Annotated in this window: 55 protein-coding genes and 2 pseudogenes (2 of these 57 cut by a window edge); 37 read left to right on the top strand and 20 right to left on the bottom strand. The window is 66.6% G+C overall.

Annotated elements, in window-relative coordinates:
* Positions 1-437 carry the 5' portion of a DODA-type extradiol aromatic ring-opening family dioxygenase gene (locus tag ACIGKL_RS17340; protein WP_397487715.1) on the bottom strand. It extends 331 nt beyond the left edge of the window, so 437 of the gene's 768 nt are visible here — the first part of the coding sequence; it begins with the start codon at positions 435-437; its stop codon lies beyond the left edge, outside the window.
* A gap of 103 nt (positions 438-540) precedes the next feature.
* Here ACIGKL_RS17340 and ACIGKL_RS17335 point away from each other — a divergent pair, with 103 nt between their 5' ends.
* Positions 541-1,200, top strand: coding sequence for a thiopurine S-methyltransferase (locus ACIGKL_RS17335; protein ID WP_397487714.1), 660 nt, complete (start codon positions 541-543; stop codon positions 1,198-1,200).
* Between the two features lie 135 nt (positions 1,201-1,335).
* Here the strand turns inward: ACIGKL_RS17335 and htpX are convergent, their stop codons facing one another.
* The 3 genes from htpX to ACIGKL_RS17320 all read right to left on the bottom strand — a co-directional run bounded on the left by htpX (position 1,336) and on the right by ACIGKL_RS17320 (position 3,967).
* Entirely contained in the window at positions 1,336-2,208 is an 873-nt protein-coding gene (gene htpX, locus ACIGKL_RS17330; protein WP_397487713.1) for a protease HtpX, read from the bottom strand.
* A gap of 88 nt (positions 2,209-2,296) precedes the next feature.
* Positions 2,297-2,749 (bottom strand): hypothetical protein, encoded by a 453-nt coding sequence (locus ACIGKL_RS17325; protein WP_397487712.1) that lies wholly within the window; start codon positions 2,747-2,749, stop codon positions 2,297-2,299.
* A gap of 6 nt (positions 2,750-2,755) precedes the next feature.
* Complete coding sequence (locus ACIGKL_RS17320; protein WP_397487710.1) at positions 2,756-3,967, bottom strand: pyridoxal phosphate-dependent aminotransferase; 1,212 nt, start codon at positions 3,965-3,967, stop codon at positions 2,756-2,758.
* Between the two features lie 280 nt (positions 3,968-4,247).
* On the opposite strand from ACIGKL_RS17320, the gene msrB reads away from it, so the two are divergent.
* The gene (gene msrB, locus ACIGKL_RS17315; RefSeq protein WP_397487709.1) at positions 4,248-4,643 is read left to right on the top strand and encodes a peptide-methionine (R)-S-oxide reductase MsrB; all 396 of its coding nucleotides are present in this window, start codon (positions 4,248-4,250) and stop codon (positions 4,641-4,643) included.
* 39 nt (positions 4,644-4,682) lie between these two features.
* On the opposite strand, the gene ACIGKL_RS17310 is transcribed toward msrB, so the two are convergent.
* Positions 4,683-4,862 (bottom strand): PA1571 family protein, encoded by a 180-nt coding sequence (locus tag ACIGKL_RS17310; RefSeq protein WP_397487708.1) that lies wholly within the window; start codon positions 4,860-4,862, stop codon positions 4,683-4,685.
* 147 nt (positions 4,863-5,009) lie between these two features.
* Between ACIGKL_RS17310 and ACIGKL_RS17305 the strand changes: the two genes are divergently transcribed.
* The 5 genes from ACIGKL_RS17305 (at position 5,010) to ACIGKL_RS17285 (ending at position 9,414) form a co-directional block, all read left to right on the top strand.
* Positions 5,010-6,125: an ATP-NAD kinase family protein gene (locus ACIGKL_RS17305; RefSeq protein WP_397487707.1), complete on the top strand. Its 1,116-nt coding sequence runs from the start codon at positions 5,010-5,012 to the stop codon at positions 6,123-6,125.
* Between the two features lie 92 nt (positions 6,126-6,217).
* Complete coding sequence (locus ACIGKL_RS17300; protein ID WP_397487706.1) at positions 6,218-6,808, top strand: DUF1287 domain-containing protein; 591 nt, start codon at positions 6,218-6,220, stop codon at positions 6,806-6,808.
* Positions 6,805-7,239, top strand: coding sequence for a thiol-disulfide oxidoreductase DCC family protein (locus ACIGKL_RS17295; RefSeq protein ID WP_397487705.1), 435 nt, complete (start codon positions 6,805-6,807; stop codon positions 7,237-7,239). The genes ACIGKL_RS17300 and ACIGKL_RS17295 overlap by 4 nt, the downstream gene beginning before the upstream one ends.
* Positions 7,232-7,639: a DoxX-like family protein gene (locus ACIGKL_RS17290; protein WP_397487704.1), complete on the top strand. Its 408-nt coding sequence runs from the start codon at positions 7,232-7,234 to the stop codon at positions 7,637-7,639. The genes ACIGKL_RS17295 and ACIGKL_RS17290 overlap by 8 nt, the downstream gene beginning before the upstream one ends.
* An 8-nt stretch (positions 7,640-7,647) precedes the next feature.
* Positions 7,648-9,414 (top strand): ABC transporter transmembrane domain-containing protein, encoded by a 1,767-nt coding sequence (locus ACIGKL_RS17285; protein ID WP_397487703.1) that lies wholly within the window; start codon positions 7,648-7,650, stop codon positions 9,412-9,414.
* On the opposite strand, the gene rhtA is transcribed toward ACIGKL_RS17285, so the two are convergent.
* From rhtA to ACIGKL_RS17270, 3 genes are all read right to left on the bottom strand, one after another.
* Positions 9,411-10,262, bottom strand: coding sequence for a threonine/homoserine exporter RhtA (gene rhtA / locus ACIGKL_RS17280; RefSeq protein ID WP_397487702.1), 852 nt, complete (start codon positions 10,260-10,262; stop codon positions 9,411-9,413). The genes ACIGKL_RS17285 and rhtA overlap by 4 nt on opposite strands.
* A 183-nt stretch (positions 10,263-10,445) precedes the next feature.
* On the bottom strand, positions 10,446-10,727 hold the full coding sequence (locus ACIGKL_RS17275; RefSeq protein ID WP_397487701.1) for a pyrimidine/purine nucleoside phosphorylase: 282 nt from the start codon (positions 10,725-10,727) through the stop codon (positions 10,446-10,448).
* Positions 10,728-10,791: 64 nt separating this feature from the next.
* Positions 10,792-11,340 carry an exonuclease domain-containing protein gene (locus ACIGKL_RS17270; RefSeq protein WP_397487700.1) on the bottom strand — a complete coding sequence of 183 codons (549 nt, stop codon included), beginning with the start codon at positions 11,338-11,340 and terminating at the stop codon, positions 10,792-10,794.
* Between ACIGKL_RS17270 and ACIGKL_RS17265 the strand changes: the two genes are divergently transcribed.
* The 3 genes from ACIGKL_RS17265 (at position 11,332) to ACIGKL_RS17255 (ending at position 13,273) form a co-directional block, all read left to right on the top strand.
* Positions 11,332-12,309: an NAD(P)-dependent oxidoreductase gene (locus ACIGKL_RS17265; protein ID WP_397487699.1), complete on the top strand. Its 978-nt coding sequence runs from the start codon at positions 11,332-11,334 to the stop codon at positions 12,307-12,309. The genes ACIGKL_RS17270 and ACIGKL_RS17265 overlap by 9 nt on opposite strands.
* 73 nt (positions 12,310-12,382) lie before the next feature.
* A complete protein-coding gene (locus ACIGKL_RS17260; RefSeq protein ID WP_397487698.1) occupies positions 12,383-12,640 on the top strand; it encodes a YkgJ family cysteine cluster protein in 258 nt (85 codons plus the stop codon).
* A 15-nt stretch (positions 12,641-12,655) separates the two neighbouring features.
* Entirely contained in the window at positions 12,656-13,273 is a 618-nt protein-coding gene (locus tag ACIGKL_RS17255) for an START domain-containing protein (RefSeq protein ID WP_397487697.1), read from the top strand.
* 115 nt (positions 13,274-13,388) lie between these two features.
* Here the strand turns inward: ACIGKL_RS17255 and gltA are convergent, their stop codons facing one another.
* Positions 13,389-14,672, bottom strand: coding sequence for a citrate synthase (gltA, locus tag ACIGKL_RS17250; protein ID WP_397487696.1), 1,284 nt, complete (start codon positions 14,670-14,672; stop codon positions 13,389-13,391).
* Positions 14,673-15,034: 362 nt separating this feature from the next.
* On the opposite strand from gltA, the gene sdhC reads away from it, so the two are divergent.
* From sdhC to ACIGKL_RS17190, 12 genes are all read left to right on the top strand, one after another.
* Positions 15,035-15,409: a succinate dehydrogenase, cytochrome b556 subunit gene (sdhC, locus tag ACIGKL_RS17245; RefSeq protein WP_021442750.1), complete on the top strand. Its 375-nt coding sequence runs from the start codon at positions 15,035-15,037 to the stop codon at positions 15,407-15,409.
* A complete protein-coding gene (gene sdhD / locus ACIGKL_RS17240) occupies positions 15,403-15,771 on the top strand; it encodes a succinate dehydrogenase, hydrophobic membrane anchor protein (protein WP_024308045.1) in 369 nt (122 codons plus the stop codon). The genes sdhC and sdhD overlap by 7 nt, the downstream gene beginning before the upstream one ends.
* Positions 15,772-15,774: 3 nt before the next feature.
* Positions 15,775-17,547: a succinate dehydrogenase flavoprotein subunit gene (sdhA, locus tag ACIGKL_RS17235; protein ID WP_021442751.1), complete on the top strand. Its 1,773-nt coding sequence runs from the start codon at positions 15,775-15,777 to the stop codon at positions 17,545-17,547.
* An 11-nt stretch (positions 17,548-17,558) separates the two neighbouring features.
* Entirely contained in the window at positions 17,559-18,266 is a 708-nt protein-coding gene (locus ACIGKL_RS17230; RefSeq protein WP_024308047.1) for a succinate dehydrogenase iron-sulfur subunit, read from the top strand.
* 248 nt (positions 18,267-18,514) lie between these two features.
* Entirely contained in the window at positions 18,515-21,346 is a 2,832-nt protein-coding gene (locus ACIGKL_RS17225; protein WP_397487695.1) for a 2-oxoglutarate dehydrogenase E1 component, read from the top strand.
* Positions 21,347-21,412: 66 nt separating this feature from the next.
* A complete protein-coding gene (gene odhB / locus ACIGKL_RS17220) occupies positions 21,413-22,645 on the top strand; it encodes a 2-oxoglutarate dehydrogenase complex dihydrolipoyllysine-residue succinyltransferase (protein WP_397487694.1) in 1,233 nt (410 codons plus the stop codon).
* A gap of 66 nt (positions 22,646-22,711) precedes the next feature.
* Positions 22,712-24,148, top strand: a complete 1,437-nt coding sequence (lpdA, locus tag ACIGKL_RS17215) for a dihydrolipoyl dehydrogenase (RefSeq protein ID WP_397487693.1) — start codon at positions 22,712-22,714, stop codon at positions 24,146-24,148.
* 245 nt (positions 24,149-24,393) lie between these two features.
* A complete protein-coding gene (gene sucC / locus ACIGKL_RS17210; RefSeq protein WP_397487692.1) occupies positions 24,394-25,560 on the top strand; it encodes an ADP-forming succinate--CoA ligase subunit beta in 1,167 nt (388 codons plus the stop codon).
* Positions 25,560-26,447, top strand: coding sequence for a succinate--CoA ligase subunit alpha (gene sucD, locus ACIGKL_RS17205; RefSeq protein ID WP_397487691.1), 888 nt, complete (start codon positions 25,560-25,562; stop codon positions 26,445-26,447). The genes sucC and sucD overlap by 1 nt, the downstream gene beginning before the upstream one ends.
* Positions 26,448-26,878: 431 nt before the next feature.
* A complete protein-coding gene (brnQ, locus tag ACIGKL_RS17200; protein ID WP_397487690.1) occupies positions 26,879-28,192 on the top strand; it encodes a branched-chain amino acid transport system II carrier protein in 1,314 nt (437 codons plus the stop codon).
* A gap of 101 nt (positions 28,193-28,293) precedes the next feature.
* Positions 28,294-29,028 carry a DUF599 domain-containing protein gene (locus ACIGKL_RS17195; protein WP_397487689.1) on the top strand — a complete coding sequence of 245 codons (735 nt, stop codon included), beginning with the start codon at positions 28,294-28,296 and terminating at the stop codon, positions 29,026-29,028.
* On the top strand, positions 29,025-29,417 hold the full coding sequence (locus ACIGKL_RS17190; RefSeq protein ID WP_397487688.1) for an MAPEG family protein: 393 nt from the start codon (positions 29,025-29,027) through the stop codon (positions 29,415-29,417). The genes ACIGKL_RS17195 and ACIGKL_RS17190 overlap by 4 nt, the downstream gene beginning before the upstream one ends.
* A gap of 43 nt (positions 29,418-29,460) precedes the next feature.
* Here ACIGKL_RS17190 and ACIGKL_RS17185 read toward each other — a convergent pair whose 3' ends face one another.
* Positions 29,461-29,751, bottom strand: coding sequence for a hypothetical protein (locus ACIGKL_RS17185; protein WP_397487687.1), 291 nt, complete (start codon positions 29,749-29,751; stop codon positions 29,461-29,463).
* A gap of 172 nt (positions 29,752-29,923) precedes the next feature.
* Between ACIGKL_RS17185 and ACIGKL_RS17180 the strand changes: the two genes are divergently transcribed.
* From ACIGKL_RS17180 to ACIGKL_RS17160, 5 genes are all read left to right on the top strand, one after another.
* Entirely contained in the window at positions 29,924-30,403 is a 480-nt protein-coding gene (locus tag ACIGKL_RS17180) for a PaaI family thioesterase (RefSeq protein WP_397487686.1), read from the top strand.
* On the top strand, positions 30,400-30,846 hold the full coding sequence (locus ACIGKL_RS17175) for a PaaI family thioesterase (protein ID WP_397487685.1): 447 nt from the start codon (positions 30,400-30,402) through the stop codon (positions 30,844-30,846). Before ACIGKL_RS17180 ends, ACIGKL_RS17175 begins: the two co-directional genes overlap by 4 nt.
* A gap of 51 nt (positions 30,847-30,897) precedes the next feature.
* Entirely contained in the window at positions 30,898-32,145 is a 1,248-nt protein-coding gene (locus tag ACIGKL_RS17170; protein ID WP_397487684.1) for an MFS transporter, read from the top strand.
* A gap of 84 nt (positions 32,146-32,229) precedes the next feature.
* On the top strand, positions 32,230-34,128 hold the full coding sequence (htpG, locus tag ACIGKL_RS17165) for a molecular chaperone HtpG (RefSeq protein ID WP_397487683.1): 1,899 nt from the start codon (positions 32,230-32,232) through the stop codon (positions 34,126-34,128).
* A 267-nt stretch (positions 34,129-34,395) separates the two neighbouring features.
* Positions 34,396-35,184: a dienelactone hydrolase family protein gene (locus ACIGKL_RS17160; protein WP_397487682.1), complete on the top strand. Its 789-nt coding sequence runs from the start codon at positions 34,396-34,398 to the stop codon at positions 35,182-35,184.
* Between the two features lie 61 nt (positions 35,185-35,245).
* Here ACIGKL_RS17160 and ACIGKL_RS17155 read toward each other — a convergent pair whose 3' ends face one another.
* From ACIGKL_RS17155 to ACIGKL_RS17125, 7 genes and pseudogenes are all read right to left on the bottom strand, one after another.
* Entirely contained in the window at positions 35,246-36,025 is a 780-nt protein-coding gene (locus ACIGKL_RS17155; RefSeq protein ID WP_397487681.1) for a DUF4394 domain-containing protein, read from the bottom strand.
* A gap of 165 nt (positions 36,026-36,190) precedes the next feature.
* Positions 36,191-36,904: an anti-sigma factor domain-containing protein gene (locus tag ACIGKL_RS17150; RefSeq protein ID WP_397487680.1), complete on the bottom strand. Its 714-nt coding sequence runs from the start codon at positions 36,902-36,904 to the stop codon at positions 36,191-36,193.
* Entirely contained in the window at positions 36,901-37,449 is a 549-nt protein-coding gene (locus ACIGKL_RS17145; RefSeq protein ID WP_397487679.1) for a sigma-70 family RNA polymerase sigma factor, read from the bottom strand. Before ACIGKL_RS17145 ends, ACIGKL_RS17150 begins: the two co-directional genes overlap by 4 nt.
* 87 nt (positions 37,450-37,536) lie before the next feature.
* Positions 37,537-38,397, bottom strand: a complete 861-nt coding sequence (locus tag ACIGKL_RS17140; protein ID WP_397487678.1) for a pirin family protein — start codon at positions 38,395-38,397, stop codon at positions 37,537-37,539.
* Positions 38,394-38,795, bottom strand: a complete 402-nt coding sequence (locus ACIGKL_RS17135) for an OsmC family protein (RefSeq protein WP_397487677.1) — start codon at positions 38,793-38,795, stop codon at positions 38,394-38,396. The genes ACIGKL_RS17140 and ACIGKL_RS17135 overlap by 4 nt, the downstream gene beginning before the upstream one ends.
* 54 nt (positions 38,796-38,849) lie before the next feature.
* Positions 38,850-39,068 carry a PDC sensor domain-containing protein gene (locus ACIGKL_RS17130; RefSeq protein ID WP_397487880.1) on the bottom strand — a complete coding sequence of 73 codons (219 nt, stop codon included), beginning with the start codon at positions 39,066-39,068 and terminating at the stop codon, positions 38,850-38,852.
* A gap of 345 nt (positions 39,069-39,413) precedes the next feature.
* Positions 39,414-40,133 (bottom strand): annotated as a pseudogene (locus tag ACIGKL_RS17125) (methyl-accepting chemotaxis protein); the annotation flags it as partial.
* A 292-nt stretch (positions 40,134-40,425) separates the two neighbouring features.
* On the opposite strand from ACIGKL_RS17125, the gene ACIGKL_RS17120 reads away from it, so the two are divergent.
* From ACIGKL_RS17120 to ACIGKL_RS17085, 8 genes and pseudogenes are all read left to right on the top strand, one after another.
* Positions 40,426-41,466, top strand: a complete 1,041-nt coding sequence (locus ACIGKL_RS17120) for an amidohydrolase family protein (RefSeq protein ID WP_397487879.1) — start codon at positions 40,426-40,428, stop codon at positions 41,464-41,466.
* A gap of 66 nt (positions 41,467-41,532) precedes the next feature.
* On the top strand, positions 41,533-41,997 hold the full coding sequence (locus ACIGKL_RS17115; protein ID WP_397487676.1) for a DUF3859 domain-containing protein: 465 nt from the start codon (positions 41,533-41,535) through the stop codon (positions 41,995-41,997).
* Between the two features lie 48 nt (positions 41,998-42,045).
* Entirely contained in the window at positions 42,046-42,750 is a 705-nt protein-coding gene (locus ACIGKL_RS17110; protein ID WP_397487675.1) for a response regulator, read from the top strand.
* Between the two features lie 136 nt (positions 42,751-42,886).
* Positions 42,887-45,685, top strand: coding sequence for a PAS domain S-box protein (locus tag ACIGKL_RS17105; RefSeq protein ID WP_397487674.1), 2,799 nt, complete (start codon positions 42,887-42,889; stop codon positions 45,683-45,685).
* A gap of 117 nt (positions 45,686-45,802) precedes the next feature.
* A complete protein-coding gene (locus ACIGKL_RS17100) occupies positions 45,803-45,982 on the top strand; it encodes a hypothetical protein (protein ID WP_397487673.1) in 180 nt (59 codons plus the stop codon).
* 47 nt (positions 45,983-46,029) lie between these two features.
* On the top strand, positions 46,030-46,791 hold the full coding sequence (gene mddA / locus ACIGKL_RS17095; protein ID WP_397487672.1) for a methanethiol S-methyltransferase: 762 nt from the start codon (positions 46,030-46,032) through the stop codon (positions 46,789-46,791).
* Between the two features lie 184 nt (positions 46,792-46,975).
* Positions 46,976-47,455, top strand: a pseudogene (locus ACIGKL_RS17090) (MCP four helix bundle domain-containing protein); the annotation flags it as partial.
* A gap of 102 nt (positions 47,456-47,557) precedes the next feature.
* Positions 47,558-48,601: a methyl-accepting chemotaxis protein gene (locus ACIGKL_RS17085; RefSeq protein ID WP_397487878.1), complete on the top strand. Its 1,044-nt coding sequence runs from the start codon at positions 47,558-47,560 to the stop codon at positions 48,599-48,601.
* 80 nt (positions 48,602-48,681) lie between these two features.
* On the opposite strand, the gene fabB is transcribed toward ACIGKL_RS17085, so the two are convergent.
* From fabB to ACIGKL_RS17070, 3 genes are all read right to left on the bottom strand, one after another.
* On the bottom strand, positions 48,682-49,902 hold the full coding sequence (gene fabB, locus ACIGKL_RS17080; protein ID WP_397487671.1) for a beta-ketoacyl-ACP synthase I: 1,221 nt from the start codon (positions 49,900-49,902) through the stop codon (positions 48,682-48,684).
* Positions 49,903-49,913: 11 nt separating this feature from the next.
* Positions 49,914-50,429 carry a 3-hydroxyacyl-[acyl-carrier-protein] dehydratase FabA gene (fabA, locus tag ACIGKL_RS17075; protein ID WP_021443686.1) on the bottom strand — a complete coding sequence of 172 codons (516 nt, stop codon included), beginning with the start codon at positions 50,427-50,429 and terminating at the stop codon, positions 49,914-49,916.
* Between the two features lie 213 nt (positions 50,430-50,642).
* Positions 50,643-52,541: a response regulator gene (locus ACIGKL_RS17070; RefSeq protein ID WP_397487670.1), complete on the bottom strand. Its 1,899-nt coding sequence runs from the start codon at positions 52,539-52,541 to the stop codon at positions 50,643-50,645.
* 284 nt (positions 52,542-52,825) lie between these two features.
* On the opposite strand from ACIGKL_RS17070, the gene ACIGKL_RS17065 reads away from it, so the two are divergent.
* Both ACIGKL_RS17065 and ACIGKL_RS17060 read left to right on the top strand, forming a co-directional pair.
* The gene (locus ACIGKL_RS17065) at positions 52,826-53,848 is read left to right on the top strand and encodes an NAD(P)H-dependent glycerol-3-phosphate dehydrogenase (RefSeq protein WP_397487669.1); all 1,023 of its coding nucleotides are present in this window, start codon (positions 52,826-52,828) and stop codon (positions 53,846-53,848) included.
* Positions 53,849-53,858: 10 nt separating this feature from the next.
* On the top strand, positions 53,859-54,054 hold the 5' portion of the coding sequence (locus tag ACIGKL_RS17060) for a DUF4389 domain-containing protein (RefSeq protein ID WP_397487668.1). Its footprint extends 152 nt past the window's final position; only the first 196 of its 348 coding nucleotides appear in the window; it begins with the start codon at positions 53,859-53,861; its stop codon lies off the right edge, out of view.

Below are 54,054 nucleotides of genomic sequence, written 5' to 3'. Positions count from 1 at the left end.
GCGCGGCCGACGCGGGTCTGCAGCTCGGGGCCGAGCCGGCTGGGCAGCGACAGTTGCAGCACGGGGATGTCGGTGGCCGGGTACAGCAACGACAGCGGCACCCAGGCGCCGTGATCGAAGGGGCGCTGCGCATCGAGCGCGGCGGGCAAGCCGGCATCGCTCAGGCGCTGGGCAACCTCTGCCGCCAGCGCAGGCGCGCCCGGGGCCGGGTACTGCACGGCATAGAGGGCGGGCGGAAAGCCGCCGAAGTCGTGCCAGGTTTGCGGGCGCTCGGCACTGGTCAGTTGCAGGCGATCGCTTTCCCAGTGCGCCGAGACCACCAGCACGGCGCGCGGGCGCGGCAACTCGGCCGCCAGGCGGGCCAGCGCCGGGCCGCTGGCGCCCGGTTCGAGGGCGAGTATGGGAGAGCCGTGGGAGATGAACAGCGAAGGCAGCATGGTGCTAACTCCTGGAGTAGGATGCTGCCATCTTGGTGGCTGGACCTATCGGATTCCAGCATAAATTCTTGAGCTTAATCATCGATTTACCTGGAGGATTCACGTGCACGAGGCTTTCTGGCAGGAGCGCTGGGCGCGCGATCAGATCGGTTTTCACCTGGATGAGGTCAATCCCTACCTGCAACGGCACTGGCCGGCGCTGGCGCTGCCCGTGCGCGCGCGAGTGCTGGTGCCGCTGTGCGGCAAGAGCCTGGATCTGGCCTGGCTGGCCGGCCAGGGCTATCGCGTGCTGGGCGTGGAACTGGCGGAAAAGGCGGTGCAGGACTTCTTCGCCGAGCAGGGCCTGCAGCCGGAGATCACCCGGCACGAGGCGTTCAGGCTCTACCGCGCCGGCGCGCTGGAGCTGTGGTGCGGCGATTTCTTCGCCCTGCGCGCCGAGGATGTCGCCGATTGCCAGGCGCTGTTCGATCGCGCCGCCCTGATCGCCCTGCCGCCGGCGATGCGCGAGCGCTACGCCGCGCACCTGCAGGCGATCCTGCCGGGTGGCTGCCGCGGCCTGCTGATCACCCTGGACTATGCGCAGAGCCAGATGGACGGGCCGCCCTTCGCCGTCGGCGACGACGAGGTGCAGCGGCACTTCGCCGCCGCCTGGCAGGTGCAAGAGCTGCAGCGCGAGGACGTGCTGGCGGGCAACTGGAAGTTCATCCGCCACGAGCTCAAGGCCCTCGACGAGGTGGTCTACCGCCTGGACAAGCGCGGGTAGGGTGCGCCGTGCGCACCAAGGTAAGCAGCGAGGTTGGTGCGCGCGGCACACCCTACGAGTAAATGCCTTTTGAGCGTTTTTGCGTCGCGCATAAAAAAGGCGACCCGTAGGTCGCCTTTTCCTTGTCGCTGGCGATCAACCCAGGCGACGCAGCGCCTCGATGCGATCTTCCAGCGGCGGGTGGCTCATCAGCAGGCCGGCCAGGCCGTTCTTCAGGCCGCCGTTGATGCCGAAGGCGGTCAGGCTGTCCGGCATGTTCACCGGCACGCCCTGTTCGGCGCGCAGGCGCTGCAGCGCGGCGATCATCGCGCCGGTGCCGGCCAGGCGGGCGCCGGCTTCGTCGGCCTTGTACTCGCGTTTGCGCGAGAACCACATGACGATGATGCTGGCGAGGATGCCCAGTACCAGCTCGGCGAAGATGGTCGCGACGAAGTAGCCGATGCCATGGCCGTCCTCGTTCTTGAGGATGGCCTTGTCGACGAAGTTGCCGAAGATGCGTGCGAAGAACATCACGAAGGTGTTCACCACGCCCTGGATCAGCGCCAGGGTGACCATGTCGCCATTGGCCACGTGGCCGATCTCGTGAGCCAGCACCGCGCGCACTTCATCGGGCGAGAAGCGCTCGAGCAGGCCCTGGCTGACCGCCACCAGGGCGTCGTTCTTGTTCCAGCCGGTGGCGAAGGCGTTGGACTCGTAGGCGGGGAAGATACCGACTTCCGGCATCTTGATCCCGGCTTCGCGCGACAGCTCCTCGACGGTCTGCAGCAGCCACTGTTCGTGGCGAGTGCGCGGCTGGGTAATGATCTGGGTGCCGGTGCTCATCTTCGCCATCCACTTGGAGATGAACAGCGACACCAGCGAGCCGGCGAAACCGAACACGGCGCAGAAGATCAGCAGGCTGCCATGGTTCTGACCGGTGAAGCGATCGACCCCCAGCAGTTTGAGGGTGATGCTGGCGATGATCAGCACCGCCAGGTTGGTGGCCAGGAACAACATAATGCGCATCATGGTGTGAACGGACTCCTCACGGGAAAGACGTACGAGTAATGCGGGCTATATAAGGGCGCGCCCCAGCGGCTTTCAACCGGCGACTATTTCAAACTATGTCGCCTGAGCCCTGCAGCTTGCTCTCGAACAGCAGGCGGGTCAGGCGCGCGGTGCGTTCGCCGTGCTGCTGGGCCAGCGCCTCGCGCAGCTGGAAGGCCAGCGTGGCATGCACCCGGCGCACGCTGGGCGGCAGCGCCTGGCCCTCGCCCGCGGCGTGGGGAATGCCGCGCGACAGGCGCAAAAAGCCCTTCTCGGTCAGCACCGCCTGATCCAGCGCGTCGTAGGCGATGGTCGACTCGAAGCGCAGATAGCCTTCCTCGGCCAGCCACAGCAGCGCGCCCAGGCAGGCCTGGTGGCGCTTGCTCGGCAGGCCGAATTCGTCGGGCTCCTCGCGGCCGATCAGGTCTTCCACGTACAGCGCCAGCTTGCGCGGGAACGCCTGATAGAGCATGAGCAGGCCGCCGGCGGCGTCCTTGTAGAAGTCGTCGATCTGCAGATCCATGCCGGCCTACTGGCTGTAGCCCTTGAGGAAGTTGCCGATGCGGCCGATGGCCTGCTCCAGGTCGTCGACCCTTGGTAAGGTGACCACGCGGAAGTGATCCGGCCAGGGCCAGTTGAAGGCGGTGCCCTGGACGATCAGCAGCTTCTCCGACAGCAGCAGGTCGAGGACGAACTTCTCGTCGTTATGGATCGGGCAGACCTTGGGGTCGATCCGCGGGAAGGCATAGAGCGCGCCCATGGGCTTGACGCAGCTGACCCCGGGAATGTCGTTGAGCAGTTCCCAGGCACGGTTGCGCTGTTCCAGCAGGCGGCCGTTGGGCAGCACCAGGTCGTTGATGCTCTGGTAGCCGCCGAGCGCGGTCTGGATCGCATGCTGGCTCGGCACGTTGGCGCACAGGCGCATATTGGCGAGGATATCCAGGCCCTCGATATAGCTCTGCGCCTTGTGCTTGGGCCCGGAAATGGCCACCCAGCCGGAACGGAAGCCGGCCACCCGGTAGCTCTTGGACAGGCCGTTGAAGGTCAGGCACAGCACGTCCGGGGCCAGCGAGGCGGTGCTGATATGCACGGCCTCGTCGTAGAGGATCTTGTCGTAGATCTCGTCGGAGAACAGCACCAGGTTGTGCTGGCGCGCCAGTTCGACGATATCCAGCAGCACTTCCTTGGAATACACCGCGCCGGTGGGGTTGTTCGGGTTGATCAGTACCAGGGCCTTGGTGTTGGGGGTGATCTTGGCGCGCATGTCGGCGACGTCGGGGAACCAGCCGGCCTGCTCGTCGCACAGGTAGTGCACCGGCTTGCCGCCGGACAGCGCCACCGCGGCGGTCCACAGCGGGTAGTCGGGGGCCGGGATCAGCACCTCGTCGCCGTTGTTGAGCAGCGCCTGCATGGCCATCACGATCAGCTCGGAGACGCCGTTGCCGAGGTAGATGTCCTCGATGCCGATGCCTTCCACCTGTTTCTGCTGGTAGTACTGCATCACCGCCTTGCGCGCGCTGAACAGGCCCTTGGAGTCGCTGTAGCCCTGGGCGGTGGGCAGGTTGCGGATGACGTCCTGGAGGATTTCCTCCGGCGCCTCGAAACCGAACGGCGCCGGGTTGCCGATATTCAGCTTGAGGATGCGCTGGCCTTCCTCTTCCAGACGCTTGGCGTGCTTGAGCACCGGCCCGCGGATGTCGTAGCAGACGTTGGCGAGCTTGTTCGATTTGCTGACCTGCATGTAAGGGATCCCGAGCGATGGATAACCCGCCGAAGCACGCTGCAAAAGTCTCGCGACGGAGAATCTTGGCAGCCTGTAACGCGGGTGACAGACTGGCGTCGAATCATACGTGGCGGCCTGGGCGCGGCAAAGGTGCCGGCCCGGCTTTTTTTGAGCGAGGATGCGCCCAGGTCGCGGCCAGGTAGCAGCGGCTTCCGCCGCGAACTCAACGCGCCCCGCGTACAACCAAGGCCAGCGCCGTCATGCATCGCCTGGCTTTTATCGAGGAGGAAATCTGCCCGTGGACAAACTCGACAAACCCCTGGAGGCCTGGCGCGAGGAGCTGTCGCAGGAGCAGTTTCACGTCTGTCGCCTGGGCGGCACGGAGCGGCCCTTTACCGGCGAGTATCACGACAGCAAGACGCCAGGCGTCTATCACTGCGCCTGCTGCGGCGAGGCGCTGTTCGATTCCGACGCCAAGTACGACTCCGGCAGCGGCTGGCCCAGTTACTTCCAGCCGGTCAACGAGGAGGCAATCGCCCGACTCGACGACTTCAGTCACGGCATGCACCGCATCGAGGTGAAATGCGCCAAGTGCGACGCCCACCTCGGCCACGTGTTCCCCGACGGGCCGCGGCCCACCGGGCTGCGCTACTGCATCAACTCGTTGTCGCTGAAACTGCTACCGCGCGAGTAGTCGCAAAGGCGCCGGGCCGATGGCGGCCCGGCGCGATCTTCAGGAGGGCTGCTGAGCCTGTTGGCGGCTCTTTTCCAGTTCGGCGCAGGCCTGCTGGATCATGCCTTCGGTGATCGGCACTTCGCGGCCCTGGCCATCGATGATAAAACCGCCCACCGGCATCTGCGGATGCTTGACCGGGGTGGCGGGGCGTTGGGCGGCAGTATCGTGCAAGCTCATGGCCTGTCTCCTCATCAGTGATGCGCGCCAGTCTAGAGCGGCTAGATGAAGGCGCGGTGACATTTACGACGGTAGAACTCCGTCACAAAACACATAGCAACGGTCGTACTGCAGGCGGCGTGCCAGCCTGTATCTGGCGAGGAATAGATGTCGCGTTTCCATATTGGTCTGATCATCAATCCGCTGGCCGGCCTCGGCGGCCCGGCGGCGCTCAAGGGCAGCGACGGCGTGGCCGAGCAGGCGCTGGCCCTGGGTATCGAGCCGAAGGCGGCGCAGCGCACGCGCACCGCGCTGGAGCAGTTGCTGGCATTGCGCGAGCGCATCGAGTTCGTCAGCTATCCGGGTGCCATGGGCGGCGATCTGCTGGCGCAGATGGGCTTCGAGCATCGTTTACTGGGTGAGTTGGGTGCGGGCGCCACCACCGCAGAAGACACCCGCCGCGCGGTGCAGCAGCTGCAGGACGCCGGGGTGGCGCTGATCCTGTTCGCCGGCGGCGACGGCACCGCGCGCGACGTGTGCGCCGTGGTCAGGCAAGGGCAGCCGGTACTGGGCATCCCGGCCGGGGTGAAGATCCAGTCCGGCGTCTACGCCATCAGCCCGCGGGCGGCGGGCGAGCTGACCGCGCGCCTGGTCGAGGGCGGCCTGGTGCGCCTGGCCAGCGGCGAGGTGCGCGACATCGACGAGGCGGCCCTGCGCGAGGGCCGGGTCACCGCGCGCTGGTACGGCGAGTTGTGCGTGCCGCAGGAAGGCGGCTATGTGCAGGCGGTCAAGCAGGGTGGGGTGGAGTCCGAGGAGCTGGTGCTGGCCGATCTCGCCGCCTGGCTGGAGGGCGATTGGGAGCCGGGCGTGCGCTATGTGTTCGGTCCCGGCTCGACCCTGCATGGCCTGGCGCAGAATCTGGGGCTGGAAACTACCTTGCTCGGTGTCGATGTGATCGAGGATGGCCAGGTGATCGCCCACGACGTCAATGAAGCCCAGCTGTTCGCCCTGGTCGAGGGGCACCCGGCTTACCTGTTGGTCACCGCCATCGGCGGCCAGGGCCATATCATCGGCCGCGGCAATCAGCAGATCAGCCCACGGGTGCTGCGCGCCGTCGGCCTGGAGCGGCTTCGGGTGGTGGCGACCAAGCGCAAGCTGGCGACGCTGGAGGGGCGGCCGCTGCTGGTGGACAGCGGCGAGGTGGCGCTGGACGATGCCTTCCCCGATGCGGTGCGGGTGTGGGCCGGGTATAAGGAAGAGCTGCTGTATCCCCTGAGTGTGTAGGGCGGACATGGCGCCAGCCTTGTCCGCCGTTGGCGGATTGGTGGACAAGCCTTCGGCATGTCCACCCTACTTCTAGAGCATGGGAGGGCGTGATGCGCGCAGTCTGGACGTTGCTGGCCCTGTTGCTGGCGGCCGAGATCCAGGCCATCGAGGCTGACAGGCTGGTGCTGGATGCACGCAAGCAGGTCGGCGTGACCCTGGGCTATGACCCGGCCTACCGTCAGTTGAGCTATCCGGGCGGCGACGTGCCCATGGCCACCGGCGTTTGCACCGACGTGGTGATCCGCGCGCTGCGCCAGCAGGGGCTGGACCTGCAGGAGGCGGTGCATCGCGACATGCGCGGCAATTTTGCCGTCTACCCGAAGAACTGGGGCCTGAGCCGGCCGGACAGCAATATCGACCACCGTCGCGTGCCCAACCTGATGACCTGGTTCAAGCGTCAGGGCTGGTCGCTGCCGGTCAGTCAGGACGCTGATTCCTACCGGGCCGGCGATATCGTCACCTGGGATCTGGGGCGTGGCCTGACTCATATCGGCATCGTCAGCGATCACCGGGCGTCAAATGGTGCACCGCTGATCCTGCACAACATCGGCCGCGGCACGCAGGAGGAAGACATCCTTTTCGCCTACCGCATCACCGGCCACTACCGCCCGCTCGCTCGACAGGCGAGTGCCGCACCATGACTGAACCTGTACTGCCGCCCGGGCTCGTCGCTGGCGAGCGCGTCGTGCTGTTCGACGGCGTCTGCAAACTGTGCAACGGCTGGGCGAAGTTCCTCATCCGCCATGACCCTGCGCGGCAGTTTCGCCTGGCGTCCGTGCAGTCCGCCCAGGGGCAGGCATTGCTGGCCTGGTACGGGCTGCCGACCGATCGCTTCGACACCATGGCCTTGATCGACGAAGTGGGGCTGCATATGCGCTCCACGGCGCTGCTGCGCATTCTCTCGCGCTTGCCGCAACCCTGGCGTGCACTGAGATTGCTGCGTCTGGTGCCCCGGCCGCTGCGGGATTGGTGTTATGACCGCATTGCGCTGAATCGCTACCGCCTTTTCGGCCGGCATGCCGTCTGCCTGCTGCCCACGGCCGACCACGCCGAGCGCTTTTTGCATGACTGAACGGCGACTGGCGCAGATCGCCTGGTTCGCTCGATTGGCTCTGGCACTGGTGTTCATCTGGCATGGCCTGGCGCCGAAGATTCTCTGGCTGAGCCCTGACGAGGTGGCGATGATCGGTGCGCACGGCTTGCCCGATCACGCGATTTTTGCGCCGGAGCTGATCGCCCGTATCGGCGGCATTGCCGAGGTATTGCTGGGCATTGCGCTGCTGACGATTCGCCGTCAGCGCTGGCCGTTGCTGGTGGCAGCCGCGGCCCTGGTGGTGCTGCTGCTTGATGTGGCGCTGCTGAGCCCCCATCTGTTGATTCAGGCGTTCAATCCGCTGTCCACCAACCTGGCGGCGCTAGCCCTCTGCGCGGCGGCCTGGCTGGCCGAAGCGCCTGCCACCGCCGACTCCTGAGGCCTGTCATGACTTCTCTGCTTTCCTCCCGCCAGCGTGGTGCGATACGCCTGGCCTGGCGCTTTATCGCGCCCTATCGCGGGCGGGTGCTGGGCGCCTTGCTGGCGCTGCTGTTTACCGCGGCGATCACCCTGTCCATGGGCCAGGGCATCAAGCTGCTGGTCGATCAGGGCCTGGCCACCCAGTCGCCGGCGGCGTTGCGCCAGTCGTTGGGGCTGTTCTTCGTCCTGGTGCTGGCCCTGGCGCTGGGTACCTACACGCGCTTCTACCTGGTGTCCTGGCTGGGCGAGCGGGTGGTCGCCGATATTCGCCGGCGCGTGTTCGATCACCTGATCGAGCTGCATCCAGGCTTTTACGAGAGCAACCGCAGCTCGGAGATCCAGTCGCGGCTGACCGCGGACACCACCTTGCTGCAATCGGTGATCGGCTCGTCGCTGTCGATGGCGCTGCGCAACCTGATCATGCTGGTCGGCGGTAGCGTGCTGCTGGTGGTGACCAATCCCAAGCTCAGCGGCATCGTGCTGGCCGCGCTGCCGCTGGTGGTGGCGCCGATCCTGATCTTCGGCCGCCGCGTGCGCGCGCTGTCGCGCCTGTCGCAGGACCGCGTGGCCGACGTCGGCAGCTACGTCGGCGAGGTGCTGGGGCAGATCAAGACGGTCCAGGCCTACAACCATCAGGACGAGGACAAACGCCGCTTCGGCCTGTCCGCCGAGGCGGCGTTCGCGGTGGCGCGCAAGCGCATCGCCCAGCGCGCCTGGCTGATCACCCTGGTCATCGTGTTGGTGCTCGGCGCCGTCGGGGTGATGCTCTGGGTCGGCGGCATGGACGTGATCGCCGGGCGCATTTCCGGCGGCGAGCTGGCAGCCTTCGTGTTCTACAGCCTGATCGTCGGCTCCTCGTTCGGCACCCTGAGCGAGGTGATCGGCGAGCTGCAGCGCGCCGCCGGCGCGGCCGAACGCATCGCCGAACTGCTGCGCGCGCGCAACCAGATCGCTGCCCCGCAACAGGGGCTGCAGCGCCTGGCGCAGCCGGTGCGCGGCGAGATCGAACTGCAGCATCTGCGCTTCGCCTATCCGGGGCGTCCGGAGCACTACGCGGTCGATGGCATCAGCCTGCAGGTACGCGCTGGCGAGACCCTGGCGCTGGTCGGGCCGTCCGGCGCCGGCAAGTCGACCCTGTTCGACCTGCTGCTGCGCTTCTTCGACCCGCAGGCCGGGCGCATCCTGATCGACGGCGTGCCGATCGAGCGGCTCGATCCGCGCGAGCTGCGCGCCTGCTTCGCCCTGGTGTCGCAGAACCCGGCGCTGTTCTACGGCACGGTGGAGGACAACATCCGCTACGCCCGCCTCGATGCCAGCCAGGCCGAGGTGGAGGCGGCGGCGCGCGCGGCGCATGCCCACGAGTTCATTCAGCGCCTGCCGCAGGGCTACCAGACCCACCTGGGCGACGCCGGCCTGGGGCTTTCCGGCGGTCAGCGCCAGCGCCTGGCCATCGCCCGCGCCTTGCTCGCCGATGCGCCGATCCTGCTGCTCGACGAGGCCACCAGCGCGCTGGACGCCGAGAGCGAGCACCTGATCCAGCAGGCCCTGCCGCGCCTGATGGCCGGGCGCACCACCCTGGTGATCGCCCACCGCCTGGCCACGGTGAAGCAGGCCGAGCGCATCGCGGTGATCGAGCAGGGGCGCCTGGCGGCCATCGGCAGCCACGCGCAACTGCTGGCCGGCAGCCCGCTCTATGCGCGCCTGGCCGAGTTGCAGTTCGGTGAGGCCGGCTAGCCCTTGGGTTTGATCGTCGCGGCCGCGCCGGCCGAGGCGAGGATGATGGCGCCAATCGCCAGCCACTGGTTCCAGCTCAGCTGCTCGCTGAGGAACAGCAGCCCGGAAAGCGCGGCGATGGCCGGCTCCAGGCTCATCAGGATGCTGAAGGTGCGCGCTGGCAGGCGGGTCAGGGCGACCATCTCCAGGCTGTAGGGCAGCGCCGAGGACAGCACCGCGACGCCCAGGGCGATGGGCAGCAGGTCGACCGAGAACAGGCTGCCGCCGGCCTGCCACAGGCCGATGGGCAGCACCAGCAGTGCGGCGACCCAGGTGCCCAGGGCCACGGTCTGGCGGCCATGGGCGGCGCCGGCCTTCTGCCCGAAGACGATGTACAGCGCCCAGCACAGGCCGGCAGCGAGCGCCAGGGCCATGCCCAGCGGGTCGAGCTGGGTCTGCGCCAGGCCGCTGGGCAGCAGCAGCCACAGGCCGAAGACGGCCAGGGCGACCCAGACGAAATCCAGCAGGCGCCGCGACGACAGCAGCGCCAGGCCCAGCGGCCCGGTGAACTCCAGGGCCACGGCAATGCCCAGGGGGATGCTCTGCAGCGACATGTAGAACAGCAGGTTCATCCCACCCAGGGCCAGGCCGTAGGCCAGCAGCGAGCGGTAGGCGGCCAGGTTCGGGCGGGTGCGCCAGGGCTGCATCACCAGCGACAGGATGAGCGCGCCGAGCACCAGGCGCAGCGCCGTGGTGCCCTCGGCGCCGACCAGGGGGAACAGGCTCTTGGCCAGCGAGGCACCGCTCTGGATCGAGATCATCGCCACCAGCAGCAGGCCGATAGGCGCGAGAAGGGCGGTGCGGGGCATGGGGCGGTCCTGGTCGGTATGGCTAAGGAAGGTTATAGGCTGAGAAGGCTCGGTTTTGTGTAGGAGCGGATTTATCCGCGAAATTCGCGGCTGAAGCCGCTCCCACGAGTCGCAACAGATCGCTGCGACACCACCAAGAAAAAACCGGCCGCGAGGGCCGGTTCTTCGAGGCGCTGCGGCTGTTTAGCGGTATTCGCAGAGGTAAGCGGTGTCCACCGCCACTTTCAGCTGGAACTTGCTGTTGGCCGCTACGGTGAAGTTGCTGCCGGCCTCGAAGGTGCTCCAGCTGTCGCTGCCCGGCAGCTTCACGGTCAGGGCGCCGGCCACCACGTGCATCACTTCCAGCTGGCTGGTGCCGAATTCGTACTCGCCCGGGGCCATCACGCCGATGGTGGCAGGGCCTTCGGCCATGGCGAAACCGATGGATTTGACGGTGCCGTCGAAGTACTCGTTGACCTTGAACATCTGCGATTCCTCGGGAGGGTTTAAAAGGGGGCCGCCAGTATGCCCAAGCGCCTTTTCTTCGTCATCAGTCTTTGAGCGGCAGCACCAGCGGTAACAGGCGAGCGGTGTTGCGCGCGTCGGTCAGGGCGCGATGTTGCGCCCCCTGGAACTGCAGGCCGGCCAGTTGCAGGGCGCTGTGCAGGCCGACCGGCCGCGGCAGCTGGCGGGCCTTGGCGAAGGCCTGCTTGAGGTTCAGGTGCGGCACCGCGGCGAGCAGGCTGGCGAGCCGGTACCGGCGCCATTCCTGCTCCAGTTGGCGGCGGTCGTAGTCGCCCCAGCTGCTCCAGCCCACCAGGCGCGGCGCGTGTTGCCCCAGCCAGCGCTCGAACTGCGCCCAGACCTGCGGCAGGGGCGCCGCGGCGTCGACCTCGGCCTGGGCGATATGGGTCAGTTCGCGGCAGAAGGCGGTCAGGCAGGGGCGTCGTTGCGGTTTGACGAAGCGCTGGAAGTGGTCGCGCTCGTGGCCGTCGGCGCCGACCAGGCTGGCGCCGATCTCGATGATCTCCATTTCCTCGACTGGCCAGCCGCCCTCGTCGGTGGTGGCTTCCAGGTCGATGACCAACCAATGTCCCATAGGCCCTCCCTTGCGTGCGCAGGCAGTATGGAAGGGCTTTCCGGCCAGGGCAAACCCCGTGTTAGGCTCTGCCGCCTATGTCTGGAGGAGGTAGCTATGGCGAAGGTTGCGTTTATCGGCTTGGGCGTGATGGGTTATCCGATGGCCGGGCACCTGGCCCGCAACGGCCATCGAGTGACGGTGTACAACCGCTCGCCGGGCAAGGCCGAACAATGGATGGCCGAATACGCCGGCAGCAGTGCGCCGACACCGCGCGAGGCGGCCCAGGGTGCCGAACTGGTGATGTGCTGCGTGGGTAACGACGACGACCTGCGCGGCGTGGTGCTGGGCGAGCAGGGCGCTTTCGCCGGCATGGCGCCGGGCGCCATCCTGGTCGATCACACCACGGCGTCGGCCGATGTGGCGCGTGAGCTGGCCGCCATCGCCGCCGAGCGCGGTCTGGGTTTTCTCGACGCGCCGGTGTCCGGCGGCCAGGCCGGCGCGGTCAATGGCGTGCTGACGGTGATGGTCGGCGGCGAGGCCGAGGCCTATGCCAGCGCCGAGCCGGTGATTCAGGGCTACGCGCGGATGATCCGCCTGATGGGCGCGGCCGGTAGCGGCCAGCTGACCAAGATGGTCAACCAGATCTGCATCGCCGGCCTGGTGCAGGGGCTGTCCGAGGCGCTGCATTTCGCCCAGCGCGCCGGTCTCGACGCGCACGGCGCGATGGAAGTGATCGGCAAGGGCGCGGCGCAGTCCTGGCAGCTGGAAAATCGCCACAAGACCATGCTGGCCGGCGAGTTCGACTTCGGCTTCGCCGTGGACTGGATGCGCAAGGACCTGTCGATCCTGCTCGACGAGGCGCGGCGCAATGGCGCGCAACTGCCGGTGACCGCGCTGGTCGACCAGTTCTACGCCGAGGTGCAGGCCATGGGCGGCGGGCGCTGGGACACCTCCAGCCTGCTCGCGCGCTTGCAGCGCGGCCGCTGAGCCGGTCGGCTATCCCGAAAACCTCGGCAAGCGCTAAGATCGCCGCCGTTCTATCCGCATGTCGAGGTTTGTCATGGACTGTCGTGCAGGCTGCGGTGCCTGTTGCATCGCGCCTTCCATCAGCTCGCCGATTCCGGGGATGCCCCAGGGCAAGCCGGCCGGCGTGCGTTGCATCCATCTGTCCGCCGAGCAGCTCTGTGCCCTGTTCGGACGCCCGGAGCGGCCGGCGGTGTGCGTCGGTTTCAGCGCCGACGAACAGGTCTGCGGCGATAGCCGCGAGGCCGCCATCCGTCTGCTGGGCTGGCTGGAACAGGCCACGGCGGTGGCCTGAGCGCCGGGAGTGTCGATGAACGGAGGCGTGCGCGGTGCACTGCTGGGCCTGCTGCTGGCTGCGAGCGCCGCGCCGGCGGCGGAGCTGCAATGGCGCCTGGCCAGGGAGGAGGGCGATGTGCGCGTGTACCTGGCCGAGGTGCCGGGGTCGCGCTATCAGGCCTATCGCGGCGTGGTCGTCCTGCGCACGGATATGCCGACCCTGCTCGCCCTGCAGGAGGACGTCGCCGCCTCCTGCGCCTGGATCTACGCCTGCCGCGAGCAGCGCCTGCTCGGCAGCGAAGGCGAGCTGAGCTGGATCTACAGCCGTTACGCCACGCCCTGGCCGGTGACGCCGCGCGATTCGGTGCTGCAGGTCGCCACCGAGGTCGGCGCCGACGGCAGCGTCACCCGTCGGCTCACGGCGGCGCCGACGCGCCTGCCGGATCAGCGCGGCCATGTGCGGGTGCGCAAGCTGGAGGGCATCTGGCGCCTGCGACCGCTGGGCGAGGGGCGGGTGGAGGTGGTCTACCAGGCGCATACCGAGCCGGGCGGCAGCGTGCCGTCCTGGTTGGCCAACAGCTTCGTCGTCGATGCGCCGCTGCAGACGCTGAAAGCGCTCAAGGCGCTGGTCGAGGACGTCGAGCGGGAGTAGGAGTCGTCTGCGAAGTTGACGGCAAAAGTCGTCGTGAGCAGGCAAGATCGGCGCATTTACCGTAAGCCAATAAAAAAGGCTGCCACTGGCAGCCTTTTTTGCGTCGCGCTGGCGATCAGTCGCGGCCGTTCGGCAGGTCGCGCTGCTCGTAGCCGGTGTACAGCTGGCGCGGGCGGCCGATCTTGTACGGGCTGGAGAGCATTTCCTTCCAATGCGAGATCCAGCCGACGGTGCGCGCCAGGGCGAAGATCACGGTGAACATGGAAGTCGGAATGCCGATGGCTTTGAGGATGATGCCCGAGTAGAAGTCGACGTTCGGGTACAGGTTGCGCTCCTTGAAGTAGGGATCGGTGAGGGCGATCTCTTCCAGGCGCATGGCCAGTTCCAGCTGCGGGTCGTTCTTGATGCCCAGCTCGGCCAGCACTTCGTCGCAGGTCTGCTTCATCACGGTGGCGCGCGGGTCGCGGTTCTTGTACACGCGGTGACCGAAGCCCATCAGCTTGAACGGGTCGTTCTTGTCCTTGGCCTTGGCGATGAACTTGTCGATGTTCTCGACGCTGCCGATCTCGTCCAGCATGCTCAGCACTGCCTCGTTGGCGCCGCCGTGCGCCGGACCCCACAGCGCGGCGATGCCGGCGGCGATACAGGCGAAGGGGTTGGCGCCGGAAGAACCGGCCAGGCGTACGGTGGAGGTGGAGGCGTTCTGCTCGTGGTCGGCATGGAGGATGAAGATCTTGTCCATCGCCTTGGCCAGCACCGGGCTGATCGGTTTGATCTCGCACGGCGTGTTGAACATCATGTGCAGGAAGTTTTCCGCGTAATTCAGGTCGTTACGCGGGTACATCATGGGCTGGCCCATGGAGTACTTGTAGGTCATGGCGGCGATGGTCGGCATCTTGGCCACCAGGCGCATGGCCGAGACTTCGCGGTGCTGCGGGTTATTGATGTCCAGCGAGTCGTGGTAGAAGGCGGAGAGGGCGCCGACCACGCCGCACATGATGGCCATCGGGTGGGCATCGCGGCGGAAGCCGTTGAAGAAGGTCTTCAGCTGCTCGTGAACCATGGTGTGGTTCTTGATGGTGCCGACGAACTTGGCCTTCTCTTCCTTGCTCGGCAGTTCGCCATTGAGCAGCAGGTAGCAGGTTTCCAGGTAGTCGGATTGCTCGGCGAGCTGTTCGATGGGGTAGCCGCGGTGCAGCAGGATGCCCTTGTCGCCGTCGATGTAGGTGATCTTCGACTCGCAAGAGGCGGTCGACATAAAGCCAGGATCAAAGGTGAACCGACCCGTGGCGGTCAGGCTCCGCACATCGATTACATCGGGACCCATGGTGCCGGTCAGAACGGGCAGTTCGACGGGGGCATTGCCCTCGATGATCAACTGCGCTTTTTTGTCAGCCATATGTGGCCTCCTAGTTATGCTTGAAATCATCAGACAGCCCCCCACGCAGGGCCCGCACCACTATAGTGAGATAAATCCGAAAGTCAATTTGCGAAAACCCAGGCGGCAGAAGGGTTTCGGCGGGTTTTTCCGCGAAAAAAGGCCGCTATTTACGCCATTTGTTTAGCGCCTGCAATGCGCTTTTTGGGGTAGGCCATTGCATTGTCATTAGTCTGCTAACTGTCTATACTCTGCGCCCGACCGCCAGGGGCTTTGCGGCCATATCATGGCGGTCGTCACTCCTTGGGTGATGGGTACCTGACCAGTGCACTTCCCAACAACTTTGCCCTGATAGTTAGGGGCTCTCAGTGTGATAAAAAGCCGTGAATAGCCAACGACCTGTAAACCTAGACCTTAGGACTATCAAGCTCCCAATCACCGCTTACACGTCCATTCTGCACCGCATCTCCGGTGTCATCCTCTTTGTCGGTATCGCCATCCTGCTGTTCGGCCTCGACAAGTCGCTGACCTCCGAAGAGGGCTTCGCCCAGGTGAAAGAATGTCTGGCCAGCCCGCTGGCCAAGTTCGTGATCTGGGGTCTGCTGTCCGCTCTGCTGTACCACCTGGTGGCCGGTGTACGCCACTTGATCATGGACATGGGCATCGGCGAGACGCTGGAAGGCGGCAAGCTGGGCTCGCAAATCGTCATCGCCGTCTCGGCGGTCGTGATCGTGCTGCTGGGGGTGTGGATATGGTAACTAATGTCACGAATTTCTCGCGTTCGGGCCTCTATGACTGGATGGCGCAACGCGTGTCTGCGGTTGTTCTCGCGGCTTACACGCTGTTTCTGCTGGGCTATGTAATCTGCAATCCGGGCATGGGCTACGCCGAATGGCACGGCCTGTTCTCGCATACCGCAATGCGCATCTTCAGCCTGCTGGCCCTGGTTGCACTGAGCGTGCACGCCTGGGTCGGCATGTGGACCATCTCCACCGACTACCTGACGCCGATGGCGCTGGGCAAGTGGGCGACCGGTGTGCGTTTCCTGTTCCAGGCCGTGTGCGGCATCGCCATGTTCGCGATGTTCGTCTGGGGCGTGCAGATTCTGTGGGGTTTCTGATTCATGGCTAGCATCCGTACTCTCTCCTATGACGCCATCATCGTGGGTGGCGGCGGCGCCGGCATGCGTGCTGCGCTGCAACTGGCTCAGGGCGGTCACAAGACTGCCGTGGTCACCAAGGTGTTTCCGACCCGTTCGCACACCGTGTCCGCCCAGGGCGGCATCACCTGCGCCATCGCTTCGGCCGACCCGAACGACGACTGGCGCTGGCACATGTACGATACCGTCAAGGGTTCCGACTACATCGGTGACCAGGACGCTATCGAATATATGTGCTCCGTCGGCCCGGAAGCGGTGTTCGAGCTCGAGCACATGGGTCTGCCGTTCTCCCGTACCGAACAGGGCCGCATCTACCAGCGTCCGTTCGGCGGTCAGTCCAAGGGCCCGGACAATCCGACCCAGGCGGCCCGTACCTGCGCCGCGGCCGACCGTACCGGTCACGCCCTGCTGCACACTCTGTACCAGGCCAACCTGAAGGCCGGCACCTCGTTCCTCAACGAGTGGTACGCGGTCGACCTGGTGAAGAACCAGGACGGCGCCATCGTCGGCATCATCGCCATCTGCATCGAGACCGGCGAGACCGTCTACATCCGCTCCAAGGCCGTGGTTCTGGCCACCGGCGGTGCCGGCCGTATCTACGCCTCCACCACCAACGCCCTGATCAATACCGGCGACGGCGTGGGCATGGCCCTGCGTGCCGGTGTGCCGGTGCAGGACATCGAGATGTGGCAGTTCCACCCGACCGGCATCGCCGGCGCCGGTGTACTGGTCACCGAAGGTTGCCGTGGCGAGGGTGGTTATCTGATCAACGCCCATGGCGAGCGTTTCATGGAGCGCTACGCGCCGAACGCCAAGGACCTGGCCGGCCGCGACGTGGTCGCCCGTTCCATGGTCAAGGAAGTGATCGCCGGCAACGGCTGTGGCCCGGACAAGGACCACGTGCTGCTCAAACTCGACCACCTCGGCGAAGAAGTGCTGCACAGCCGCCTGCCGGGCATCTGCGAACTGTCCAAGACCTTCGCTCACGTCGATCCGGTCGTCGCGCCGGTTCCGGTGATTCCGACCTGCCACTACATGATGGGCGGCGTGGCCACCAACATCCACGGCCAGGCCATCACCCAGGACGCCAACGGCAACGACAAGATCATCGAAGGTCTGTTCGCCGTGGGCGAAGTCGCCTGCGTATCGGTACACGGTGCCAACCGTCTGGGCGGCAACTCGCTGCTCGACCTGGTGGTATTCGGCCGCGCCGCTGGTCTGCACCTGGAGAAAGCGCTGAAAGAAGGCGTGGAAGTCCGTGGTGCCAGCGAGACCGACATCGAGCAGTCGCTGGCGCGCCTGTCCGGCGTCAACCAGCGCAGCACCGGCGAAGACGTCGCCCCGCTGCGCAAAGAGCTGCAACAGTGCATGCAGAACTACTTCGGTGTATTCCGTACCGGCGAATACATGCAGAAGGGCATCCAACAACTGGCCGACCTGCGTGAGCGCATCGCGAACGTCAAGATCGCGGACAAGAGCCAGGCGTTCAACACTGCGCGTATCGAAGCGCTGGAACTGCAAAACCTGCTCGAAGTCGCCGAAGCGACCGCGGTGGCGGCCGAGGCTCGCAAAGAGTCCCGTGGCGCCCACGCTCGCGAAGACTTCGAAGAGCGCGATGACCAAAACTGGCTGTGCCACTCCCTGTACTTCCCGGGCGAGAAGCGCGTGGCCAAGCGTGCGGTCAACTTCGCGCCGAAGACCGTTCCGGCATTTGAACCCAAGGTTCGGACTTATTAAGGGTGACTGATATGTTGCAAGTCAGTGTTTATCGCTACAACCCGGAGAAAGACGCCGCTCCGTTCATGCAGGACTTCCAGGTCGACACCGGCGGCAAGGACATCATGGTCCTCGACGTGCTGGCGCTGATCAAGGAGCAGGACGAAGGCTTCTCCTACCGTCGCTCCTGCCGTGAAGGCGTATGTGGTTCCGACGGCATGAACATCAACGGCAAGAACGGCCTGGCCTGCATCACCCCGCTGTCCGCGGCGGGGCTGAAAGGCGGCAAGCTGGTGATTCGTCCGCTGCCGGGTCTGCCGGTCATTCGTGACCTGGTCGTCGACATGAGCATCTTCTACAAGCAGTACGAGAAGGTGCAGCCGTTCCTGCAGAACGACACCCCGGCTCCGGCCATCGAGCGTCTGCAGAGCCCGGAAGAGCGCGAGAAGCTGGATGGCCTGTACGAGTGCATCCTGTGCGCCTGCTGTTCGACCAGCTGCCCGTCGTTCTGGTGGAATCCGGACAAGTTCCTCGGTCCGGCCGCGCTGCTGCAGGCCTATCGCTTCCTGGCCGACAGCCGCGACACCAAGACCGCCGAGCGTCTGGCCTCGCTGGACGATCCGTTCAGCGTGTTCCGCTGCCGCGGCATCATGAACTGCGTGAACGTGTGCCCCAAGGGTCTGAACCCGACCAAGGCCATCGGTCACGTACGCAACATGCTGCTGCAGAGCGGTACCTGATTCGCAAGTTGCTGTACCCGTAACACCTGCGAGCCCGGCTTCGGCCGGTCTCGCAGTAAAGCCAGAACCGCAGCCCACAAAGCCGCGGTTCCTACTCGAAAAATATGACGACCAGCAGGGGCATCCGGGCTGGTACCCGGACTATCTGCGGGAACCCAAGTGGCTTTATCCGAGTCGCAGCACCAGGGCTCGGGTACGACCATGCGGTGTTCACGCCGGTGGTGTCCCCTTACCGAGGGTGACCAAGCATGCAAGAAAGCGTGATGCAGCGCATGTGGGACAGTGCCCACCTATCCGGTGGCAACGCTGCCTACGTGGAAGAGCTCTACGAGCTCTACCTGCACGATCCCAACGCTGTGCCAGAAGAATGGCGCACTTACTTCCAGAAGTTGCCGACCGACGGCAGCGCCGCAACGGACGTGTCGCATTCGACCATTCGCGATCATTTCGTCCTGCTCGCCAAGAATTCGCGTCGTGCCCAGCCGGTTTCCGCGGGAACCGTGAGCAGCGAGCACGAGAAGAAGCAGGTGGAAGTGCTGCGTCTGATCCAGGCCTATCGTGTGCGTGGTCATCAGGCCGCCCAGCTCGACCCGCTGGGTCTGTGGGTGCGTACTGCGCCGTCCGATCTGTCGATCAACCACTACGGCCTGACCGACGCCGACCTGGACACCACCTTCCGTACCGGCGAGCTGTACATCGGTAAGGAAGAGGCGACCCTACGCGAAATTCGCGACGCCTTGCAGCAGACATATTGTCGCACCATCGGCGCGGAGTTCATGCACATCGTCGATTCCGGCCAGCGCCACTGGTTCGCTCAGCGCCTGGAAAGCGTGCGCGGTCGTCCGCAGTTCTCCACCGAAGTGCGGGCGCATGTGCTCGAGCGCGTCACTGCGGCCGAGGGTCTGGAGAAGTACCTGGGCACCAAGTACCCGGGCACCAAGCGTTTCGGTCTGGAAGGCGGCGAGAGCCTGATCCCCATGCTGGACGAAGTCATCCAGCGCTCGGGTTCCTACGGCACCAAGGAAATCGTCATCGGCATGGCCCACCGCGGCCGCCTCAACGTCCTGGTAAACACCTTCGGCAAGAACCCGCGTGACCTGTTCGACGAGTTCGAAGGCAAGAAGACCGAGGGCCTGTCCTCTGGCGACGTGAAGTACCACCAGGGTTTCTCCTCCAACGTCATGACCGCTGGTGGCGAAGTGCACCTGGCGCTGGCGTTCAACCCCTCGCACCTGGAGATCGTCTCCCCGGTGGTCGAGGGTTCGGTGCGTGCCCGCCAGGACCGTCGCAGCGACACCGCCGGCGACAAGGTGCTGCCGATCTCCATCCACGGCGACGCGGCCTTCGCCGGGCAAGGCGTGGTCATGGAAACCTTCCAGATGTCGCAGACCCGTGGCTACAAGACGGGCGGCACCATCCACATCGTGATCAACAACCAGGTCGGCTTCACCACCAGCCGTCCGGAAGACTCGCGCTCGACCGAATACGCCACCGACGTGGCGAAGATGATCCAGGCGCCGATCTTCCACGTGAACGGCGACGATCCGGAAGCCGTGCTGTTCGTCACCCAGCTGGCCGTCGACTACCGCATGCAGTACAAGCGCGACGTGGTCATCGACCTGGTCTGCTACCGTCGTCGTGGCCACAACGAGGCCGACGAGCCGAACGGCACCCAGCCGCTGATGTACCAGCAGATCGCCAAGCAGCGCACCACCCGTGAACTCTACGCCGACGCCCTGGTTGCCGCCGGCGTGCAGAACAGCGACGAGGTGCAGGCCAAGATCGACGAGTACCGCACTGCGCTGGACAACGGCCAGCACGTGGTCAAGAGCCTGGTCAAGGAGCCGAACAAGGAACTGTTCGTCGACTGGCGTCCGTACCTGGGCCATGCCTGGACCGCGCGTCACGACACCCGCTTCGACCTGAAGACCCTGCAGGATCTGTCCGCCAAGCTGCTGGAAATCCCCGAGGGTTTCCTGGTTCAGCGCCAGGTGGCGAAGATTCTCGAGGATCGCCAGAAGATGGGCGCAGGCGGTCTGCCGATCAACTGGGGCTACGCCGAAACCATGGCCTACGCCACCCTGTTGTTCGAAGGCCACCCGATCCGCATGACCGGCCAGGACATCGGCCGCGGCACCTTCTCGCACCGTCACGCGGTGCTGCACAACCAGAAGGACGCCAGCACCTATGTGGCGCTGAAGAACCTCTACGAAGGGCAGCCGAAGTTCGAGCTGTACGACTCCTTCCTCTCCGAGGAAGCGGTACTGGCCTTCGAATACGGCTACTCGACCACCGTGCCGAACGCGCTGGTGATCTGGGAAGCCCAGTTCGGCGACTTCGCCAACGGTGCCCAGGTGGTGTTCGACCAGTTCATCTCCAGCGGCGAGCACAAGTGGGGTCGCCTGTGCGGTCTGACCATGCTGCTGCCGCACGGCTACGAAGGGCAGGGCCCCGAGCACAGCTCGGCGCGCCTGGAGCGCTACCTGCAGCTGTGCGCCGAGCACAACATGCAGGTCTGCGTGCCGACCACCCCGGCGCAGGTCTACCACATGCTGCGTCGCCAGGTGATCCGCCCGCTGCGCAAGCCGCTGGTGGTGCTGACGCCGAAGTCGCTGCTGCGCCACAAACTGGCCATCTCGACCCTGGAAGACCTGGCCGAAGGCTCGTTCCAGACCGTGATTCCGGAGATCGATGCGCTCGATCCGAAGAAGGTCGAGCGTCTGGTGCTGTGCAGCGGCAAGGTCTACTACGACCTGCTGGAGAAGCGTCGTGCCGAGGGGCGCGAGGACATCGCCATCGTCCGTATCGAACAGCTCTATCCGTTCCCGGAAGAGGATCTGGCCGAGGTGTTGGCGCCGTACAAGAACCTCAAGCACATCGTCTGGTGCCAGGAAGAGCCGATGAACCAGGGCGCCTGGTACTGCAGCCAGCACCATATGCGTCGGGTTGCCAGCGCGCACAAGAAGGCCCTGTTCCTCGAGTACGCCGGTCGCGATGCCTCGGCCGCGCCGGCTTGCGGTTACGCCTCGATGCACGCCGAGCAGCAGGAAAAACTGCTGCAGGACGCCTTTACTGTTTAACGCCTTCATCCGGGGGGCGGCGGGTGCCGCCTCCCGGTAAAAACCGAATTTAAGGAAACACACACAATGGCTATCGAGATCAAAGCCCCAACCTTCCCGGAATCGGTTGCCGACGGCACCGTGGCCACCTGGCACAAGAAGCCGGGCGATGCGGTCAAGCGCGACGAGCTGATCGTCGACATCGAGACCGACAAGGTGGTGATCGAAGTACTGGCCGAGGCCGACGGCGTCCTGGCCGAGATCGTCAAGAACGAAGGCGACACCGTGCTCTCCAACGAGCTGCTGGGCAAGCTGAGCGAAGGCGGTGCTGCCGCCGCTGCTCCGGCTGCCGCTCCTGCCGCCGCCGCGGCTGCTCCGGCTCAGGCCGCCGCCCCGGCTGTCGCTGGCGACGACGCCATCCTCTCGCCGGCCGCGCGCAAGCTGGCCGAAGAGAACGGCATCGACCCCAGCAGCATCGCCGGCACCGGCAAGGGTGGCCGCGTGACCAAGGAAGACGTGGTCGCCGCAGTCGAAGCCAAGAAGAACGCCCCGGCTGCGCAGGCGCCCAAGCCTGCCGCCGCTCCGGCCGCTGCCGCTCCGGTCTTCGCCGCTGGCGACCGCACCGAGAAGCGCGTGCCGATGACCCGCCTGCGCGCCAAGATTGCCGAGCGTCTGGTCGAGGCGCAGTCCTCCATGGCCATGCTGACCACCTTCAACGAAGTCGACATGACCGAAGTCATGGCGCTGCGCTCGAAGTACAAGGACCTGTTCGAGAAGTCCCACAACGGCGTGCGCCTGGGCTTCATGTCGTTCTTCGTCAAGGCCGCGACCGAAGCCCTGAAGCGCTTCCCGGCGGTCAACGCCTCGATCGACGGCAACGACATCGTCTACCACGGCTATGCCGACATCGGCGTCGCCGTGTCCAGCGACCGCGGTCTGGTGGTGCCGGTGCTGCGCAACGCCGAGCTGATGAGCCTGGCCGAGATCGAAAGCGGCATCGCCACCTTCGGCAAGAAGGCCAAAGACGGCAAGCTGTCGATCGAGGAGATGACCGGCGGTACCTTCACCATCACCAATGGCGGTACCTTTGGCTCGATGATGTCGACCCCGATCGTCAACCCGCCGCAAGCGGCCATCCTGGGGATGCACAACATCATCCAGCGTCCGATGGCGGTAAACGGTCAGGTGGTGATCCGCCCGATGATGTACCTGGCGCTGTCTTACGACCACCGCCTGATCGATGGTAAGGAAGCCGTGACCTTCCTGGTGACCATCAAGAACTTGCTGGAAGACCCGGCGCGTCTGCTGCTGGATATCTAAAAGCCAGTCTCTCCCACGGCGGCCCTGTTCACAGGGCCGTCCGGTTTATTCGAGAAGGAATACGTTATGACCCAGAAATTCGACGTGGTAGTCATCGGTGCCGGCCCTGGTGGCTACGTAGCGGCCATCAAAGCAGCGCAGCTCGGTCTGAAGACCGCCTGCATCGAGAAGTACCAGGACAAGGAGGGTAAGGTCGCCCTCGGCGGTACTTGCCTGAACGTCGGCTGCATCCCGTCCAAGGCGCTGCTGGACAGCTCCTGGAAGTACCACGAAGCCAAAGACGGCTTCGCCGTGCACGGCATCGAAGCCAAGGGCGTGACCATCGACGTCCCGGCCATGGTGGCGCGCAAGAACAGCATCATCAAGAACCTCACCGGTGGCGTCGCCGGCCTGTTCAAGGCCAACGGCGTGACCCTGCTCGAAGGCCACGGCAAGCTGCTGGCGAACAAGCAGGTCGAAGTCACCGACAAGGACGGCAAGACCCAGGTCATCGAAGCCGGCAACGTGATCCTGGCTTCCGGCTCGCGTCCGGTGGACATCCCGCCGGCCCCGGTCGATCAGGACGTGATCGTCGATTCCACCGGCGCCCTGGAGTTCCAGAGCGTACCGAAGAAGCTGGGCGTGATCGGCGCCGGCGTCATCGGCCTGGAGCTGGGTTCGGTGTGGTCGCGCCTGGGTGCGGAAGTCACTGTGATCGAGGCGCTGGACAAGTTCCTCCCGGCTGCCGACGAGCAGATCGCCAAGGAAGCCCTGAAGACCCTGACCAAGCAGGGCCTGCAGATTCGCCTGGGCGCCCGCGTGACCGCTTCGGAAGTGAAGAAGAAGCAGGTCACCGTGAGTTTCACCGATGCCGAAGGCGAGCAGAAGCTGACCTTCGACAAGCTGATCGTGGCCGTGGGCCGTCGCCCGGTGACCACCGATCTGCTGGCCGCCGACAGCGGCGTGACCCTGGACGAGCGTGGCTTCATCTATGTCGACGACCAGTGCGCCACCAGCGTGCCGGGCGTCTATGCCATCGGCGACGTGGTGCGTGGCGCGATGCTGGCGCACAAGGCCTCGGAAGAGGGTGTGATGGTTGCCGAGCGCATCGCCGGCCACAAGGCGCAGATGAACTACGACCTGATCCCGTCGGTGATCTACACCCACCCGGAAATCGCCTGGGTCGGCAAGACCGAGCAGCAGCTCAAGGCCGAAGGCGTTGCCGTCAACGTCGGCACCTTCCCGTTCGCCGCCAGCGGTCGTGCCATGGCCGCCAACGACACCGGCGGCCTGGTCAAGGTCATCGCCGATGCCAAGACCGACCGCGTGCTGGGCGTTCACGTGATCGGCCCGAGCGCCGCCGAGCTGGTCCAGCAGGGCGCCATCGGCATGGAATTCGGCACCAGCGCCGAAGACCTGGGCATGATGGTGTTCTCGCACCCGACGCTGTCCGAGGCGCTGCACGAAGCAGCCCTGGCGGTGAATGGCGGCGCCATTCACATCGCCAACCGCAAGAAGCGCTAAGCGTCACAAGTGGCCGGCCCGTCCGGCCACTCGAGTTGTTGTAAGCCGCTGCGGTAGGCGGGGCGTCGCGTAATCGCCTCATCGCCACGGCGGTGTTTGCAAGCAGAACCACGGCGGGTGGCCCGCGTCGAGTGCTTGGCACTCGCCGCGGAAAGCCCGGCGGACTGCTCCGGCAGTCACAGGTGGCGCGGTATCACAAGTACAGCGCCGAATGCGCAATACCTAAACGAAGACGGTAGACAAGCATGAATCTCCACGAGTATCAGGGTAAGCAGCTGTTCGCTGAATACGGCCTGCCCGTATCCAAGGGCTTCGCGGTAGACACCCCGGAAGAAGCCGCAGCAGCCTGCGAAAAAATCGGCGGCACCGAGTGGGTCGTCAAGGCTCAGGTCCACGCTGGCGGCCGCGGTAAAGCGGGCGGCGTCAAACTGGTGAAGAGCAAGGAAGACGCCAAGGCCTTCGCCGCCAACTGGCTGGGCAAGCGTCTGGTGACCTACCAGACCGACGCCAACGGTCAGCCGGTCAGCAAAATCCTGGTCGAATCCTGCACCGACATCGCCAAGGAACTGTACCTGGGCGCGGTAGTGGACCGCTCCAGCCGTCGCATCGTGTTCATGGCTTCCACCGAAGGTGGCGTGGACATCGAGAAAGTGGCCCACGAAACCCCTGAGAAGATCCTCAAGGCCACCGTCGATCCGCTGGTTGGCGCTCAGCCGTACCAGGGTCGCGAGCTGGCTTTCCAGCTGGGTCTGGAAGGCAAGCAGGTCGCTCAGTTCGCCAAGATCTTCGTAGGTCTGGCCAAGCTGTTCAAAGATCACGATCTGGCTCTGCTGGAAGTCAACCCGCTGGTCATCAAGGCCGACGGCGACCTGCACTGCCTGGACGCGAAGATCAACATCGACGCTAACGCCATGTACCGTCAGCCGAAGCTGAAGACCTTCCACGACCCGTCGCAAGACGATCCTCGTGAAGCCCACGCTGCCAGCTTCGAGCTGAACTACGTGGCCCTGGAAGGCAACATCGGCTGCATGGTCAACGGTGCCGGTCTGGCCATGGGTACCATGGACATCGTCAACCTGCACGGCGGCAAGCCAGCCAACTTCCTCGACGTAGGTGGCGGCGCAACCAAAGAGCGCGTGACCGAAGCCTTCAAGATCATCCTGTCCGACAGCAACGTCGCTGCCGTTCTGGTGAACATCTTCGGCGGCATCGTTCGTTGCGACATGATTGCCGAAGGCATCATCGGCGCCGTGAAAGAAGTCGGCGTGAAAATCCCGGTGGTCGTCCGCCTGGAAGGTAACAACGCTGAGCTGGGCGCCAAGGTCCTGGCTGAAAGCGGCCTGAACATCATCGCGGCAACCAGCCTGACCGACGCTGCTCAGCAAGTCGTCAAAGCTGCGGAGGGCAAGTAATGAGCGTCCTGATCAATAAAGACACCAAAGTCATCTGCCAGGGCTTCACCGGCTCGCAGGGTACTTTCCACTCCGAACAAGCCATCGCCTACGGCACCCAGATGGTTGGCGGCGTGACTCCGGGCAAAGGCGGCACTACCCACCTGGGCCTGCCGGTGTTCAACACTGTCAAAGAAGCTGTCGAAGCCACCGGCGCCGACGCTTCGGTCATCTACGTTCCGGCTCCGTTCTGCAAGGACTCGATCCTGGAAGCTGCATTCGGCGGCATCAAGCTGATCGTCTGCATCACCGAAGGCATTCCTACCCTGGACATGCTGGACGCCAAGGTCATCTGCGACGAGCTGGGCGTTCGCCTGATCGGCCCGAACTGCCCGGGCGTGATCACTCCCGGCGAGTGCAAGATCGGCATCATGCCGGGTCACATCCACCTGCCAGGCAAGGTCGGCATCGTGTCGCGTTCCGGCACCCTGACCTATGAAGCCGTGAAGCAGACCACCGACGCCGGCTTCGGCCAGTCCACCTGCGTGGGCATCGGCGGCGACCCCATCCCGGGCTCCAACTTCATCGATATCCTGAAACTGTTCCAGGAAGATCCGAAGACCGAAGCGATCGTCATGATCGGTGAGATCGGCGGTTCGGCTGAAGAAGAAGCGGCTGCCTTCATCAAGGCCAACGTCACCAAGCCTGTAGTTTCCTACATCGCTGGTGTCACCGCTCCGCCCGGCAAGCGCATGGGCCATGCTGGCGCCATCATCTCCGGCGGCAAGGGCACTGCAGACGAGAAATTCGCTGCGCTGCAGGACGCTGGCGTGAAGACCGTGCGCTCCCTGGCCGACATCGGCAAGGCCCTGGCCGAGCTGACCGGTTGGGAAGTCAAGAAGGCCTAAGCCTTCGTTGACTGCTCGCAAAAAGGCCACCTTCGGGTGGCCTTTTTGTTTGGGCCTGTTCCTGGTCCTGTCGATGTAGCGCAGGTTCGGGTAGGAGCGGATTTATCCGCGAAGCCCGCAGTGCGATCGCGAATAAAGCGGAACGCCGCCCCTTCGCTCCTGCAGGAAGGCAGGCGGGGCAGGGCAGTTGTCGCTGGCGCCGTGCAACTGTCGGGCATGCGACAGCGAGTTACGCCAGTTCGACAGCTCGTCCGGCAACTGTGCTGCTATCGAGCAAATTTCGTTAGTATCGCAACTATCCGGTGTCCGTGGCGCCACAAGCGCCTGGCGATGCCTGCAGTGGTTCGAGCCAAACGCTCGGGCGACGTTTCCCCGATCCCTGAAGGAAACCTCCGCAACTCTTCGATTTCCTGCTTGTGGTATTCCCCTCTATGACTCGTTTGCAAGGCTCGGACCTCCTGGCCCTCGGCTTCATGACATTCGCGCTGTTTCTCGGCGCCGGCAACATCATCTTTCCGCCCAGCGCCGGTCTGGCGGCGGGCGAGAACCTGCTGCCGGCGGCGCTGGGCTTTCTGCTCACCGGCGTCGGCCTGCCGCTGCTCACCGTGGTCGCCCTGGCCCGCGTCGGCGGCGGCATGGAGCGCCTGACCGCGCCCATCGGCAAGCTCGCCGGCGCCATTCTGGCGGTGGCGGTGTACCTGGCCATCGGCCCGCTGTTCGCCACTCCGCGCACCGCCGTGGTGTCCTTCGAGATGGGTGTGGCGCCCTTCACCGGCAACGAGGGCTTGCCGCTGCTGCTCTATACCCTGGCCTATTTCGCCGCGGTGCTGTTCCTCTCGCTCAACCCCGGGCAACTGGTCGACCGCATCGGCAAGTACATCACCCCGGTGCTGCTGGCGGCATTGCTGGTGCTGGGCGGCGCGGCACTGTTCGCGCCGGCCGGCGAGATCGGCGCGGTGGCCGACAGTTACCGCGAGGCGCCGCTGGTGCAGGGCTTCCTGCAGGGCTACCTGACCATGGATACCCTCGGCGCGCTGGTGTTCGGCATCGTCATCGCCAGTGCCATCCGCGACCGCGGCGTCAGCGACGCCGGCCTGATCACCCGCTACTCGGTGATTGCCGGGGTGATCGCCGCCATCGGCCTGTCGCTGGTCTATCTGGCGCTGTTCTACCTCGGCGCCACCAGCCAGGGTATTGCCGGCGACGCGCAGAACGGCGTGCAGGTACTGACCACCTATGTGCAGCACACCTTCGGTACCACCGGCAGCCTGCTGCTGGCGGTGGTCATCACCCTGGCCTGCCTGACCACTGCGGTGGGGCTGCTGACCGCCTGCGGCGAGTTCTTCAGCAACCTGCTGCCGGTGTCCTACCGCAGCGTGGTGATCGTCTTCGGCCTGTTCAGCCTGGGCGTGGCCAACCAGGGCCTGACCCAGCTGATCAGCGTCTCGGTGCCGGTGCTGGTGGGCCTGTATCCGCTGGCCATCGTGCTGGTGGCGCTGAGTCTGGCCAATCGCCTGTGGCTCTCGCAGCCTCTGGTGTTCGTGCCGGTGATGGCGGTTACCCTGGTGTTCGGCGTGGCCGACGGCATCGCCGCGGCGGGCTGGGGTGAGCAGGTGCCGGCCTGGTTTGGCCAACTGCCGCTGGCCGATCAGAGCCTGGGCTGGCTGTTGCCGGTGCTGGTGACCCTGGTGCTGGTCGCGGCGCTCGACCGGTTGCTGGCCCTGCGCCAGCCGGCTGTGGCCTGAGTCGCCAGCGTCATGAGAGGCCGCCCACGAGGCGGCCTTTTTCTTCGGCAACCGCAGGGGCGCCCTGGCTATAATCGCCGCCAGTCCTACAAGGAGTTGGCATGCCCATCAGCGATCATTACTTGCCCCATCTACTGGCTGCGCTCTGGTTCGTCGTCTGCTGGGCCGGCTACACCCGCTATGCGCTGTGGAAGGGCCGCGCCACGCCCTGCCTGGCCAGCGTCCTGCACCTGTACCGGGAAGACTGGATGCGCCGCATGCTGCTGCGCGACAACCGCATCGCCGACGCCAACGTGATCGGCAACCTGGAGCGCAACGCCTCCTTCTTCGCCTCCAGCACCCTGATCATCCTCGCCGGTATCCTCACCGTGCTCGGCGCCTCCGACCGCGCGGTGTCGCTGCTGGCCGACCTGCCGTTCGTGCAACCGGCCAGCCGCGAGCTGTCGGAGGTCAAGCTGCTGGGCCTGGGGGTGGTGTTCGTCTACGCCTTCTTCACCTTCAGCTGGTGCATGCGCCAGTACAACTTCGCCGCGGTGCTGGTCGGTTCGGCGCCCATGGTCGGCGAGCGGCACGTCACCGAGCAGGAGCGCAAGGCCTTCGCCGAGCGCACCGCGCGGGTCATCTCGATGGCCGCCAACCAGTTCAACCAGGGCCTGCGCGCCTACTATTTCGGCATGGCGACCCTGGCCTGGTTCATCAATCCCTGGTTCTTTATGCTGGTCAGCGCCGGCGTGGTGCTGGTGCTGTATCGCCGCGAATTCCACTCGGATGTGCTGGAAGTGATGGTCTACACCCCAACGCCGGCCGCCGAAGTGGCCAAGGAGAAGAGCGAATGAGTCTGCCGTTCTGGTGCGTGTTCATCAGCGCCCTGCTGATCTTCATCGCCAAGGCCCCGGTGGCCAAGGCGATGGCCGAGGAGGGCGGCGGGCGCTACGACAACCGCCATCCGCGTGCCCAGCAAAACCGCCTGACGGGCTTCGGCGCCCGCGCCCTGGCCGCCCACCAGAACAGCTTCGAGGCCTTCCCGCTGTTCGCCGCCGGCGTGCTGATGGCCCACGTCACCCAGACCTACGGGGTGCTGGTGGATGTGCTGGCGGTGACCTTCGTGGTCAGTCGGGTGCTGTACCTGCTGTGCTACTGGTACGACCTGCACTGGCAGCGCAGTCTGGTCTGGGTGGTTGGCTTGCTGTGCAGTCTGTTGTTGATGCTCAGCCCGGCGCTGTAAACGAAAAAGGCCCGCGATTGCGGGCCTTCTCGTTGCTCGGGCCTTACTGGCCTTCGACGGCGTCCTTGGCTTCGTCGCCGGCCTCTTCGATGGCATCGGCGGCGTCTTCGGCGGCGTCCTCAATTTTTTCGCCGGTGGTCGGCTCGGTGCCCATCACTTCGTCGGCTTTCTGTTCGATGGCGTCACCGGTTTCCTTGGCGGCGTCGCCCAGGTTCTCCATGGCTTCGGAGACTGACTCCTTGGCCGACTCCATCTTGTCTTCCGGGGTCTTCTCGCAGGCGGCGAGACCCAGGGTAGCGGCAAGCAGCAGGGCATAAGTCAGAGGTTTGTTCACGGTCGGCACTCCATGTGTGGAAGTTATAGTCGGCTGGGGTGATCCCATGCGCACCCCGTTGGAGCGAGCGGATGCGCTTAAGTTCCCGGTACGTCTCGCCGGCCTTGGCCGGGCAGGGCCGCGAGGCGTTATCATGCGCGGCCTTTTCCCATGAAGCAGTAGGGTCGTAGTGATGAGCGAGCAGTCGATTCAGGCGCGGGCACAGCGGTTTCTCGCCGCCTTGCGTCATTGTCAGGTGCTGGGCATGTGCGTGGAGGCGGCCGATAGCCGGGGCCTGACCCTGCGTCTGCCGTACAGCGCGCATATAGTCGGCAACCCGGACAGCGGCGTGATTCACGGCGGCGCCATCACCACGCTGATGGACACCACCTGCGGCATCTCCACCGTCTGCGTGCTGCCGGAATTCGAGATCTGCCCGACCCTGGACCTGCGCATCGACTACATGCACCCGGCAGAGCCCGGCAAGGACGTGTTCGGTTTCGCCGAGTGCTACCGGGTCACCCCCAACGTCATCTTCACCCGCGGCTACGCCTACCAGGACGATCCCGAGCAGCCCATCGCCCATGTGGTCGGCGCCTTTATGCGTATGGGCAAGGCCGTGCAGGGCGGCGCTGAGCTGAAGCAGGGCATCGAACAGGGTGGCGCGGCATGAGCGAGCTGAACCTGGAGCAACTGGTGGCGCGCGCCCACCAGCAGAACGACTACGACCCGTTGATCAAGCTGATCCCCTACGCCAAGCTGCTCGGCATCGAATGCCTGCGCCTGGGCGACGATATGGTCTTTCGCCTGCCGGCCAACCGCGACTGCATCGGCAACCCGGTGCTGCCGGCGCTGCATGGCGGGGTGATCGCCGGCTTCATGGAACATGCCGCCATGCTCCATCTGCTGATGTTCATGGGCATTCCACATTTGCCGAAAATCATCGACTTCTCGATAGATTACCTGCGCGCCGGTCATTATCGTGACACCTACGCGCAGTGCCAGGTCTGGCGCCAGGGCCGGCGGGTCGCCAACGTGGCGATCAGCGCCTGGCAGACCACCCAGACCGAGCCGATCGCCACCGCCCGCGCCCATTTCAAGGTCGACGAGCCTTAACGTAGCGGGGCGGTTCGGCAGCGCGCCGCACTAACGACAAGGAAACTGTGGATGGATGCGTTGCTGATAATCGGTGGCCTGCTGTTGATGCTGGCCGGTCTGGTCTGGCTGGTGATGCGGGCGTTCGGCACCAGCCTGCTGTGGGGCTGGGGCAGCCTGATCCCGCCGTTGACCCTGATCTACCTGCTGCGCCACTGGTCGCGGGCGCGCAGCGCCGTGGCGCTGATCGGCCTGGGCGTGATTCCCCTGGTGGTCGGCCTGACCCTGCTGGCGGCCAAGGATGCCGAGCGCCTGGCGGCGATCATGCGCCTGGACTGGCTCAAGCCCGAGGTGCAGGCGCCGGCCGAGCTGGCCATCGAGCTCAGCGGCGAGCTCAACGGCCAGCCGTTCCGCCCGCAGCAGGGCGAGCTGATCGACGGCGTGCTGAGCCTGCGCGAGGGCCTGGATTTCTTCGCCCAGCGCGAGCTGAACATCCGCCTGCCCCAGCCGGTCAGCGGCGCGCTGCGCCTCGACGTGCTGCCGCAGGACGGCGGCAACCTGCCGGAGGTGGAACTGAGCTGGCTGCTGCCGGAGCAGGACCTGCCCGAGGCGCGGCGCCTGAGCCGCGGCTATACCCTGCACCTGGATCTGCAGCCGCAGGCGCCGAACCGTCTGGTCGGCGATTTCCACCTGGTGCTGCCGCCGCGTTTCAAGACCAGCCTGAGCGGCCGCGTGGAGCTGTACAGCGACCGCCTGCGTTATGAGGACGGCGAAGTCGACCGCCGTTTCGACTCGCGCGACACCATCGCCCATGTGCTGCACGACTACCTGCAGCGGCGCTTCGCCAGCCGCGACGTGCGCGAGCTGAAACTGCCGCCCTTTACCTTCGACGGCGACGAGCTGGAGTTGTCGGTCGAAGCCTTGATCGACGGGCGCGCCGAGCGCCTGCCGATCCGCCTGAGCAAGCGCGACCAGCAGGGTTGGGCGGTGCTCGGCGACCGCTTTCCGCCGTTGCCGACGCTGGCCGCGGCGCAGCCGGCCGCACAGCCCGAGGCGCAGCCTGTGGAGGAGCGCCTCAGCCGGCCGCTCGATCGCCGCCAGCGCTTCAGCCTAGCGCGCCTGCAGCGCAACCCCGAGCAGTACCGCAACCTCAGCATGCGCCTGAGCAAGGCCAGCGGCGGCACGGTGGAAGGGCGCTTCGTCGGCATCGATGCCGACGGCAGCATCCGCCTCAACCAGCAACTGGGTAGCGGCGCCGGCCAGGCCAGCTTCAGCTTCAAGCCGCAGGAGATCGGCCGCCTGCAGCTGCTCGAACCCTAAGCCCTTGAAATCCATCGAGCCGCCCCCATCTGCAGGACATCCGCCGCGCTAGCGGCTTAGTCCTGCATGTGGAGTTAGACGACCATGAGTGTGGAAACTCAAAAAGAAACCCTGGGCTTCCAGACCGAGGTGAAGCAGCTGCTGCACTTGATGATCCATTCCTTGTACTCGAACAAGGAAATCTTCCTGCGCGAGCTGATTTCCAACGCCTCCGACGCCGCCGACAAGCTGCGTTTCGAGGCGCTGGCCAAGCCCGAGCTGCTCGAAGGCGGCGATCCGCTGAAGATCCGCCTGTCGTTCGACAAGGATGCCAAGACCGTCACCCTCGAAGACAACGGCATCGGCATGAGCCGCGAGGACGTGATCGCGCACCTGGGCACCATCGCCAAGTCCGGCACTGCCGATTTCCTCAAGAACCTCTCCGGCGACCAGAAGAGGGACTCGCACCTGATCGGCCAGTTCGGCGTGGGCTTCTATTCGGCCTTTATCGTCGCCGACAAGGTGGACGTGTTCAGCCGCCGTGCAGGCAGCCCGGCTAGCGAGGGCGTGCACTGGTCGAGCAAGGGCGAGGGCGAGTTCGAGGTCGCCACGCTGGAGAAGGCCGAGCGCGGCACCCGCATCGTCCTGCACCTCAAAAGCGGCGAGGAAGAGTTCGCCGACGGCTGGCGCCTGCGCAATATCGTCAAGAAGTACTCCGACCATATCGCCCTGCCCATCGAGCTGCCGAAAGAACACCACGGCGAGGACCAGCCGGCCGAGGTCGAGTGGGAAACCGTCAACCGCGCCAGCGCGCTGTGGACCCGCCCGCGCAGCGAGGTCAAGGACGAGGAATACCAGGAGTTCTACAAGCACGTCGCCCACGACTTCGAGAACCCGCTCTCCTGGAGCCACAACAAGGTCGAGGGCAAGCTGGAATACAGCTCGCTGCTCTACGTGCCGGGCCGTGCGCCGTTCGACCTGTACCACCGCGAAGCGCCCAAGGGCCTCAAGCTCTACGTGCAGCGCGTGTTCATCATGGACCAGGCCGACGAGTTCCTGCCGCTGTACCTGCGCTTCATCAAGGGCGTGGTCGACTCCAACGACCTGTCGCTCAACGTCTCGCGCGAGATCCTGCAGAAGGATCCGGTGATCGACTCGATGAAGTCGGCGCTGACCAAGCGCGTGCTGGACATGCTGGAGAAGCTGGCCAAGGACAAGCCGGAGGACTACAAGACCTTCTGGAAGGCCTTCGGCCAGGTGCTCAAGGAAGGCCCGGCGGAAGACTTCGCCAACAAGGAGAAGATCGCCGGCCTGCTGCGTTTCGCCTCCACCGCAGGCGAGGGCGACGAGCAGTCGGTGTCCCTGGCCGACTACCTGGGCCGCGTCAAGGAAGGCCAGGACAAGCTCTACTACCTGACCGGCGAATCCTACGCGCAGATCAAGAACAGCCCGCACCTGGAGGTGTTCCGCAAGAAAGGCATCGAGGTGCTGCTGCTCACCGACCGCATCGACGAGTGGCTGATGAGCTACCTGACCGAGTTCGACGGCAAGCAGTTCGTCGACGTCGCCCGCGGCGATCTGGACCTGGGCAAGCTGGACTCGGAAGAGGACAAGCAGGCCCAGGAGGAGATCGCCAAGGCCAAGGAAGGGCTGATCGAGCGCCTGAAAGGCGCGCTGGGCGAGCAGGTCGCCGAGGTGCGCGTATCGCACCGCCTGACCGATTCGCCGGCGATCCTCGCCATCGGCGAGCAGGACCTGGGCCTGCAGATGCGCCAGATCCTCGAGGCCAGCGGGCAGAAGGTGCCGGAATCCAAGCCGATCTTCGAGTTCAACCCGAGCCATCCGCTGATCGAGCGCCTGGATGCCGAGGCCGACGAGGATCGCTTCGTCGACCTGTCGCACATCCTCTTCGACCAGGCCGCGCTGGCCGCCGGCGACAGCCTGAAGGACCCGGCCGCCTACGTGCAGCGCCTGAACAAGCTGCTGGTGGAGCTGTCCGCCTGACTGGCCAAGCAGTAGAAAAGCCCGCTTCGGCGGGCTTTTTTATGGTTCTGCGCATTTTTGCGCAAAGGGTAAGCGTGACAAACAAGCCAGTGCTGCAGCTTGCGCAAGCTCGCGCTCCGCTCCCGCAGGTCCTGCGGATCAAGGCACGCTAGACCGAGTTGCACGCGCTCTGACACGTCCTGTGTAAAACCCGTACGCCAGCGGCTTGGTCATCGCCGCTTGCAGGGCTATGTTTAGAGGCCAACCCTCGCGAAGGAAGGCCTCGCCATGCAGAAGAAGACACTGGTTCCCCTGTTGTGCGCCGCATTCGCCGGTCTTGCCGACGCGGCTGTCGTGACCAAGACGATTGCCTACGAGATCGAAGGTGAAGCCTTCGAAGGCGTGCTGGTATACGACGACTCGGTGACTACGCCGCGTCCGGGGCTGCTCGCCGTGCCCAACTGGATGGGAGTGAACGAGGACACCGTGGCCAAGGCCGCCCGTGCGGCGGGCGACAAGTACGTGGTATTTGTCGCCGACATGTACGGCAAATCGATTCGTCCGAGCAACGCCGAAGAAGCGGGGGCCGCGGCCACTGCCGTGCGTGCCGATCGCCCGCTGATGCGCAAGCGCGCCCAGGCGGCGGTCGAGGTGCTCAAGGCGCAGAGCGGCGGGGTGGCGCTGGATCTCGACAAGCTCGGCGCCATCGGCTTCTGCTTCGGTGGCGGCACGGTGCTGGAGCTCGCGCGTTCGGGCGCGCCGCTCAAGGGCTTCGTGTCCTTCCACGGCAACCTGGATACGCCCAACCCGAGTGATGCGAAGAACATCCAGGCGCCGGTGCTGGTGCTGCACGGCGCCGACGATCCGGCCGTGCCGCCGGCTCAGGTCGACGCCTTCATCGCCGAAATGAAGGCGGCCAAGACCGACTGGCAACTGGTCAGCTACGGGGGCGCGGTGCACTCGTTCACCAACCCCAAGGCCAACGTGCCGGGACGCAACGAATATCATCCGGTGGTGGCCGCGCGGGCCTTCAAGGCGATGAACGATCTGTTCGACGAGGTGTTCGCCGAGCAGTGACCGCGGGTTTACCACGCGTTGAACGAAAGGCTGCGCCCACTGGGCGCAGCCTTTTTTCATCTTACTTCGCGGGCAGTACGGCGATATCGATGATGCCGTCCGGCAGATCGGCCACCTCGCCCAGGGTGGTCGGCTTGCCGCTGGCCAGATCGAGCCGATGCAGGGTCTTGCCGGTCAGCACATAGGCGGTGTTGCCACCTTTGCCATCGCTGGCGATGTCCATGGCAGCCGCCTCGAGGCCATCGGCGACCTTGCCGACCACCTGCTGCACGCCGTCGTTCGGCGGGTTCTGCAGCATCAGGCCGGCGCTGGCCAGGTCGATGTTGTACAGCGCGGTGCTCTGCGTGCCGGCATAGGCGTTGGTGTAGGCGCCGGCGACCACCTTGGGCTGCTGGCCGGCGTAGGGGCCATCGGCGGCGTAGGCGAGCTTGCCGTCCACCGCCACTTCACCGGTGTCGACATTCACCCGCAGGCTGCTGCCGTCCGGGCCGAGCAGGCGCAGGCGGTCGGCCACCGGGTTGAAGTCGACCACCGCCTGGCCGCTGCCGGCCAGTGCGGTCTGCAGTTTCGCCGCGGCGCTGGCGACGCCGGTGGCGGCGTCCAGGGTGTAGAGCCGGTCGGCGCCGCTCAAGGCATAGAGCTGACCGCTGGCCGGACGCACATCCAGCCCGCGCAGGTCGCTGGCGCCGCTGACCGCCATGCTGCCGCTGACCTTGAGGCTGGCGACATCGACCTTGTACAGCGTGCCATCGGCGCTCAGCGCGAGCAGTTCGGTGGCGCTGGCGGCACTTGCGCCCAGGGTCAGCAGGCCGGCGGTGCAGAGGGTAGTGATGCGTTTCATGTGGGTTCCTCGTGAAGGTTTCAGCATCGAGACGAAAGCGGCTGGCCGGTTTCGCAGGTGCCTCGACGAAACACCTGTGAGCTATACCCGCGAGGAATGCAGCTGGATGTCGGCGGCGGAAATTTCTTTCAAGCGGCTTGCCGGCCGAGCGGCCGGCAAGTCCTATCAGTTGGCGCTGGCCAGCACGGCGCGGCCGATATAGAGCACCGGGCCACTGGGGCGGTCGTAGGGCGAGCCACCGGCCGGTTCCAGGGTCAGCTCGAACAGCTGGCCGGCCTGCACCGCGCCGATCTGTTCGGCTGGCAGGCGCAGCGGCTTGCCGGCTTCGACCAGGCCCAGCGAGCGCGGGCCTTCGGCCGGATCGAGCAGCGTCCAGAACTGCAGGGCGCGGCCTTCCGGCACCTGGTCGGCGACCAGCGGATCGAGCAGCAGCGTGCCATCGCTGCCGACCTGGATGACCCAGCCAGGCTTGGCCGCTTCGCCCGGTTGCTGCAGCACCACGGTGTAGCGTTCGCCTACGCTGTCCGGGCTGCGCAGGAGCGGCAGCAGCACGGCGAGCAGCAGCGCAACGGCCAGCGCAGCAGCGGTCAGGCGCCAGGCCAGCAGGCTATTCCACCAGTTGGCCAGCGCGCTCGGGTGCGCCTCGTCCTGCAGGCCCAGGCTGCGGCGGATACGCATCCAGAGTGCCGGGGAGGGGGCCTGTGCCGGCAACCGGTCGCTCAGTTCGAGAAAGTGGCGCTCCCACTCCAGGGCCATGCGCGCGGCGTCTTCGTCGCGCTCCAGCAGTTGGCGCACCTCGTCGGCCTCGGCGCCGTCGAGCAGGCCGAGCAGGTACTCGCCGATCAGGGCGCGACGTTCTTCGAGGTCATGCGGAATCATGCTTGCAGACACTCCTGCAGCGCGCGCAGGCCGGCGCGGATACGGCCCTTGATGGTGCCCAGCGGTTTGCTCAGGCGGCTGGCGATCTGCTCGTGGCTCAGGCCACGGTAGAAGGCCAGCAGAATCGGATGGCGGCGCGGCGGCTCGAGGCGCTGCAGGCAGCTGCGCAGCAGGCGGCGCTCGCCTTCATCCAGCGCCAGTTGCTCGGCCTGCGGGCGCTCGTCCAGTAGCGTTTCGATGAAACCGTCGTCCATCTCGACGAGGCGCTTGCCGCTGCGCAGCGCGTTGAGCACGCGGTAGCGCAGGATGCTGTGCACCCAGGCGCGGCCGCTGCCGAGGCGCCGCTGGAAGCGCCCGGCATTGCGCCAGATCAGCACGAAGGCATCGTGCAGGCAATCCTCGGCTATATCGCGGCGGCCCAGCATGCTGATGGCCAGGCCGAGCAGTTGCCCGGCCTCCTGTCGATAGAGCGTCTGGAAGGCGCGCTCGTCGCCGCGCGCGCAGGCTTCCAGGGTGCTGTCGTAGTCGAAGTCGCGATCCGCCATGGGTCATCCGTTGGCCTGGGTCAGTCCGCCCGCAGCTTATACCCGCCGGCGGCGTCCGCGGATCACGCGAGTGCAACAAAAAGCTGCTCAGCGCGGCAGTTCGATGCGTGTGGTCTCGCCGGTCACCTGCGGCCAGTCGCCCGCGGCCCAGCGCTGACGCGCCTGGTCGATCAGCTCCGGGGTGCTGGCGACGAAGTTCCAGTTCATTCGCCGCGGCCCCAGCGGTTCACCGCCGATCAGCGCCAGGTGGCATTCGCTGCAGGCGCTGAGGGTCGGGCTGGCGCCTTCCTCCAGCACGGCCAGGGCGTGAAGGGGCAGGGCCGTGCCGTCCAGGTCGGCTTCGCCGTCGATCAGGTACAGCGCCCGCTCGCGGTGCTCGGCCGTTAGCGCCAGGCTGGCGCCGGCGGCCAGCTTGAGCTCGGCGTAGAGGGTCGGCGAACGCACCGGCACCGGCGACTCGAGGCAGAAGCCGTTGCCGGCGATCAGGGTGATCTGCACGCCCAGGCTGTCGCTGCGCGGCAGCGTGCTGGCCGGGTGATGGCTGTAGGCCGGCTCGCCGTTCTCCTCGGCTGTCGGCAGCGCCAGCCACACCTGCAGGCCGTGCAGGCGCTTGGCCTGCCCGAGCAGCTGCGGCGGGGTGCGCTCGACGTGGGCGACGCCGCGCCCGGCGCTCATCCAACTGACGTCGCCGGGGCCGACCAGCTGATCCGAACCGAGGCTGTCCTTGTGCTGCAGCTGGCCCTCGAACAGGTAGGTGAGGGTGGACAGGCCGATATGCGGGTGCTGGGCGATGTCCATGCCGCTGCCGGCCGGGTAGGGCTGCGCCAGCATATGGTCGAAGAACACGAAGGGGCCGACGCTGCGGCACTGCGCCGAGGGCAGCGGGCGCAGGATCGGCTGGCCGGCGATATCCTCGGCGCGCGGGCGGATCAGCAGCAGGTCGCTCATGGCCGTGCTCCGCTCAGGCGGGTGTCGACCTGGATGTCGGCGCCGGTCATCAGCTTGTGCACCGGGCACTTGTCGGCGATGCGCAGCAGTTGCTGGCGTTGGCTGTCATCCAGCGCGCCGCGCAATTCCAGCTCCACCGCCAGGCGGTAACGCCCCTGGCGCTCCTCGCTGTCGTCGCGCTCCACCTTCACCTCCAGCCCCTCCAGCGGCAAGCCGCGCTGACGGGCGTAGAGCATCAGGGTCAGGGCCTTACAGGCGCCGAGGGCGGCGTCGAACAGGTCGTGCGGCTCCGGCCCGGCGCCGTCGCCGCCCAGCTCAGCCGGTACGTCGCTGTCGAGTCGATGCGGGCCGATGTCGATGTGATGCAACAGGCCTGTGGCGGTGCTTACGCGGATCATGGCGGGTGTCCCGGGCGAGTGATGGTGCTGCCAGCCTAGCCCAGGCCGAGCCGATCAGACCAGCGCCGACAGCCGCACGTCGGCGCCCAGCACGCGCAGCAGACGGCCCTGAGCGTCGAGGATGGGCACCGAGACGGTGAAGCAGAAGGCGTCGGTGGCCGAGGAGCGGTAGACCTGGGTGATATGGCTGCGCAGGCCGTCGGCGGCGGCGCGGAACCAGGGCCGCTGGCTCCAGTCGCGGCCGCGGCAGCTGGCGCTGTCGTGGTGCGGCACGTCGGCGGCGAAGACGTTCTCCGACAGCTGCACGCCGCGGCTGTCGACCAGATAGAACAGCTCGAAGCGGCTGTCGCGGGCCAGGGTTTCGCGCAGCAGGCGCTCGGCGGCGAGCGGCTCGCCAGCCAGCTCCGGTTCGCTGGCCAGGCGCTCGACGCTGGCGCGCACCGCGCTGTGGATCTCCAGGCGGAAATCGCCGAGCCCGGCCAGCAGGCGGTCGCCGTCCTCGCGCACCGCCTGGCTGTGATGCAGCACCTGGCCGGCCTTGCCGAGCAGCTCGCCGGCGACCTGGGCGATGGCCTGCACGTCGCCGTTGATCGAGCGCAGCGCCTGGCCGATCTGCTCGGTGCCGGCGGCGATCTGGCCGACCTGGGCGTCCAGGCGATCCATGGCCTGGCGCGTGCTGTCCAGCCCGTTGCCGACTTCGCGCATGCCGTCGCGGCCGTCGGCCACCGCCTGGTGCATATGGCCGCCGGCGTCGCCGAGCTGGCGCATGCCGTCGCGAAAGCGCTCGATGATGCTGCTGACCTGGTCGGTGGCCGCGGTGGTATGCCCGGCCAGACGCCGCACCTCTTCGGCCACCACGGCGAAGCCGCGGCCGTGCTCGCCGGCGCGGGCGGCCTCGATGGCGGCGTTGAGCGCCAGCAGATTGGTCTGCTGGGAGATGCTGGCGATCACCCCGATGACCTTGCTCACCTCGTCCAACTGGCCGGCCAGTTGCTCGATCACCTGGCCCAGCTGCGCCTCGCTGGCGCCGATCGCCTCGACCTGGCGCAGCACTGTCTGACCGCTCTGCTGGCACTGGCGCAGGGTCGCCGAGACCTCGGCCGACAGCCGCGCCACCTCGCCGGCGCCCGGCACCAGTTCGGCGTCGAGGGTGGTGGTGACCTGTTCGCTGGCGCTGGCGATCAGCTCCGAGGACTGCGCCAGGGCCTGGCCGCTCTGCTCGTTGGCGGCGGCGATGCGCGCCAACTGCGGGGCATGGGCGGCGATGCCGACGGCGGCGCCGAGGCTGGCGCGGATGCGCTGCTGCAGGCCGGCGCTGAAGCCGTTGAGGCGCGCCATCCACTGCCGATGCTCGGGCAGGCGGGTGGTCAGGTCGTGGTGCTGGAACAGGGCGTCGAGGGCGGCTTCGTCCTGAGCCTGGCGGTTCGGTTTGCGCAGCAACTGCAGCATGGTCAGTCCCCTTGATGGTCTGCAGAAGGCGTTGCAAGCCAAGTGCCAGCATCGGCGCGGCACCGCGCCCTGGCGGCGCGCGCCAGGCGCCCGGGGCGAGACTGGCGCGCTGCCGGGCGCTGCTGCACCAGCGCGGTGCGGCGAACTCGCGGGGCCGGCCTGGGGTCTATGCTGCTCGAACCTGTCAGGAGGACGCGTCTTGCCCATTTTCCGTGTTATCGCGCTGGCGCTCGCCGGCCTGCTCGCCTGCAATGCCCAGGCGCGCGACTACCGCTACAGCGACGCCCATCTGCACTACGTGGATTTCTTCCAGGAAAGCGCCGGGATGGACGAGCTGCTGGAACAGATGGCCGCCAACGGCATCGACCACGTGATGCTGTCCGGCATCCCGGTGGCGAAGAAATGGGACGAGGACGAGCCCAAGCGGCCGCGCTACTACGCCGGCGACGATGCCAATGCCTACTGGTACAGCGCCACCGACGTGTTCGTCGCCGCCGCCTACAAGCGCCTGCCGGCCGAGCAGCGCCAGCGCTTCCATCCCTTCCTGTCCGGCTTCAACCCCAACGACAAGAACGCCGACGCCCATATCCGCCGCATGCTCGAGCTGGACCCCGGGCTGTGGCAGGGCATCGGCGAGATCTTCACCCGCCACGACGACCTCACCGCGCTGATCCACGGCAGCGCCCCGCGGGCCAACAACGAGGCGCTGACGCGGGTCTTCCACCTGGCCGCCGAATATGACCTGCCGGTGATGCTGCACTCCAACATCACCTCCAAGCGCGAGCGCAACCCGCTCTACCTGCAGGAGATCGAAGACCCGCTGCGCAACCACCCGCACGTGCGCTTTATCTGGGCGCATGCCGGCACCAGCATGGAAATTCACCGGCATCAGGACAAGCTGGATTTCCTCCTGCCGACCCTCGAGCGCATGCTCGGCGAGTACCCCAATCTGTATATCGACCTGTCCTGGACCATGCTGCGCCCCTACTTGCTGGACGAGAACGGCAAGGCGGATGTGGACTGGGTGCACCTGGTCAGCAGCTATCCGCAGCGTTTCATGCTCGGCTCCGATGTGGTCGGCCGCTTCGCCAGCCTGGGCGAGTACATGAGGGGTTTCGATGCGTTCCTCGACGCCTTGCCGCCGGACGTGGCGCAGCAGGTGGCGCGCGACAACTTCCTCGCCGTGCTGCCGCGCAAGGTGCAGGCCGAGCTGAAGCGTTAGCGCGGCCGTCATCAGGCTGTCATCTGGGCGTCATAGGCTCGCGCCGATCTCAACAAGGAGCGCGACATGCACCCAATCCAAGTGGCCGCCGTGGCCGGTCTGTTCGCTTGCGCCGCCGCCGTTCAGGCCGAGGTGCGGGTGGAGGGGCCGGTGGAATACGGCATCTTCGCCAGCCAGTACCAGGACTTCGAGGCCGGCGAGCGGGTGCTGACCCGCAGCAACCAGGACATCCAGCGCACCGAGCAGGTGCCCGCCAAGCTCGGCACCAAGTTCGGCCTGCGCTACCGCCTGGTCGGCAAGCGCGAGGGCGACGAGCCGCTGACCTTGCTGTACTTCACCCCCGGCGTGGTCACCCCGGACGGCCAGCGCCACGACAAGTTCGAGGTACGCCAGCAACTGGTGGCCGGCGCGCCGCAGGACGTGATGGCCTTCGAGTTCAGCGAGCATCACGAAGTGGTGCCCGGCGAATGGCACTTCATGGTGTTCCAGGGCGACCGCAAGCTGGCCGAACAGCGCTTTCAGGTACGTTGATCCGCCGTCCCGGCCTATGCTGTGAAAGGAGCGGCGCAGGGCAGGGCGATGGCGGACGGGCAGCGGGTACTGGTGGTGGACGACGACGGCGAGGTGCGGCAGCTGCTGCAGGACTACCTCGGCGGTCACGGCTATGCGGTGCACGGCTGCGCCGACAGCGCGGCGCTGCGCCAGGCGCTGCAGGACGGCCTGCCGGACCTGGTCCTGCTCGACGTCGGCCTGCCCGGCGAGGACGGCCTGAGCCTGGCGCGCTTTCTGCGCGAGCGCCACGACCTGCCGGTGATCATGATTTCCGGCGCCGGCAGCCCGGTCGACCGCATCATCGGCCTGGAAGTGGGCGCCGACGACTACCTGGCCAAGCCCTTCGACCCGCGCGAGCTGCTGGCGCGGGTCAAGAGCGTGCTGCGCCGCTACCGGCATGCCGGCGAGGAGGCGCAAACCCCGGCCGACGGCCTGTGCCTCGGCCGTTTCCGCCTCGACCTGCAGCGCCGCCAGCTGCTCGACGAGCAGGGCGGCGAGATCGAGCTGACCGCCATGGAGTTCGACCTGCTGCAGGCTTTCGCCCAGCGCCCCAACCGGCCGCTGTCGCGCGACCAGCTGCTCAACCTGACGCAGAACCGCGACTGGAACCCCTTCGACCGCTCCATCGACATCCGCATCGCCCGCCTGCGGCGCAAGCTCGAGGACGACCCGGAGAAGCCGCAGATCATCCGCACCCTGCGCGGCGTCGGCTATATGCTGGTGACCCGCTGAACCGACGCAGCGCTAGCGGCTGCTCGCGGCCAAAGCCGCTGCGCAATGTTTCAATTGTTTCACTGCGCTTGCCGACGGCCAGTGGCGCCGCGCGCCTTCCTATACTGGCGCCATAGCCCCTGTGCGGAGGTTTGCCATGCACCCGCTCCCGGCCCTGGTGACCAGCGACCTCGACCACCCGCTGCGGCAGATCGTCGACAACAGCAGCGCGGTCATCTACATCAAGGACCTCGACGGCCGCTACCGCCTGGTCAATCCGGCCTTCGAACGCTTCTTCCAGCTCAGCGCCGCGCAGGTGCTCGGGCGCAACGACCACGAGCTGTTCCCCGTGCAGGTGGCCGACGCCCTGCGCAGCAACGACCTCAGCGTGGCCAGCCTCGGCCATTCGATCGAGTTCGAGGAGCAACTGGTGCTGCGCGAGCGCAGCTGGATCTACCTGTCGAGCAAGTTCCCGCTGTTCGACGAGGGCCACCGGGTCATCGCGGTGTGCGGCATCTCCACCGACATCAGCGAGCGCAAGCGGGTCGAGGAGGCCCTGCGCCACGTCGCCCTCGGCGTCTCGGCGGCCACCGGCGAGGCGGTGTTCGAGGCCATCGCCCGCTACCTGGCGCGCTCGCTGCAGGCCGATTTCGCCTTCGTCAGCCGCGTCTGCGATCCCGATGCCCGGCGCCTGAGCACCCTGGCGCTGTACTTCGACGGCCAACTGCTGCCCAACCTGACCTACAGCATCGCCGGCACGCCCTGCGAGGAGGTCTTTGGCCAGGCCTTCCACCTGGTCGAGTGCAACCTGGCGCACTGCTACCCGGGCGACGACAGCCTAAGCCACCTGGGCCTCGACAGCTACGCCGGCTACCCGCTGTTCGCCAGCGACGGCCGGCCGCTGGGGCTGATCGCCGTCGGCCATCGCCACGCGCTGCCCGAGCGCAGCCGGGTCGAGTCGGTGCTGCGAATCTTCTCGGTACGCGCCGCCGCCGAGCTGCAGCGGCTGGACGCCGAGGCCAGCTACCGGGCGATCTTCGAGGCCTCGGAAGACGCCATCTTCGTCCACCAACTGGACAGCGGCGCGTTGCTCGACATCAACCCGCGCGCCTGCGCCATGTATGGCTACAGCCACGCGCAGATGCTCAGCCTGCCGCTCGACGCCTTCTGCGCCGGCTATCCGCCCTACACCGGGGTCGAGGCCCTGGGCTGGCTGGCGCGGGCCCGCGATGAGGGCCCGCAGCGCTTCGAGTGGCACCGGCGCAACCGCGACGGCAGCCTGCACTGGGACGAGGTGTGCCTGAAACGGGCCAATATTGGCGGCGTCGAGCGCATCCTCGCCTTCACCCGCGAGATCAGCCAGCGCAAGGAGGCCGAGAGCGCGCTGCGCGCCAGCGAGCAGCAGTACCGCACCATAGTCGCCAGCGCCCTGGACTGCATCATCGGCATGGACGCCGAGGGCCGCGTGACCACCTTCAACCCGGCCGCCGAGCAGTGTTTCGGCTATCGCCGCGAGCAGGCGCTGGGCCGCGAGCTGGCCGAGCTGATCATCCCGCCGCCGCATCGCGCCGCCCATAACCAGGGCTTCCGCCGCTATCTGGCGACCGGTGAGGGCGCCTTCCTCGGGCGCCGGGTCGAGGTCCAGGCGATGCGCGCCGACGGCCAGGAATTTCCCGCCGAACTGGCCATCTCGGTAGTACAGGGCGCCCAGGGCAGCCAGTTCATCGGCTTTCTGCGCGACATCACCGAGCGTCGCCAGGCCGAGCAGCAGCGCGCCGATCTGGAGCAGCAGCTGCGCCAGGCCCAGCGCATGGAGGCCATCGGCCACCTGACCGGCGGCATCGCCCACGACTTCAACAACCTGCTGACCAGCATGCTCGGCTACACGGTGATGGCCGAGGAGCTGGCCGAGCGCCAGGGCGACGAACGCCTGAGCCACTACCTGACGCGGGTGCAGCACTCGGCGGAGAAGGCCCGCGACCTGATCCAGCAGATGCTCACCTTCAGCCGTGGCGGGCGCGGCCAGGCGCAGGCGGTGGCGCTCGACCAGTTGATCGGCGAGTTCCGCCAGCTGTTGCAGTCGACCCTGCCGAGCAGCATCGAGATCGACCTGCAGCTGGCCCAGGCGCTGCCGCCGGCGCGGGTCGACCCGCTGCAGTTGGAGCAGGTGCTGATGAATCTGTGCATCAATGCCCGCGACGCCATGGCCGGCAGCGGCCGCCTGCGCATCGAACTGCAGCGTGGCCTGCAGCCGCACGGTATCTGCGCCTCCTGCCAGCAGGCGTTTGCCGGCGACTACCTGGTGCTGCGGGTCAGCGACTCCGGGCCGGGCATCGCCGAGGCGGTGCAGCTGCACATGTTCGAGCCGTTCTTCAGCACCAAGGCGCCGGGGCAGGGCAGCGGCATGGGCCTGTCGATGGCCCACGGCATCGTCCACGAGTACGGCGGGCATATCCGCGTGCACAGCCGCCCGGGCCAGGGCAGCAGCTTCGAGATCTGCCTGCCGCCGCAGGGCGAGGCCGGCGCGCCGGCGGGCGAGGTGGCGGCGCCGCTGGCCGCCGCGCATGCCTGGCCGGCGCTGCGCGGGCGGGTGGCGGTGATCGACGACGAGCGCCTGGTCGGCGAGTTCGTCTGCGAACGGCTGGCCGGCTGGGGGCTGCACACGCGCCTGTGGTGCGATGCCGAGCAGGCCAGCGCGGAGCTGCTGGCCGATCCCTACGCCTGGGACCTGGCGATCATCGACCAGTGCATGCCGCGCCTGACCGGCCTGCAGCTGGCGCGGCGCCTGCTGGCCGCCCGCGCCGATCTGCCGATCGCCCTCTACACCGGCTTCAGCGAGCGCCTCGAGGAGGCCGAGGTGCTGTCCCAGGGCGTGCGCGCGCTGCTGCACAAACCGCTGGATCAGGGCCGCCTGCACGCCTGGCTGAGCGCCCAGCTGGCGGCTGAAACCCGCTGATACCCAAAGCATACAAAGGCGCAGCACGGCGCCATCGTGGCGATACAGGCGCGCGGCAAGCTGGCCTCAGGGCTCGGCAACAGCCTGCAGCCCTCAACTACCACGAGGCAGCACCCCATGAAACTCCCATTCTTCACCCCCGGGCGCATGCGCCCGACCCCGATCTCCGGCGAGGCGGCGCCGCGCCGGGATGGCGACGCGCACCGGCGCAAGGCGTGCGCCGCCGGCGACCGCATGCTGTGCATCTACCTGGCGCAGAACCCCGGACTGACCCGCCGCTACATGGAACTGAACTGATTGCCCAGACGAACATCAGTTGCGCGCCCGCGCAGCGAGGACTCCTCATGAAACGCCTTGCCATCTTTATCTACGGCCTTGCCTGCTACGCCCTGTTCCTGGGCACCTTTCTCTACGCCATGGCCTTCGTCGGCAACCTGCCGGCGGCGCCGCGCACCATCGACGGCGCACCGCTGTTGCCCCTGGCCGACGCCCTGGCGATCGACCTGTTGCTGCTGACCCTGTTCGCCGTGCAGCACAGTGTGATGGCGCGCCCGGCCTTCAAGGCCCTGTGGACGCGAATCGTCCCGGTAGCAGCGGAGCGCAGCACCTACGTGCTGTTTTCCAGCCTGGCGCTGATCGCCCTGTTCTACTTCTGGCAGCCGCTGGGCGGGACGATCTGGGAGATCGACAACCGCAGTGGGCGCCTGCTGCTCAACGCCGGTTTCGGCTTCGGCTGGGCGCTGGTGCTGTACAGCACCTTTCTGATCAACCATTTCGACCTGTTCGGCCTGCGCCAGGTGTGGCTGCAGCTGCTCGGCCGGCCCTACACCGCGCTGCCGTTCCAGACCCCGGGGGCCTATAAGCTGGTGCGTCATCCGCTGTACCTGGGCTGGTTCTTCGCCTTCTGGTGCACGCCGCAGATGAGCGCCACCCACCTGCTGTTCGCCCTGGCCACCAGCGCCTACATCCTGCTGGCCATCGTCTTCGAGGAGCGCGACCTGCTGCGGGCGTATCCGCAGTACCGCAGCTATCGTCAACGGGTGCCGATGCTGCTGCCGCGCTTGCGCGGCAAGCGCAAGGTGGAGGAGCTGGAGGAAGCGGCCTGAAGCATCCGCTCGTCAGCCGAAGGCGCCCCGCGGGGCGCCTTTTGCATGTGGCGCAGAAATATTTGGCGCGTCCCATCAAGCGCCCAAGGCACAAGCCGATACAAGGGAAATTAAGTAGTTAGCTGAATATCTTCAGACCTGCAGTCAGGAATGGCGGCGGGTTGCCGACAACAGGAGCACCATCATGTCGCTGCGTAATCTTGCCATCGCCCCGCGGGCGGCCCTGGGTTTTGGACTGGTGGCACTGCTGGTGCTGCTGCTCGGCGCCTTCTCTCTGCTGCAGATGGCGGAGATGCGCAAGCAGTCCACCGAGGTCGACGAAAACTGGCTGCCCAGCGTGCTGGCGCTGGCCGAGGTGAGTCAGGACGTGCTGCGCCTGCGCGCCATCACCCTGCGCCTGATGCTCAACCGCGAACCCGAGCAGGTGCAGAGCAACCTGCGCCTGGCCGAGGAGCTGCGCGCCATGCTCGCCAAGGCGCAAACGGCCTACGAGCAGCGCATCACCACCAGCGAGGAACGGCGCCTCTACGACGACTTCAAGCGGGCCGAGACGGCCTACCTGCAGGAACAGGGGCGGATAGTCGAAGCGGTGCGCGCCGGCGATTTCGATGCTGCGGTCGCGGTCGCCGGCGGCGTGCTCAACCAGCACGCCGACGCCATGGCACGCGGCCTGCGCGAGCTGTCCGCGCTCAACCAGCAGGGCGCGTCGGCGGCGGCGCAGCGCGCCGGCGAGGTGTTCGAGTCGGCGCGCGCCTGGGTCGTCGGCATGCTGCTGCTGGCGGCCCTGGCCACCGTGGCGCTGGCGCTGCTGCTGACTCGCAGCATCGTCGCGCCGCTGGCCGAGGCGGTGCGGGTGGCCGAGGTGGTGGCCTCGGGCGACCTGACCCAGTCGATCCAGGTGCTCGGCAACGACGAGCCGGCGCGCCTGCTGGCGGCGCTGAAAAGCATGCAGCAGAGCCTGCGCAGCACCATCCAGAGCATCGCCGACTCCTCCAACCAGTTGGCCTCGGCGTCCGAGGAACTGCACGCGGTCACCGAGGATTCGAGCCGCGGCCTGCACCAGCAGAACACCGAGATCGAACAGGCGGCCACCGCGGTCAACCAGATGACCGCCGCGGTGGAAGAGGTGGCGCGCAACGCGGTGAGCACCTCGGAGGCCTCGCGCGAGTCCAACCAGACCGCCCAGCAGGGGCGTGAGCAAGTGCGTCAGACCGTCAGCTCGATCAGCCAGCTGGCCGATGACGTGAACAGCACCTCCGGGCAGGTCGAGCAGCTGGCCGAGCGGGTGCGCGAGATCAGCAAGGTGCTCGACGTGATCCGCTCCATCGCCGAGCAGACCAACCTGCTGGCGCTCAACGCCGCCATCGAGGCCGCGCGGGCCGGCGACGCCGGGCGCGGTTTCGCCGTGGTCGCCGACGAGGTGCGCGCGCTGGCCCATCGCACTCAGCAGTCGACCCAGGAAATCGAGCAGATGATCGGCGGCATCCAGAGCGGCACCGACCAGGCCGTGGGCGCCATGCACAGCAGCAACGGCCGCGCCCGCTCCACCCTGGAGGTGGCGCAGGCCGCCGGCACGGCGCTGGAACAGATCGCCCAGGCGATTGCCGCGATCAACGAGCGCAACCTGGTGATCGCCAGCGCCTCGGAAGAGCAGGCGCAGGTGGCGCGCGAGGTGGATCGCAACCTGGTCAATATCCGCGACCTGTCGCTGCAGAGCTCGGCCGGCGCCAACCAGACCAGCGCCGCCAGCCAGGAGCTGTCGCGCCTGGCGGTGGAGCTCAACAACCTGGTGGCGCGCTTCAGGGTCTGAGGTCGGCTCCTGCAGCAGCCCTGATGCAGCAAACGAAAACGGCACCCGCAGGCGCCGTTCTTGTCAGTGCGAAGCGACTGTCACTTGCCGGCCCAGCGCTTGAGCACCAGGGTGGCGTTGGTGCCGCCGAAGCCGAAGCTGTTGCTCATCACGGTGTCGAGCTTGGCGTTCTCCAGGGTCTTGAGCTGGATCGGCAGGTCGGCCAGTTCCGGGTCGACTTCTTCGATGTTGGCCGAAGCGGCGATGAAGTTGCCTTCCATCATCAGCATGCAGTAGATCGCTTCCTGCACGCCGGCGGCGCCCAGGCTGTGGCCGGACAGGCTCTTGGTCGAGCTGATGGCCGGCGCCTTGTCGCCGAACACTTCGCGCACCGCGCGGCTCTCGGCGACGTCGCCGACCGGGGTGGAGGTGCCGTGGGTGTTGAGGTAGTCGATCGGCGTGTCGACGGTGGCCAGGGCCTGCTGCATGCAGCGCACCGCGCCTTCGCCGCTCGGCGCGACCATGTCGTAGCCGTCGCTGGTGGCACCGTAGCCGACGATTTCGGCGTAGATCTTCGCGCCGCGGGCCAGGGCGTGCTCCAGTTCCTCGACCACCACCATGCCGCCGCCGCCGGCGATGACGAAGCCGTCACGCTTGGCGTCGTAGGCGCGCGAGGCCTTGTCCGGGGTTTCGTTGTACTGGGTGGAGAGGGCGCCCATGGCGTCGAACAGGAAGCTCTGGCTCCAGTGTTCTTCTTCGCCGCCGCCGGCGAAGACCACGTCCTGCTTGCCCATCTGGATCTGTTCCATGGCATGGCCGATGCAGTGAGCACTGGTGGCGCAGGCCGAGGAGATCGAGTAGTTCACGCCCTTGATCTTGAACGGCGTGGCCAGGCAGGCGGAGACGGTGCTGCCCATGGTGCGCGGCACGCGGTACGGGCCGACGCGCTTGACGCCTTTCTCGCGCAGGATGTCGAGGGCTTCCATCTGGTTGAAGGTGGAGGCGCCGCCGGAACCGGCGATCAGGCCGGTGCGCGGGTTGGAGACCTGTTCCTCGCTGAGGCCGGCGTCCTTGATCGCCTGCTCCATGGACAGGTAGGCGAAGGCGGCGGCGTCGCCCATGAAACGGTAGACCTTGCGGTCGATCAGCTCTTCCAGGTTCAGGTCGACCGAACCGGAGACCTGGCTGCGCAGGCCCATCTCGGCGTAGGACGGGTTGAAACGGATGCCCGACTTGCCGGCACGCAGGCTGGCGGCTACGGCTTCTTTGTCAGTGCCCAGGCAGGAAACGATGCCCAGACCGGTGATCACTACACGACGCATGTGCAAGTCCTTCAGAAACTGTCGGTGGAGGTGAACAGGCCGACGCGCAGGCCTTCGGCGCTGTAGATCTCGCGTCCGTCGACGCTGACGCTACCGTCGGCGATGCCGAGGATCAGCGAGCGGCTGATGGTGCGCTTGATATGGATGTTGTAGGTGACCTTCTTCGCCGTCGGCAGCACCTGGCCGAAGAACTTCACTTCGCCCGAACCCAGGGCGCGGCCGCGGCCGGGATTGCCCTGCCAGCCAAGGTAGAAGCCGACCAACTGCCACATGGCGTCGAGACCGAGGCAGCCGGGCATTACCGGGTCGCCCTCGAAGTGGCAGCCGAAGAACCACAGGTCCGGATTGATGTCGAGCTCAGCGACGATTTCGCCCTTGCCGTGCTTGCCGCCGGTTTCGCTGATGTGAACGATGCGATCGATCATCAGCATGTTCGGGGCGGGCAGTTGCGCGTTCCCCGGGCCGAACAGTTCGCCGCGGCTGCAGGCGAGCAGGTCTTCCCGGGTGTAGGCGTTTTGTCTTGTCATGCGAGCTCCTCAATTGTCCCCACGCTTCTAAGGCTGGGCGAATCGTCCTGGCCGGCCACGCCTGGTGGGCGTCTGCCGGCAGCCTAGTCATAGACTGTTGCGTTGTGGTGAAAGTCACAGCGCGGTGAGTACAGTTGTACTCCGCTACCGCGGCCTTGTCACAGCCGCCGGCGTTTCTCCTTGTAACCCCGCCATCGCGCCGCTGCCACTCGCCTATGGTCGGGGTGGCAGCCAGCGCTGCAGGATGTGCTGCAAATCCGCGCGTTTGAAGGGCTTGGCCAGGTAGTCGTTCATCCCCGCGGCCAGGCAGGCCTCGCGGTCGCCCTGCAGGGCGTTGGCGGTCAGGGCGATGATCGGTATCTGCCGGCCTCTGGCCTGCTGGCGGATCTGCCGGGTGGCTTCGTAGCCGTCCATCAGCGGCAGCCGGCAATCCATCAGGATCGCCGCGTAATCGTGCTGGGCGAAGCTGTGCAGCGCCTGCTGGCCGTCGCCGACCAGGCTGACCCGGTAACCCAGGCTGCGCAGCATGGCTTCGATCACCGTCTGGTTGACCGGGTTGTCCTCCACCAGCAGCACCGACTGGCCGTCGCCGCCGCCCGGCTTGAGGCTCTCGCTGGCCTGTTCCTGTTCGCTGCGCTGGCGGAACGGCAGGGGAATCTCCAGGGTGAACACCGAGCCGGCGCCGACCTCGCTCTCGGCGCGCAGGGTGCCGCCCATGCGCTCGGCCAGGGTGCGCGCGATGGGCAGGCCGAGGCCGGTGCCGCCGTAGCGGCGGGAGATCGAGGTGTCGGCCTGCTGGAAGGCGTCGAACATGTGCTCCAGGCGCTCGGCGTCGATGCCGATGCCGCTGTCGTGCACCGCGCAGGTGAACCACAACACCTGCTCGTCCAGCGGTTGCCAGCGGGTTTCCACGCGGATGCCGCCATCTTCGGTGAACTTCAGCGCATTGCCGATCAGGTTGACCAGAATCTGCCGGATGCGCGTGGGGTCGCCGCGCATCTCCAGCTGCTCCAGCCCCGGCTGGCTGTCCAGTTGCAGCTGCAGGCCGCGCTGCTGGGCGCTGTGCTGGAACACCTGGATCGAGCCCTGCAGCAGCTCCGGCAGGTTGAAGGGGATTGCCTCCAGCTCCAGCGCGCCGCGTTCGATGCGGGAGAAGTCGAGGATGTCGTTGATCACCTTGAGCAGGTGCTCGGTGGATTCGGTGGCCAGCGCCGCGTACTCGGCCTGCTCATCGTTGAGGATGGTGGTCTCCAGTAGCTGCAGCATGCCCAGTACGCCGTTCATCGGCGTGCGCAGCTCGTGGCTCATCATCGCCAGGAAGTCGGACTTGGCGCGGTTGGCCTGCTCGGATTCCTCGCGCGCCTGGATCAGTTCGGCGATCGCCTGCTGCTGCTCGCGGCCGCTGCGATCCAGGGCGCTGGCGAGGTCGTTGATGTGCCGCGCCAGGTCGGTCAGCTCGTCGTTGCCGCGCTCGGCCAGCGCCGGGCGGTAGTCGCCGGCCTGGATGCGCTCCAGGGCCTGGCCCATGGCGCTCAGCGGCTGCGCCAGGCGGCGGGCCAGGCGGCGGGCGAGGAGGAAGGTCAGCAGCAGGGCCAGCAGCGACAGCACCCCGGCCTTGAACAGGATTTCCTGCTGGCGGGCGTTGAAGGTGTCGTTGGACATGCCCACCACCACCCGTCCCAGGTAGCCGTCGGCGAGCGCCTTGCCGCGCTGCACCGCACTGTGCGCGCCGGCTGGCGGGCGCTGCAGGCGGATCGGCGCCTGGAACACTTCCACCTGTGGCGTGCTGTGGCCCTGCTCCTTGGGTCGCTCGACGTAGACCAGGATGTTGTCGTCGCGGTCGCGCACCTCGGCGAAACGCACGTCCGGCGTGCTCAGGGTGGCGCGCAGCAGGTTTTCCAGGGTGCCCAGGTTGTCGTTGAGCACGCCGTACTCGCTGGCCGGCGCCAGCTGGTTGGCGATCAGCTGGCCGGTGTGGCCCTGCTCCTGGCGCAGGTCCTGCAGGCGGGTAAAGGTGAGAAAGCCGGTCAGCAGCAGGGTCAGCAGCAGGGCCGGGCCGACGCTGATCAGCTGGGTGCGCGTGTGGATGTTCCAGCCGCGGCGCTGGCTCATGGTCGTACTGTCCCTGTCGGAGTGCGGCGCTGCCGGCGGCTGTAGCGGGCAGGGCGGGGCAAGGGGCTGCCTGTGGGCACGGGTCGTCCTTGGCAAATTACGTCGAGCCGGCATGTTAACCGACCCGGCGCGCTTTGCCAGCGCCAGGCGCGCGCACTCTGCGCCATTTCGCGTTTGCCCGCCGGGGCCGATGCGGCGCGGCGAACTTTTGCCCTGGCCGGTCACTCGCGGCTCCGTATAATGCCTGCAGACCGCCATCGCGCATGGCCCCATTCGGAAGTGTTATGACAGAGCTTCAACCCATTGCCGTACTCGGCGGCGGCAGCTTCGGCACCGCCCTGGCCAATCTGCTGGCGGAGAACGGCCAGCGCGTCCTACAGTGGATGCGCGACCCCGAGCAGGCCGAGCAGATGCGCCGCAGCGGCGAGAATCCGCGCTACCTCAAGGGCGTCAAGCTGCACCCGGGCATCGAACCGACCAGCGACTTGAGCGGCGCCCTGCAGCAGGCCGAGCTGGTGCTGGTCGCGCTGCCTTCCAGCGCCCTGCGCGAAGCGCTGCAACCGGTGGCCGGATTGCTCGCCGGCAAGCTGCTGATCAGCACCACCAAGGGCATCGAGGCCAGGACCTTCAAGCTGATGAGCCAGATTCTCGAGGAAATCGCCCCCGACGCGCGCATCGGCGTGCTGTCCGGGCCGAACCTGGCCAAGGAAGTCGCCGAACACGCGCTGACCGCCACGGTGATCGCCAGCGAGGACGAAGCACTCTGTCTGCGCGTGCAGCAGGCCCTGCACGGTCGCACCTTCCGCGTCTACGCCAGCGCCGACCGCTTCGGCGTCGAGCTGGGCGGCGCGCTGAAGAACGTCTACGCCATCATGTCTGGCATGGCCGCGGCCCTCGGCATGGGCGAGAACACCAAGAGCATGCTGATCACCCGCGCCCTGGCCGAGATGACCCGCTTCGCCGTCAAGCTGGGCGCCAACCCCATGACCTTCCTCGGCCTGGCCGGGGTGGGCGACCTGATCGTCACCTGTTCGTCACCGAAAAGCCGCAACTATCAGGTCGGTTTCGCCCTCGGCGAAGGCCTCAGCCTGGAGGCGGCGGTGCAGCGCCTGGGCGAAGTCGCCGAAGGGGTCAATACTCTCAAGGTGCTCAAGGCGCGCGCCGAGGAGCTGGAGGTGTACATGCCGCTGGTCGCCGGGCTGCACGCCATCCTGTTCGAGGGGCGCACGCTGGCGCAGGTGATCGAGTTGCTGATGCGCGGCGAACCCAAGACCGACGTCGATTTCATTCCCACCGCGGGTTTCTGAGGAGCAAGTGATGAACGATGAAAAGCAGGAGCTGGAACGCGAGTCGATCCTGTTGCGCATTCTGTGGATGGTGATCTTCGTCATCGTCTGGCAACTGGCCGAGCTGCTGCTCGGCGCCGTGGTGCTGCTGCAGCTCGGCTACCGCCTGTTCTACGGTGCGCCCAACGCCAGCCTGCTGGGTTTCGGCGACAGCCTCAGCCAGTACC

It is taken from the genome of Pseudomonas sp. NPDC077186, assembly GCF_044543505.1.
Taxonomy (GTDB): Bacteria; Pseudomonadota; Gammaproteobacteria; order Pseudomonadales; family Pseudomonadaceae; genus Aquipseudomonas.
The sequence above is the reverse complement of the archived record's forward strand: the minus strand, read 5'-3'. Positions and strand labels throughout refer to the sequence as shown.

What these genes read in the sequence shown, in the direction of transcription:
- htpX (WP_397487713.1), bottom strand. Translation starts at nt 2,208, where the DNA reads ATGATGCGCATTATGTTGTTCCTGGCCACCAACCTGGCGGTGCTGATC.
- ACIGKL_RS17325 (WP_397487712.1), bottom strand. Translation starts at nt 2,749, where the DNA reads ATGGATCTGCAGATCGACGACTTCTACAAGGACGCCGCCGGCGGCCTG.
- ACIGKL_RS17320 (WP_397487710.1), bottom strand. Translation starts at nt 3,967, where the DNA reads ATGCAGGTCAGCAAATCGAACAAGCTCGCCAACGTCTGCTACGACATC.
- ACIGKL_RS17310 (WP_397487708.1), bottom strand. Translation starts at nt 4,862, where the DNA reads ATGAGCTTGCACGATACTGCCGCCCAACGCCCCGCCACCCCGGTCAAG.
- ACIGKL_RS17305 (WP_397487707.1), top strand. Translation starts at nt 5,010, where the DNA reads ATGTCGCGTTTCCATATTGGTCTGATCATCAATCCGCTGGCCGGCCTC.
- ACIGKL_RS17300 (WP_397487706.1), top strand. Translation starts at nt 6,218, where the DNA reads ATGCGCGCAGTCTGGACGTTGCTGGCCCTGTTGCTGGCGGCCGAGATC.
- ACIGKL_RS17295 (WP_397487705.1), top strand. Translation starts at nt 6,805, where the DNA reads ATGACTGAACCTGTACTGCCGCCCGGGCTCGTCGCTGGCGAGCGCGTC.
- ACIGKL_RS17290 (WP_397487704.1), top strand. Translation starts at nt 7,232, where the DNA reads ATGACTGAACGGCGACTGGCGCAGATCGCCTGGTTCGCTCGATTGGCT.
- ACIGKL_RS17285 (WP_397487703.1), top strand. Translation starts at nt 7,648, where the DNA reads ATGACTTCTCTGCTTTCCTCCCGCCAGCGTGGTGCGATACGCCTGGCC.
- rhtA (WP_397487702.1), bottom strand. Translation starts at nt 10,262, where the DNA reads ATGCCCCGCACCGCCCTTCTCGCGCCTATCGGCCTGCTGCTGGTGGCG.
- ACIGKL_RS17275 (WP_397487701.1), bottom strand. Translation starts at nt 10,727, where the DNA reads ATGTTCAAGGTCAACGAGTACTTCGACGGCACCGTCAAATCCATCGGT.
- ACIGKL_RS17265 (WP_397487699.1), top strand. Translation starts at nt 11,332, where the DNA reads ATGTCCCATAGGCCCTCCCTTGCGTGCGCAGGCAGTATGGAAGGGCTT.
- ACIGKL_RS17270 (WP_397487700.1), bottom strand. Translation starts at nt 11,340, where the DNA reads ATGGGACATTGGTTGGTCATCGACCTGGAAGCCACCACCGACGAGGGC.
- ACIGKL_RS17260 (WP_397487698.1), top strand. Translation starts at nt 12,383, where the DNA reads ATGGACTGTCGTGCAGGCTGCGGTGCCTGTTGCATCGCGCCTTCCATC.
- ACIGKL_RS17255 (WP_397487697.1), top strand. Translation starts at nt 12,656, where the DNA reads ATGAACGGAGGCGTGCGCGGTGCACTGCTGGGCCTGCTGCTGGCTGCG.
- gltA (WP_397487696.1), bottom strand. Translation starts at nt 14,672, where the DNA reads ATGGCTGACAAAAAAGCGCAGTTGATCATCGAGGGCAATGCCCCCGTC.
- sdhD (WP_024308045.1), top strand. Translation starts at nt 15,403, where the DNA reads ATGGTAACTAATGTCACGAATTTCTCGCGTTCGGGCCTCTATGACTGG.
- sdhA (WP_021442751.1), top strand. Translation starts at nt 15,775, where the DNA reads ATGGCTAGCATCCGTACTCTCTCCTATGACGCCATCATCGTGGGTGGC.
- ACIGKL_RS17230 (WP_024308047.1), top strand. Translation starts at nt 17,559, where the DNA reads ATGTTGCAAGTCAGTGTTTATCGCTACAACCCGGAGAAAGACGCCGCT.
- ACIGKL_RS17225 (WP_397487695.1), top strand. Translation starts at nt 18,515, where the DNA reads ATGCAAGAAAGCGTGATGCAGCGCATGTGGGACAGTGCCCACCTATCC.
- odhB (WP_397487694.1), top strand. Translation starts at nt 21,413, where the DNA reads ATGGCTATCGAGATCAAAGCCCCAACCTTCCCGGAATCGGTTGCCGAC.
- lpdA (WP_397487693.1), top strand. Translation starts at nt 22,712, where the DNA reads ATGACCCAGAAATTCGACGTGGTAGTCATCGGTGCCGGCCCTGGTGGC.
- sucC (WP_397487692.1), top strand. Translation starts at nt 24,394, where the DNA reads ATGAATCTCCACGAGTATCAGGGTAAGCAGCTGTTCGCTGAATACGGC.
- sucD (WP_397487691.1), top strand. Translation starts at nt 25,560, where the DNA reads ATGAGCGTCCTGATCAATAAAGACACCAAAGTCATCTGCCAGGGCTTC.
- brnQ (WP_397487690.1), top strand. Translation starts at nt 26,879, where the DNA reads ATGACTCGTTTGCAAGGCTCGGACCTCCTGGCCCTCGGCTTCATGACA.
- ACIGKL_RS17195 (WP_397487689.1), top strand. Translation starts at nt 28,294, where the DNA reads ATGCCCATCAGCGATCATTACTTGCCCCATCTACTGGCTGCGCTCTGG.
- ACIGKL_RS17190 (WP_397487688.1), top strand. Translation starts at nt 29,025, where the DNA reads ATGAGTCTGCCGTTCTGGTGCGTGTTCATCAGCGCCCTGCTGATCTTC.
- ACIGKL_RS17180 (WP_397487686.1), top strand. Translation starts at nt 29,924, where the DNA reads ATGAGCGAGCAGTCGATTCAGGCGCGGGCACAGCGGTTTCTCGCCGCC.
- ACIGKL_RS17175 (WP_397487685.1), top strand. Translation starts at nt 30,400, where the DNA reads ATGAGCGAGCTGAACCTGGAGCAACTGGTGGCGCGCGCCCACCAGCAG.
- ACIGKL_RS17170 (WP_397487684.1), top strand. Translation starts at nt 30,898, where the DNA reads ATGGATGCGTTGCTGATAATCGGTGGCCTGCTGTTGATGCTGGCCGGT.
- htpG (WP_397487683.1), top strand. Translation starts at nt 32,230, where the DNA reads ATGAGTGTGGAAACTCAAAAAGAAACCCTGGGCTTCCAGACCGAGGTG.
- ACIGKL_RS17160 (WP_397487682.1), top strand. Translation starts at nt 34,396, where the DNA reads ATGCAGAAGAAGACACTGGTTCCCCTGTTGTGCGCCGCATTCGCCGGT.
- ACIGKL_RS17155 (WP_397487681.1), bottom strand. Translation starts at nt 36,025, where the DNA reads ATGAAACGCATCACTACCCTCTGCACCGCCGGCCTGCTGACCCTGGGC.
- ACIGKL_RS17150 (WP_397487680.1), bottom strand. Translation starts at nt 36,904, where the DNA reads ATGATTCCGCATGACCTCGAAGAACGTCGCGCCCTGATCGGCGAGTAC.
- ACIGKL_RS17145 (WP_397487679.1), bottom strand. Translation starts at nt 37,449, where the DNA reads ATGGCGGATCGCGACTTCGACTACGACAGCACCCTGGAAGCCTGCGCG.
- ACIGKL_RS17140 (WP_397487678.1), bottom strand. Translation starts at nt 38,397, where the DNA reads ATGAGCGACCTGCTGCTGATCCGCCCGCGCGCCGAGGATATCGCCGGC.
- ACIGKL_RS17135 (WP_397487677.1), bottom strand. Translation starts at nt 38,795, where the DNA reads ATGATCCGCGTAAGCACCGCCACAGGCCTGTTGCATCACATCGACATC.
- ACIGKL_RS17115 (WP_397487676.1), top strand. Translation starts at nt 41,533, where the DNA reads ATGCACCCAATCCAAGTGGCCGCCGTGGCCGGTCTGTTCGCTTGCGCC.
- ACIGKL_RS17110 (WP_397487675.1), top strand. Translation starts at nt 42,046, where the DNA reads ATGGCGGACGGGCAGCGGGTACTGGTGGTGGACGACGACGGCGAGGTG.
- ACIGKL_RS17105 (WP_397487674.1), top strand. Translation starts at nt 42,887, where the DNA reads ATGCACCCGCTCCCGGCCCTGGTGACCAGCGACCTCGACCACCCGCTG.
- ACIGKL_RS17100 (WP_397487673.1), top strand. Translation starts at nt 45,803, where the DNA reads ATGAAACTCCCATTCTTCACCCCCGGGCGCATGCGCCCGACCCCGATC.
- mddA (WP_397487672.1), top strand. Translation starts at nt 46,030, where the DNA reads ATGAAACGCCTTGCCATCTTTATCTACGGCCTTGCCTGCTACGCCCTG.
- ACIGKL_RS17085 (WP_397487878.1), top strand. Translation starts at nt 47,558, where the DNA reads ATGCTGCTGCTGGCGGCCCTGGCCACCGTGGCGCTGGCGCTGCTGCTG.
- fabB (WP_397487671.1), bottom strand. Translation starts at nt 49,902, where the DNA reads ATGCGTCGTGTAGTGATCACCGGTCTGGGCATCGTTTCCTGCCTGGGC.
- fabA (WP_021443686.1), bottom strand. Translation starts at nt 50,429, where the DNA reads ATGACAAGACAAAACGCCTACACCCGGGAAGACCTGCTCGCCTGCAGC.
- ACIGKL_RS17070 (WP_397487670.1), bottom strand. Translation starts at nt 52,541, where the DNA reads ATGAGCCAGCGCCGCGGCTGGAACATCCACACGCGCACCCAGCTGATC.
- ACIGKL_RS17065 (WP_397487669.1), top strand. Translation starts at nt 52,826, where the DNA reads ATGACAGAGCTTCAACCCATTGCCGTACTCGGCGGCGGCAGCTTCGGC.